Raw genomic sequence first — 57,671 nt, forward strand, 5'->3', positions numbered from 1 at the left:
ACCGCTGGCAACAAAGGATAAGGGTTGCGCTCGTTGCGGGACTTAACCCAACATTTCACAACACGAGCTGACGACAGCCATGCAGCACCTGTCTCACAGTTCCCGAAGGCACCAAGCCATCTCTGGCAAGTTCTGTGGATGTCAAGACCAGGTAAGGTTCTTCGCGTTGCATCGAATTAAACCACATGCTCCACCGCTTGTGCGGGCCCCCGTCAATTCATTTGAGTTTTAACCTTGCGGCCGTACTCCCCAGGCGGTCGATTTAACGCGTTAGCTCCGGAAGCCACGCCTCAAGGGCACAACCTCCAAATCGACATCGTTTACGGCGTGGACTACCAGGGTATCTAATCCTGTTTGCTCCCCACGCTTTCGCACCTGAGCGTCAGTCTTTGTCCAGGGGGCCGCCTTCGCCACCGGTATTCCTCCAGATCTCTACGCATTTCACCGCTACACCTGGAATTCTACCCCCCTCTACAAGACTCTAGCCTGCCAGTTTCGAATGCAGTTCCCAGGTTGAGCCCGGGGATTTCACATCCGACTTGACAGACCGCCTGCGTGCGCTTTACGCCCAGTAATTCCGATTAACGCTTGCACCCTCCGTATTACCGCGGCTGCTGGCACGGAGTTAGCCGGTGCTTCTTCTGCGGGTAACGTCAATCAACAAGGTTATTAACCTTATCGCCTTCCTCCCCGCTGAAAGTGCTTTACAACCCGAAGGCCTTCTTCACACACGCGGCATGGCTGCATCAGGCTTGCGCCCATTGTGCAATATTCCCCACTGCTGCCTCCCGTAGGAGTCTGGACCGTGTCTCAGTTCCAGTGTGGCTGGTCATCCTCTCAGACCAGCTAGGGATCGTCGCCTAGGTGAGCCATTACCCCACCTACTAGCTAATCCCATCTGGGCACATCTGATGGCATGAGGCCCGAAGGTCCCCCACTTTGGTCTTGCGACATTATGCGGTATTAGCTACCGTTTCCAGTAGTTATCCCCCTCCATCAGGCAGTTTCCCAGACATTACTCACCCGTCCGCCGCTCGTCACCCGAGAGCAAGCTCTCTGTGCTACCGCTCGACTTGCATGTGTTAGGCCTGCCGCCAGCGTTCAATCTGAGCCATGATCAAACTCTTCAATTTAAGTTTGATGCTCAAAGAATTAAACTTCGTAATGAATTACGTGTTCACTCTTGAGACTTGGTATTCATTTTTCGTCCGAGGACGTTAAGAATCCATGTCACTTTGAGTGCCCACACAGATTGTCTGATAAATTGTTAAAGAGCAGTGCCGCTTCGTTTTTCGCTGCGGCGCGGGGTGTGCATATTACGCTTTCCCGCTGCAGAGTCAAGCATTTATTTTCGCTTTTCTCTGCGAGGTTCTCACCGGAACCCCGCTGACCCGGCGGCTTGCTTGCCGTTGTTCCGTGTCAGTGGAGGCGCATTATAGGGAGTAATTCTGAGGTGACAAGGGGAAATGCAAAAAAACTTTTCAACCGTCTCTTTTTTCAACAATGCGGCGAGGAATGTCGCAAAAAACCGCCGTTTTGCTGTTTTAACCGACGAAACGGGGCGCCTGGTGGCATACTGTTAGTGTAGAGAAAAGAAAGGAACGGCATTTATGTCTTTAAGCGCACAGCAACTGGCGGCACAAAAGAACATCTCCTGGGTACTGGCCGAGAAGCTCGCCCAAAAGATACTGACTGGCGAATATCAGCCGGAAAGCATTCTTCCCGGCGAAATGGAGTTAGGGGAGCAGTTCGGCGTGAGTCGTACCGCCGTCCGCGAAGCGGTGAAGACGCTGACTGCAAAAGGCATGCTGCTGCCCCGCCCTCGCATTGGCACCCGGGTAATGCCGCGCAGCAGCTGGAACTTCCTGGATAAGGAACTGCTCTCCTGGTGGCTCACGGAAGATAACTTCGAAGAGGTGGTGAGCCACTTTCTCGTCATGCGCAGCAGCCTGGAGCCACAGGCCTGTTTCCTCGCCGCCGCCCACGGCACCGCAGAGCAGAAAGCGCAACTCAATACCCTAATGGAAGAGATGATTGCCCTGAAACGTCATTTTCAGCGCGATCGCTGGATAGACGTCGATATGGCCTGGCATGAACATATCTATGAAATGAGCGGCAATCCTTTCCTCAGCTCATTCGCTTCTTTATTTCATTCCGTCTACCACACCTACTTCACGTCGATTACGCAAAATGAAGTCGTGAAGCTCGATCTCCACCAGGCGATCGTCGATGCCATTCTCAATAGCGATGCGCCAGGTGCCTTGCTCGCCTGCCAGGCGCTGCTGAACGCCCCACACCACGTAAATCAATAACAAGGATTTGGCATGAGCGGAAAAAAAGGGCGCAGCATGGCAGGCCTGCCGTGGATCGCGGCGATGGCCTTCTTTATGCAGGCGCTGGATGCCACCATTCTTAACACCGCCCTCCCGGCTATCGCCCACAGTCTTAATCGTTCTCCCTTAGCGATGCAGTCGGCCATCATCAGCTATACGCTGACGGTGGCGATGTTGATCCCGGTCAGCGGCTGGCTGGCCGATCGCTTCGGCACGCGCCGGGTCTTTATCATCGCCGTTAGCCTGTTTACTCTCGGCTCCCTCGCCTGCGCGCTCTCGAGTTCATTAACGGAGCTGGTCATTTTTCGCGTTATTCAGGGGGTCGGCGGGGCGATGATGATGCCGGTGGCGAGGCTAGCCCTCCTGCGCGCCTATCCGCGCAGCGAACTGCTGCCGGTACTGAACTTTGTCACCATGCCGGGACTGGTAGGACCGATTCTGGGCCCGGTTCTCGGCGGGGTATTTGTGACCTGGGCCAGCTGGCATTGGATTTTCCTGATAAACATTCCCATCGGCGTGATCGGCATTCTGTATGCCCGTAAATATATGCCAAATTTCACAACGCCGCGCCGACGCTTCGATATAACCGGTTTTCTGTTATTTGGCTTAAGCCTGGTGTTATTTTCCAGCGGTATTGAACTGTTTGGCGAAAAAATCGTGGCGACATGGCTGGCGCTGGCGGTGATCGCCGTCAGTCTGATACTGCTCCTGGCCTATGTTCGTCACGCGCGCCGCCATCCTGCGCCGCTGATCTCGCTCTCTTTATTTAAAACCCATACGTTCTCGGTCGGCATTGCCGGCAACCTTGCCACGCGGTTGGGTACCGGCTGCGTACCTTTTCTGATGCCGCTCATGCTGCAGGTTGGCTTTGGCTATCCGGCCATTATCGCCGGCTGTATGATCGCCCCCACCGCTATCGGCTCGATTATTGCGAAATCTACCGTTACCCAGGTGCTGCGCTGGTTTGGCTATCGTAAGACCCTGGTGGGGATCACCGTGTTTATTGGCCTTATGATTGCCCAGTTCTCGCTGCAGTCGCCAGAAATGCCGCTGTGGATGCTGCTTCTGCCGCTGTTCGTGCTGGGGATGGCGATGTCCACGCAGTTTACCGCCATGAATACCATTACCCTGGCCGATCTGACGGATGACAATGCCAGCAGCGGCAATAGCCTGCTGGCAGTCACCCAGCAGCTTTCCATCAGTCTCGGAGTGGCCATCAGCGCTGCGGTGCTGCGCTTCTATGAAGGTTTTGACAGCGCCAGCACCGTAGAGCAGTTTCACTACACCTTTATTACCATGGGCGTGATAACCATCGTGTCGGCGCTGATGTTTATGCTGTTGAGAGCGAAGGATGGCCGCAACCTGATTAGCGAGCGGCACAAACGCTAAGCGGAGCCGCGGACCACCAGCTCCGGGGTTAACTGTACGCGCTGCTGTTTTTGCTGCGGGTCGGCCATGCGATGGATCAGCACGTCGATGGCCAGTTCCCCCAGCTCATCTTTCGGCTGGTGAATGGTGGTTAACGGCGGCGTCATATAGCGAGCCAGTTCAATATCATCGTAACCCACCAGCGCCATATCCTGCGGGATCTGCAATCCGGCCTGGTATAACGCCTGATAAGCGCCAACCGCCATGGCGTCGTTACCGACAAACACCGCCTGCGGCCGCTGCGGCAACGCCAGCAGCTGCTGCATCGCGCTAAATCCGCCGCCAAACTCAAAATCACTGGTCACCACGTATCCCTCGGCTACGGGCAGAGCGCAGCGCGCCATCGCGGCATGGTAACCTTCAAGGCGCAGACGCGCCGGGGTTTTATCCAGCGGGCCGGCAATGCAGGCTATGTGTGAATACCCTTGATCGATCAGGTACTGGGTCGCCATATCGCCACCGAGCAGCGAGTTATCCTGAATTAGATCGCTATCGCCATCAAACGGCGCCCAGTCCATCATGACCGTCGGAACCGACGGATAGCGCTGCATAATTTCCGGGGAGGGTTGGTGGGTCTCAGTGCACAGCAGCAGTAATCCATCGACGCGTTTTTGCATTAACGTCTCCAGATTACGATTCATTCGCTGCTCATCACCTTCCGTATTACAGAGTACGAGACTATAACCCCGCTCAAAGCAGCTGCGCTCCACGCCCCGCACCAGCTCGGAATAAAACGGATTGGTACTGGCGGTGATCAGCATGCCGATGGTGCGGGTTTGATTAAGCTTGAGGCTACGCGCCAGCGCCGAGGGGGCGTAGTTGAGGCTTTTGATCGCGGCGTCGACTTTGGCGGTAATCGCCTCGCTGACAAAGCGGTCCTTATTGATGACGTGTGACACCGTCGATGTGGAAACGCCCGCGACGCGGGCCACATCTTTCATCGTAGCCAAGCATTACCCCTGTTGCGCTAAAAATTCATCAATCTCTGTGCGCCACGGCACGGAAGGCTGCGCGCCTTTGCGAGTCACGGCAATCGCCGCCGCGGCATGCGCAAAGCGGATCGCCTCCGGCAGGGCGGTCCCTTCCAGCAGCGCGGTCACCAGCGCGCCGTTGAAAGTGTCGCCGGCCGCGATAGTATCAATAGCCTGCACGCGAAACCCTGGGATCCGGCGGCTTTCGCCTTCGGCACTGAGCCAGACGCCGCGACTGCCGAGGGTGATCATTACCGTACCAATGCCTTTGGCATGCAGCACGTCGGCGGCTTTTGCCGCATCCTCGTCACTCTCAACGCGAATCCCCGTCAGCTTTTCCGCTTCGGTTTCGTTGGGGGTAATGATATCCACCAGCGCCAGCAGTTCATCGGACAGTTCACGCGCTGGCGCGGGATTAAGCACCACGGTGGTCTGATGGTGATGGGCGATTTTCGCCGCCGCCAGCACGCTCTCCAGCGGTGATTCGAGCTGCATCAACAACGCCTGCGCGCTGGCGATCCGCTCTTTTTCCGCCTCTACCTGAGCGACGGATAAGGCCGCATTGGCGCCGGCATGAATACCGATGACATTCTCACCTTCGGCGTTAACGAAGATTAACGCCACGCCGGTTGCTTCCCCGGCGACCGCGCGCACAGGCGCCACATCGATTTTATCGCTCGCCAGCTGGCGACGGATGCGTTCACCGATGTCGTCATCGCCGGTGCAGGCGATAAACGCGATATCCGCCCCGCTGCGCCCGGCGGCCACCGCCTGGTTGGCCCCTTTACCACCGAACGCCAGCTGGTAGTGGTTGCCGGTGACGGTTTCACCCGGCGTCGGGAAAGCGTCAAGGTTGAGAATGTGATCGGCATTGATGCTGCCAAGGACGACAAGTTTGCCTGCAGTTTTCATCGTTTCTGTTCCCGGGAAAGCGCGCCACCGGGATCCGGTGGCGCATGCCCTGCTTTTCTTTTTTTATATTGTCCCTCGGACCGTTGCCAGTCCGAATCGCATATTACTGCTTAACGACCAGCTTCAGCTCAACCGGGTAGTTAGCTTCCACTTTTTCGCCCTTCAGTACCTTATCAGCAGTCTCAACGCCTTTCGCGCCGATCTGCTCCGGCAACTGTGCGACGGTCGCCGCCAGTTTGCCACTGTTTACTGCTTTTTCGCCATCCGGAGTGCCGTCAAATCCAACCACCATCACATCGGACTTGCCTGCGGTCTGCAGCGCGCGCAGAGCGCCGAGCGCCATTTCATCATTCTGCGCGAACACCGCCTGGACGTCAGGATGGGCGGTCAGCAGGTTCTGCATCACGTTCAGCCCTTTGGTACGGTCGAAATCGGCCGGCTGGCTGGCCAGAACGTTGAACTTGTGCGCCGCCACGGCCTGTTTGAAGCCTTCGCCGCGCTCACGCGCCGCGGAAGTCCCGGCAATGCCCTGCAGCTCAATGACTTTCGCACTTTCACCCAGCTTTTTCGCAATGTAATCGCCCGCCATTTTTCCGCCCTGCACGTTGTCAGAGGCGATGTGGCTCACGACATCGCCTTTTGTCGCCTGACGGTCGAGGGTGATGACCGGGATTTTCGCCTGGTTCGCCATCTTCACGGCATTGCCGACGGCATCAGAGTCGGTTGGGTTGATCAGCAACAGCTTCGCGCCGCGCACCGTTAAATCCTGAACGTTAGCCAGCTCTTTCGCCGGGTTGTTCTGGGAATCGAGCACCACCAGGTTGTAGCCCAGTTTGTCAGCTTCTTTTTGCGCGCCGTCTTTCAGCGACACGAAGAAGGGATTGTTGAGAGTAGAGATAACCAGAGCGATGGTGTCTTTGGCCATCGCGTTCGCGCTAACGGTCGCACTTAGCGCAACAGCAGAGACCAGGGTCGCCAGTTTTTTCATATTCATAGTTAAGATGTCCTGTAGAGTTCTCAGTTACTGCTTTTTGTTATCTACCAGTACCGCCAGCAAAATCACCACCGCTTTAACGATCATCTGGTAATAGGAAGAAACGCCTAAAAGGTTCAAACCATTATTCAGGAAGCCAAGGATCAGCGCGCCAATCAGCGTGCCGACAATGCGTCCTTTGCCGCCCGCCAGACTGGTGCCGCCGAGCACGACTGCCGCAATGGCGTCCAGCTCATAGCCTGTCCCGGCCGTCGGCTGCGCGGAGGAGAGGCGCGCCACTTCGATAATCCCGGCCAGCGACGCCAGCATCCCGCACAACGCGTAGACGATAATTTTGACTTTATTGACGCTAATCCCGGACAGGCGCGTCGCCGCCTCATTACCGCCAAGGGCGTAGATATAACGACCCAGGCGAGTATGGTGCAGCATGTACCAGGCCGCCAGGAAGACAATCGCCATGATCCATACCGGCGTCGGGATCCCCAGCGGACGCCCGATACCAAACCAGCCGAACAGATCGGCATTATCGCTAAAGCCGGTATTGATCGGGCTGCCGTTGGTGTACACCATGGTCACGCCGCGCAGCAGCAGCATCATCACCAGGGTGGCGATGAAAGCCTGCACGCGGCCTTTCGCCACAATCACCCCGGTGACTGCGCCGATCGCCGCACCTAATGCGAGGGCAGCAGCGACCGCCACCAACGCATTCACTTCAATGCCAACGATCGACGCCGCCACCGCGCCGGTGAGCGCCAACAGGGAACCGACGGACAGGTCGATCCCCGAGGTCAGTATGACCAGCGTCATCCCTACCGCCATAATGGCGTTAACGGAGGTCTGCTGCAGAATATTGAACAGGTTATTGACGGTAAAAAAGTTGGGGCTCATGGTCGATACCACCGCGATCAGCACCAGCAGGGCAATCAGCGATTTTTGCTCCATCAGCCACGCTTTCGTGAAATAACGGCGACCAGAAACAGCCTGGGTTGTCATCTTTCTTACTCCTGATTCACACGGTTAAGCTTGCCCACAGCGGCAGCCATCAATACTTCCTGGGTGGCCTGCTCGCGTGTGAATTCACCGCCGAGATGCCCTTCATGCATCACTATGATGCGATCGCTCATGCCCAACACTTCCGGCATCTCGGAGGAGACCAGAATGATGCTCAGGCCATCGGCTTTGAACTGATTGATAAGCTGGTAGATCTCTTTCTTCGCCCCAACGTCGACGCCACGGGTCGGCTCATCGAGGATCAGGACCTTCGGCCGGGTCATCAGCCCGCGGGCGATGGCGACCTTTTGCTGGTTGCCGCCGGAGAGCAGGCCGATCGCCTGCTCCATGGACGGCGTTTTCACGTTAAACAGCCGGATGAAATCACTGACCGCCTGCTGTTCATCTTTATGCTTGAGACTCCCCCCCGTCCGGCTGAAGTAGCGCAGGGCGGTCAGGGACATGTTTTCTTTTACCGACATCCCGAGCACTAAGCCGTCACGCTTACGGTCTTCGGAGATATAGACAATGCCGTTCGCCAGACCATCCTGCGGCGAACGGGTCACCACTTCGTGACCGTCGAGCGTCACGGAGCCGCTGCTGCGCGGCAGCGCGCCATACAACACTTTCATCAGCTCGGTCCGCCCGGCGCCCATCAGCCCGGCGACACCGAGGATTTCCCCCTGGCGTAGGGTAAAGGTCACGTTTTCCACGCCCGGGCCGCAGAGATTATCGACTTTCAGGCGCACCGCGCCCGGCGCCTTAGCCAGATGCGGATACTGATCTTCCAGCTTCCGGCCAACCATCATTTCAATCAGACGGTCTTCATCCAGCGAGGAGACCTCGCGTTCGGCAATAAACTGCCCGTCGCGGAACACGGTCACGTCGTCGCAAATCTCGAAGATCTCTTTCATGCGGTGGGAGATGTAGACGATGCCGCGCCCCTGCGATTTCAGTTCGCGGATCACACGGAACAGCGATTCGGTTTCGGTATCGGTCAGCGCGTCGGTCGGTTCATCCATAATGATGACCTTCGACTCGAAGCTCAGCACTTTGGCGATCTCCACCATTTGCTGATCGCCAATCGACAGATCGCCTACCAGCTTCTGGCTGGTAAAACGGAGATTCAGCTTCGCCAGCAGCTTATCGGCTTCGGCATACATCCGCTTCCAGTCGATTTTGCCAAAGCGGTTAACGAATTCGCGGCCGAGGAAGATGTTCTCGGCGATCGTCAACTGCGGGATCAGGTTCAGCTCCTGATGGATAATGCCGATCCCGGCTTCCTGGGAAGATTTTGGGCCGCTAAAGGTGGTCTCTTTGCCCAACCACAATAAAGCGCCAGCGTCACGGGTATAGATCCCGGTCAGCACTTTCATCATGGTGGATTTACCGGCGCCGTTCTCACCCACCAGCGCCATCACCCGGCCAGGGTAGACATTCAGCGAGGCGCCGGAGAGCGCCTTGACGCCAGGGAACGCTTTATCGATCCCTTTCAGTTGCAATAAGGCTTCCATGACGGCGATCTCAGAAGGTGACGCCGGCACAGAGAATGATATTCGCAAACGGGGAACACTCCCCGCTGCGAATTACCGCCTGACTGTCTGCGGTTTGTTTTTTGAACTGCTCATGACTGGTGTAACGAATTTCAATGGTGTTTCCCTGGTGCTGCTGCAGCTGCTCAAGATGGTTGAGCAACGTCGCGTGGAGCTGCGGATTATGCGTCTTAATTTCCTCCGCGATGACAGCCGCTTCAACCTGCATTTCCGTCGTCACCACTTCCAGAACCTGCATAAATGAAGGTACGCCCTGGGTCAACGCCATATCGATGCGCGCGCTGCTGCGGGGAACCGGTAATCCGGCATCGCAGACCACCAGCGTATCGGTGTGGCCCAGGCGGGAGATAACCGCGGAAATATCAGCGTTAAGTACGGTGCCTTTTTTCATTTTTTCTCTTTTGCTCCACTAGCGAAACGTTTCGCTAAAATAATTATTATCAATGCGTGAGCAGAAAACCATCACCAGAAGAGAGAAATGTGATCGCTATCGAAACGTTTCGCGAGACAGCGACAGGAGATAACAGCCGGAGTGAGAAACAAGAAGCCCTTCGCAACGGAAGGGCTTTTTTGACATCAGATTTCGACCTGAGTACCGAGCTCGATAACCCGGTTTGGCGGGATTTCAAACTGATCCGGCGCGCGCAGGGCGTTACGCTGCAGCAGCAGATAAAGCTTGCCGCGCAGGCGCAGATACCACGGTCGTTTGCCGATAATCAGCGACTCATGGGACATAAAGAACGAGGTCTCCATCATCCGGCAGCTGAGTCCTTCCAGGCCACAGCGATGGAACACCTCTTCGACATTTGGCGTTTCCCGCCAGCCGTAGCTGGCCACCACCCGCCAGAACGAGGGCGAAAGCTGCTCAATCTGCACCCGGCGAACGTTATGCACGTAAGGCGCGTCTTCGGTGCGCAAGGTCAGGAGGATCACTCGCTCATGCAGCACCTTGTTGTGCTTCAGGTTATGCAGCAGGGCAAACGGGATCACGTTCAGGGCGCGGGACATATACACCGCAGTACCCGGCACGCGCACCGGCGGCGATTTCTCCAGCGAAGAGATCATCGCCTCCAGCGAGTTGCCGTGCTCGTGCATTCGACGCAGCAGGCGGAAACGCTCGCTCTTCCAGGTGGTCATCACCGTAAACATCACCAGACCCAGCGACAACGGCAGCCAGCCGCCGGAGACAATCTTATCGAGGTTCGCCGAGAACAGCGGAACATCAATGCACAGGAAGGCCACCAGCATCAGCCCAACGAACAGTTTATTCCAGTGCCAGTTTTTGCGCGCCACCGTTGCCGACAGGATGGAGGTCAGCACCATGGTCCCCGTGACCGCGATACCGTACGCCGCCGCCAGGTTAGACGAATGTTCGAAGCTGACGATGACGATCACTACCGAGACATACAGCAGCCAGTTAATGAACGGGATATAGATCTGGCCGGACTCCATTTCCGAGGTGTGGATGATGCGCATCGGCGACAGATAGCCCAGACGCACCGCCTGACGGGTTAAGGAGAAGACCCCCGAGATCACCGCCTGCGAGGCGATAACCGTCGCCAGTGTGGCGATAATCAGCATCGGGATCAGCGCCCACTCCGGCGCCAGCAGGAAGAACGGGTTTTTAATCGCTTCCGGATGCTTAAGCAGCAATGCCCCCTGGCCAAAATAGTTCAGCACCAGCGAAGGCAGCACGACGGAGAACCAGGCGACACGGATCGGCAGTTTGCCGAAGTGCCCCATATCGGCGTACAGCGCTTCCACCCCGGTAATCGACAGCACCACCGCGCCAAGCGCAATAAAGGAAACCGTTTTGTACTGCAGGAAGAAGTGCACCGCCCAGTAGGGGTTTAGCGCCTGCAGAACTTCCGGGTTAGCGTAAATGCTTCGCGCGCCAAGCACCGCCAGCAGCAAGAACCAGATCAGCATAATCGGCGCAAACAGCTTGCCGACCATCCCGGTCCCGTGCTTCTGGATCATAAACAGCAGGGTAAGCACGATAATGGAGATCGGCACAATCCAGCTATCGAGCTGCGGAGCGATAATTTCTAACCCCTCTATCGCCGACATCACCGAAATCGCCGGGGTAATCACCACTTCGCCATAGAAGAAACTGCCGCCGATCAGGCCGAGGATCACCAGCACAGAGGTCATCCGCGCCGAGGTATTGCGTCCGGCCAGCGACATCAGCGTTAAGATCCCGCCTTCCCCGGCGTTATCCGCCCGCATCACGAAGGTGATGTATTTAATCGATACGGTAAAGATTAACAGCCAGAAAATCAGCGACAAAAAGCCAAAAACGGCATCGCGCTCAACGCCAAAGCCAAACTGACCTGACAGGCATTCACGCAGGGTATACAGTGGACTGGTACCGATATCACCGTACACCACGCCGATGGCCGCCAGCGTTAACGCCGGCAACGATTGTTTATTATCAGTGCTCATAGACTAGTCTTTTCGTTTATAAAACAAATGTGTGCCTAGTCCCTTGGCCCACAAAAAGCGCACAGTATGCACGATTATTTGTGAAATCGTACCCCTAACAGACACCATATTAACCTGGCTCAAAAAAAATAAATCGATTCTTCAGGCTATTACCGCCCCTGCTCTAACATCTATACTCGTCCCAATAACGATACATGACAAAGCACGCAACTCAATTATGGCTCAAACACATTTACTGGCTGAAAGAATTTCCCGACTCAGCGCGGCACTCGAAAAAGGACTCTTTGAACGCAGCCACGCGATACGCCTGTGCCTGCTGGCGGCGCTCAGCGGCGAGAGCGTATTTTTGCTCGGTCCGCCGGGGATCGCCAAAAGCCTGATTGCCCGCCGCCTCAAGTTCGCCTTCCAGCAGGCGCGCGCTTTTGAATACCTGATGACCCGCTTTTCCACCCCGGAAGAGGTTTTTGGCCCGCTGTCCATTCAGGCGCTGAAAGATGAAGGCCGCTACGAGCGTTTAACCGCCGGTTACCTGCCGGAAGCAGAAATCGTGTTCCTCGATGAAATATGGAAAGCGGGGCCGGCTATCCTCAACACCCTGCTGACGGCGATTAACGAACGTCACTTCCGCAACGGCGCTCACGAAGAGAAAATCCCGATGCGCCTGCTGGTGGCCGCCTCGAACGAACTGCCCGAAGCCGACAGCAGCCTGGAAGCGCTGTATGACCGAATGCTGATCCGTCTGTGGCTCGATAAAGTACAGGATAAAGGTAATTTCCGTTCGATGCTGGTCAGCCAGCAGGATGAAAACAGCAATCCGGTGCCCAGCGCGCTGCAGGTTAGCGATGAAGAGTTTACGCAATGGCAGCAGCAGATCGGCAATATCAAACTGCCGGACGCGGTGTTTGAGCTGATATTCCAGCTGCGCCAGCAGCTGGATGCCCTGCCAAACGCGCCATACGTTTCGGATCGCCGCTGGAAAAAGGCTATTCGCCTGCTGCAGGCCAGCGCCTTCTTCAGCGGCCGCGACAGCATCGCGCCGATAGATCTTATCCTGCTGAAAGATTGTCTGTGGCACAACGTCGAGAGCATGAACCTGATGTCGCAGCAGTTGGAAACGCTGATGACCTGCCACGCCTGGCAGCAGCAGGCGATGCTGACGCGGCTCGGGGCGATTGTGCAGCGACGCATTCAGATCCAACAGCAGCAAAGTGACAAAACGGCGCTAAAGGTCACCCGCCTTGGCGGCATGTTTAGCCGCAAGCCGCACTATGAGCTGCCGGCGGAGATCCAGGGGACCAGCCTGACCCTGCTGCTGCAGCAGCCGCTCAAACTCCACGATATGGAAGTGATCCACATTACTTTTGAGCGCGAGGCGTTAGCCAGTTGGCTGGAAAAGGGCGGCGAAATCCGCGGCAAGCTCAACGGGATCGGCTTTGCCCAACTGCTCAATATGGATGTCGATACCAGCCAGCATCTGGTTGTTCGCGACGTCAGCCTGCAGGGCTCACGCCTCTCGCTGCCCGGCAGCGCGTCGCAGGAAAACATGCCGGCGGAAATTCGCCAGCAGCTGGAGGCGCTGGACGATGAGTGGCACCAGCAACATAACCGCTTCAGCGAGCAGCAGAAGTGCCTGTTTATCCCGGTCGAGTGGCTGGGAAGAATCGAAGCCAGCCTGCAGGACGTCGGCGCGCAGATTAAACAGGCGAAGCAGCCATGACGCTCGATATGCTGAATGTCATGCTGGCAGTCAGCGAAGAGGGAATGATCGAGGAGATGCTGCTGGCGCTGCTGGCCTCTCCGCAGCTGGCGGTTTTCTTTGAGAAATTTCCCCGCCTGAAAAACATCATCGCGGCGGATATTCCGCGCTGGCGGGAAGCCGTTCGCGCCCGCTTAAAAGAGGTTAACGTCCCGCCGGATCTGGACGCCGAGGTGCAAACCTATCAGCAGGCTCAGCTGCTCTCTACCTCGCAGTTTATCGTCCAGCTGCCGCAGATCCTCGGCAAGCTACACCAGCTCCAGTCCCCTTTTGCCGCCCAGGCGCAGAAGCTGGTGGACGACAATGCGACCTTTACCCCGGCGCTGCATACGCTGTTTTTACAGCGCTGGCGCCTGAGCCTGGTGGTGCAAGCCACCAGCCTTAACCAGCAGCTGCTGGATGAGGAGCGCGATCAGTTGCTCAGCGAGGTCCAGGAACGAATGACGCTCAGCGGTCAGCTCGATCCGGTGCTGGCTGAGAATGACACCGCCGCCGGACGCCTGTGGGATATGAGCGCCGGCGAACTCAAACGTGGCGACTATCAGCTGATCGTGCGCTATGGCGATTTTCTTAACCAGCAGCCGGAGCTACTGCAGCTGGCGGAACAGCTGGGGCGCTCACGGGAAGCGAAATCCGTGCCGAAGAAAGACGCGCCGATGGAGACCTTCCGTAGCCTGGTGCGCGAGCCAGCGACGGTGCCGGAACAGGTCGACGGCCTCCAGCAGAGCGATGACATTCTGCGCCTGCTGCCGCCGGAGCTGGCGACGCTCGGCATCACGGAGCTGGAGTTTGAATTTTATCGCAAGCTGGTGGAGAAACAGCTCCTGACTTACCGGCTGCACGGCGACGCCTGGCGCGAAAAAATCACCGAACGCCCGGTGACGCGGCAGGATTTTGATGAACAGCCGCGCGGGCCCTTTATTGTCTGCGTCGATACGTCAGGATCGATGGGCGGTTTTAACGAGCAGTGCGCCAAAGCCTTTTGTCTGGCCCTGATGCGCGTCGCGCTAGCGGATAACCGCCGCTGCTTTATTATGCTGTTCTCCAGCGAAGTGGTGCACTACGAACTGACCTGCGAGGGCGGCCTGGAGCAGGCGATCCGCTTTCTGAGCCAGCGCTTTCGCGGCGGCACCGATCTGGCCAGCTGTTTTCGCGCCATTATTGAACGTCTGCAAAACCCGCAGTGGGTGGATGCGGATGCCGTGGTGATCTCCGACTTTATTGCCCAGCGGTTGCCGGATGAGGTGATTGCTCAGGTGGGGGAGTTACAGCGAAAGCATCAGCACCGTTTTCACGCGGTGGCGATGTCGGTACACGGCAAACCCGGCATCATGCGCATCTTCGATCATATCTGGCGCTTTGATACCGGGTTGCGTAGCCGCCTGCTGCGACGCTGGCGGCGCTAATCGTTACAGCAGCGCGGAAACGCTTTCGCGAACCTGTGCCGGCCATACGCCGCACTGCACCTGGCCGATATGGTCGAGCTGCAGCAACAGCATCGTCAGCCGAGACTGGCCAATGCCGCCGCCGATAGTCTGCGGCATCTCGCCGCGCAGCAGCGCCTGGTGCCACTCCAGTTTCAGGCGATCTTCATCGCCGGTCAGCGCCAGCTGGCGTTTCAGCGCCGCGGCGTCAACGCGGATCCCCATTGAGGAGATCTCGAACGCATCTTCCAGCACGGGGTTCCACACCAGGATATCGCCGTTCAGTCCGGCAAAGCCTTCAGAAACCTCAGTGCTCCAGTCATCATAGTCCGGCGCACGTACATCATGGCGCTTGCCATCAGAGAGTTTGCCGCCGATGCCGATTAAGAAGACGGCGCCCAGCTCTTTAGCAATCGCTCGCTCGCGGCCCTTGGCATCAAGATCCGGATAGCGACTCAGCAGCGCCTGGCTGTGAACAAAGTGGATCTGTTCCGGCAGGAACGGCGTCAGGCCAAATTCCTGGCTGACCGCCAGCTCGGTGGCTTTGATCCCGGCGTAAATCGCTTCGACGGTCGCCTTCAGCGTGCCGACGTGGCGCTCTTCATCCCCCATCACCCGCTCCCAGTCCCACTGGTCGACATAGACGGAATGGATCGGCGTCAGACGGTCTTCATCGGGGCGAAGGGCCTTCATGTGCGTGTACAGCCCTTCGCCCGCGCTGAAGTCGTGTTGTCCCAGGGTTTGACGCTTCCACTTCGCCAGCGAATGCACCACTTCGAACTGGGCGTCGGGCAGTGTTTTCACTTTCACCTGAACCGCTTTCTCACAGCCGGACAAGTTATCCTGCGTCCCATCGCCCACGCGGCTTAAGATTGGCGCCTGGACTTCAATCAGGCCAAGCTTCTCTTCCAGCTGACGGGAAAAGTGGGATTTAACGAAACTGATCTGGCGTTGTTTTGCGATATATGCGGTTTTCATTTTTATGACTCCTGCGTCCTGTTGCCATTGATTAAGCAACAAAAAAGGCCACCAATACAATAATCAATCAATAAAAAGGCTCATCAACTTTTAATTCATCAAAATATGGCGCTAAAATAGTAAGAACCCTCAAACTTCATAAGAAAAAGATATGGAAAATTATCAGATCGACAATCTGGACCGCGGCATTCTCGATGCGCTAATGGCCAACGCCCGTACCGCCTATGCCGAACTGGCCAAACAGTTCAGCGTCAGCCCCGGCACTATTCATGTACGCGTCGAAAAGATGAAACAGGCGGGCATCATTACCGGCGCGCGCATTGACGTCAGCCCCAAACAGCTGGGCTACGACGTCGGCTGCTTCATCGGCATTATTCTCAAGAGCGCCAAAGACTATCCCTCCGCCCTCGCCCGCCTGGAAAGCCTGGAGGAGGTCACCGAGGCTTACTACACCACCGGCCACTACAGCATCTTTATTAAGGTGATGTGTAAATCCATCGATGCCCTGCAGCAGGTACTTATCAACAAGATCCAAACAATTGATGAAATTCAGTCCACCGAGACCCTGATCGTGCTGCAGAACCCGATCATGCGCACCATTAAGCCCTGATCGTTTTTTTTAATCCCACATTTTTCCACAGGTAGATCCCAGCTCGCTCACAGCGTACAATACGCCACTCTGAACAGTTGAGCGGGCGATCGGCGATCTATGGCAGACATTACACTTATCAGCGGCAGCACCCTGGGCAGTGCGGAATACGTAGCGGAGCATCTGGCGGAAAAGCTGGAAGAAGCAGGCTACAGCACTGAAATCCAGCACGGCCCGCTGGTGGACGATCTGCAGGCGCAGGGGATCTGGTTAGTTATCTCTTCCACCCATGGCGCCGGCGACATTCCCGACAACCTGGTTCCCTTCTATGACGCGCTGCTGGCGCAGCAGGCCGATCTTTCCGCCGTGCGCTTTGGCGCCATCGGGATCGGCAGCCGCGAATACGACACTTTTTGCGGCGCGATCGATAAATTAGAAGCGGCGCTGAAGGCCTGCGGGGCAAAACAGATCGGCGAGACCCTGAAGATCAACGTGCTGGAACATGAAATTCCCGAGGATCCGGCGGAAATTTGGCTGGGATCCTGGAAAAATTTGCTCTGAGAATTGTAAAGATCGTCCGTTCTTCTGTGGATAACCATGCTTAAAAGCTTGGATCAACCGGTAGTTATCCAAAGAATAACCGCAGTACGGTTTTTGAGCTGTGCATAACCCTTCATTCTGATCCCAGCTTATACGGACCAGGATCACCGATCATTCACAGATAGTGATCCTTCTTAAGCTTTTGATCTTACTTCGCGGATCCGACTTATCCACAAAGAGAGTCGATCCTAATAAGAGATCACAATAGAACAGATCTCTATATAAAGATCTTCTTTTTAATACTCAGGATCCCGGAGTCTTTCTCAAAAGACCAAAGCCGAGTAGAATCCACGGCCCGGGCTTCAATCCATTTTCAAACCGCGTTATGCGAGGCAGACCACCATGTTTTATCAGGATCCTTTTGACGTCATTATCATTGGCGGGGGTCACGCAGGCACTGAGGCCGCAATGGCCGCAGCGCGTATGGGTCAACAGACCCTGCTTTTGACACACAATATCGACACGCTGGGGCAGATGAGCTGCAACCCGGCGATTGGCGGCATTGGGAAAGGACACCTGGTAAAAGAAGTGGACGCGCTCGGCGGCCTGATGGCCAAAGCGATCGATCAGGCAGGCATCCAGTTTAGGATACTAAACGCCAGCAAAGGCCCCGCGGTGCGCGCCACTCGCGCCCAGGCTGACCGCGTGCTGTACCGTCAGGCGGTACGCACTGCGCTGGAGAACCAGCCGAATTTGATGATCTTCCAGCAGGCAGTGGAAGATCTGATTGTCGAAAACGATCGCGTCGTAGGCGCAGTCACCCAGATGGGCCTCAAATTCCGTGCCAAAGCGGTGGTGCTGACCGTCGGAACCTTCCTTGACGGCAAAATCCATATTGGTCTGGATAACTACAGCGGCGGACGCGCCGGCGATCCGCCGTCGATCCCGCTGTCTCGTCGTCTGCGTGAACTGCCGCTGCGCGTAAGCCGACTGAAAACCGGGACCCCGCCGCGCATTGACGCGCGCACCATCGATTTCAGCGTGTTGGCTCAACAGCATGGCGATAACCCGATGCCGGTCTTCTCGTTTATGGGATCTGCCGATCAGCATCCGCGTCAGGTGCCGTGCTACATCACCCACACTAACGAGAAAACCCATGACGTGATCCGCAATAACCTCGATCGCAGCCCCATGTACGCTGGGGTGATCGAAGGGATCGGTCCACGCTACTGCCCGTCGATCGAAGACAAAGTCATGCGCTTTGCCGATCGCAACCAGCATCAGATCTTCCTCGAACCGGAAGGCCTGACCTCAAACGAAATTTATCCGAACGGCATCTCCACCAGCCTGCCGTTCGATGTGCAAATGCAAATCGTCCGCTCCATGCAGGGGATGGAAAATGCGCGGATCGTCCGTCCTGGCTACGCTATTGAGTACGACTTCTTCGACCCGCGCGATCTGAAACCGACGCTCGAGAGCAAATTCATTCAGGGTCTGTTCTTCGCCGGTCAGATCAACGGCACTACCGGTTATGAAGAAGCGGCGGCTCAGGGTCTGCTGGCCGGTCTTAACGCTGCTCGCTTCTCGGCGGAAAAAGAGGGCTGGGCGCCGCGTCGCGATCAGGCGTACCTCGGCGTGCTGGTGGATGACCTGTGTACTCTGGGTACCAAAGAACCGTACCGCATGTTTACCTCTCGTGCTGAATATCGTCTGATGCTGCGCGAAGACAACGCCGACCTGCGTCTGACTGAGCAGGGGCGTGAGCTGGGTCTGGTGGATGATGAACGCTGGGCGCGTTACAACGAGAAGCTGGAAAGCATTGAGCGCGAACGCCAGCGCCTGAAATCGACCTGGGTGAACCCGCAGGCTGAGAGCGCTACCGAAGTGAACGCTCACCTGACCGCGCCGCTGTCGCGCGAAGCCAGCGGTGAAGATCTGCTGCGTCGCCCGGAAATGACCTACGAGCAGCTGGTTCAGCTCTCGCCGTTCGCGCCGGGGCTGGAAGATCGGCAGGCGGCTGAGCAGGTTGAGATCCAGGTGAAGTATGAAGGCTATATCGCGCGCCAGCAGGATGAGATCGAGAAACAGCAGCGCAACGAGAATACCTTGTTACCGGCGACACTCGACTACCGTCAGGTCACCGGACTGTCTAATGAAGTGATCGCTAAACTAAACGACCATAAACCGTCGTCGATAGGGCAGGCGTCACGTATTTCCGGGATCACCCCGGCGGCGATCTCTATTTTGCTGGTTTGGTTGAAAAAGCAGGGGATGCTGCGTCGCAGCGCCTGATTGCGGCAGCCTGCCGCGCTGATTTCCCACTTGCATAATCAGCTTTCGCCTTTATTATTCCTGGCCCGGTAAGCGTTAGCGCCTCCGGGCTCATTATTTTTTGAAGGTACTTACCGTGCTCAACAAACTTTCTCGTCTGCTGGATGAAGCGGGTATTTCGCTCACCGATCACCAGAAAAATCAGCTGGTGGCTTACGTCGGGCTGCTCGATAAGTGGAACAAAGCCTATAACCTGACCTCCGTTCGCGATCCAAATGAGATGCTGGTGCGTCATATCCTCGACAGCATCATCGTCGCGCCTTATCTGCAGGGCTCGCGCTTTATCGATGTCGGTACGGGACCGGGGCTGCCGGGGATCCCGTTGGCTATCGTGCGCCCGGAGTCGCATTTCACCCTGCTGGACAGCCTTGGCAAACGCGTGCGCTTCCTGCGTCAGGTGCAGCATGAACTGAAGCTGGATAACGTCACGCCGGTGCAGAGCCGCGTGGAAGCTTTCCCGGCCGAGCCGCCGTTTGATGGCGTGATAAGCCGCGCCTTCGCGTCGCTTAATGATATGGTGAGCTGGTGCCATCATTTGCCGGCCGCGAACGGTCACTTCTATGCGCTCAAAGGGTTAGCGCAAAAAGACGAAATGGAAAACCTGCCGGAAGGGTATGCCATAGCCGAGGTCATTGAGCTGCATGTTCCTCAGCTGGAAGGGGAGCGGCACCTGGTGGTGATTACGCCAAAAGCGAGTTAATTTTTATCAAAAAATGTGGAAAAAATGTGGCCCATGAATGTTACAAAAATAAAGGTCACCTCCTGATATTATCGGGCTGCATTTAACCATGTTTTTACTATGGTTTTTCTTGCGGTTAACTTAGCGTAAGTGATTCACTGACAAAATAGTCAACTTTGAAAATATCAGGGTGCTAAAAATCGACAATGATGATCAGCATCGTGATGTTAAATTTTTATTATAAATGTCAATAAAAGGTTTTTATTGTATGTGGGGTTGTTTTAGATAATGTCCTCACTTTTTATCTTGAATATCAAAAACATGAAAAATAGTGTTTTATGTCCTTGATTCATTAAAGGGCGCTCGAAATGTTTATTATGTGATCTAATGCACGCTTTAATTGCCGTGTTTCCACGTTATTTGCAGTTTTGTATGACCGCTCACAGAACGCTGAAATGCACGGAAAGTTGTCCGTTGGAAAATAATTAAACATTTATTCACTATTTTGCTACTTATTGTTTGAAATCACGGGGCGTCACCGTATAATTTGTCCGCTTTTTGATGCTTGACTCTTCGTCTTAAAGGACGTTTTATACGACACGCGACATACCTCAAAGGGAGCAGGAGTAAAAACGTGATGTCAGTGTCGCTCTTGAGTCGAAACGTTGCTCGTAAGCTTCTGTTTATTCAGTTACTGGCAGTAATGGCAAGTGGACTGCTGTTTAGCCTCAAAGACCCCTTCTGGGGCATTTCCGCGGTATGCGGCGGTTTGGCAGTGGTTTTGCCAAACCTGATGTTTATGATTTTTGCCTGGCGTCATCAGGCGCATACACCAGCAAAAGGCCGTGTGGCCTGGACCTTCGCCTTCGGTGAAGCCTTCAAGGTGTTGCTGACCTTCGCCCTCCTGGCGGTGGCGCTGGCCGTTTTAAAAGTGGTATTTTTGCCACTGATCGTGACGTGGGTTTTGGTGCTGGTGGTACAAGTTCTGGCGCCAGCTGTAATCAACAACAAAGGGTAAAAGGCATCATGGCTTCAGAAAATATGACGCCGCAGGAATACATAGGTCACCATCTGAACAACCTTCAGATTGATCTGCGTACTTTCTCGCTGGTGGATCCGCACAACCCCCCGGCCACCTTCTGGACGCTCAACATTGACTCCATGTTCTTCTCGGTGGTTCTCGGTCTGCTGTTCCTGGCCATGTTCCGTAGCGTTGCTAAGAAAGCGACCAGCGGCGTACCAGGGAAATTCCAGACCTTCATCGAAATGATCATCGGCTTCGTCCATGGCAGCGTCAAAGACATGTACCATGGCAAGAGCAAGGTTATCGCGCCGCTGGCGCTGACCGTGTTCGTCTGGGTCTTCCTGATGAACCTGATGGACCTGCTGCCAATCGACCTGCTTCCTTATATCGGCGAACACATTTTCGGCCTGCCTGCACTGCGCGTGGTTCCGTCTGCTGACGTGAACATCACCCTGTCGATGGCGCTTGGCGTGTTCATCCTGATTATTTTCTACAGCATCAAAATGAAAGGCGTAGGTGGGTTCGTTAAAGAACTGACCATGCAGCCGTTCAATCACTGGGCGTTCATTCCTGTCAACTTAATCCTTGAAGGGGTAAGCCTGCTGTCCAAACCGGTCTCTCTCGGTCTGCGACTGTTCGGCAACATGTATGCCGGTGAGCTGATTTTCATTCTGATTGCTGGTCTGCTGCCGTGGTGGTCACAGTGGGTTCTGAATGTGCCTTGGGCCATTTTCCACATCCTGATTATTACGCTGCAAGCCTTCATCTTCATGGTTCTGACGATTGTCTATCTGTCGATGGCGTCTGAAGAGCATTGATTTTTACCAACACTACTACGTTTTAACTGAAACAAACTGGAGACTGTCATGGAAAACCTGAATATGGATCTGCTGTACATGGCTGCCGCTGTGATGATGGGTCTGGCGGCAATCGGTGCTGCGATCGGTATCGGCATCCTCGGAGGTAAATTCCTGGAAGGCGCAGCGCGTCAGCCGGATCTGATCCCTCTGCTGCGTACTCAGTTCTTTATCGTTATGGGTCTGGTGGATGCTATCCCGATGATCGCTGTAGGTCTGGGTCTGTACGTGATGTTCGCCGTCGCGTAGTAAGTTGTTAGAAACCTAAGCCACAGAGTTAATTAAAGAGGTATTGTGCTGTGAACATGAACGCAACAATCCTCGGCCAGGCCATCGCGTTTGTTATCTTCGTATGGTTCTGCATGAAGTACGTATGGCCGCCTTTAATGGCTGCCATCGAAAAACGCCAGAAAGAGATTTCTGACGGTTTAGCTTCTGCAGAACGCGCTAAGAAAGATTTGGACCTTGCACAGGCCAACGCGACCGACCAGCTGAAAAAAGCGAAAGCGGAAGCCCAGGTAATCATTGAGCAGGCGAACAAGCGCCGCTCTCAGATTCTGGACGAAGCTAAAGCTGAAGCAGAACAGGAACGCACCAAAATCGTTGCACAAGCGCAGGCTGAAATTGATGCTGAGCGTAAACGTGCACGCGAGGAGCTGCGTAAGCAGGTCGCTATCCTGGCTGTTGCTGGCGCCGAGAAGATCATCGAACGTTCCGTGGATGAAGCTGCTAACAGCGACATCGTGGATAAACTTGTCGCTGAACTGTAAGGAGGGAGGGGCTGATGTCTGAATTTGTAACGGTAGCTCGCCCCTACGCCAAAGCAGCTTTTGACTTTGCCGTCGAACACAACAGTGTTGAACGCTGGCAGGATATGCTGGCGTTTGCCGCCGAAGTGACCAAAAACGACCAAATGGCAGAGCTTCTCTCCGGTGCTTTGGCGCCGGAAACGCTCTCAGAAGCGTTTATCGCTATCTGCGGCGAGCAACTTGACGAAAACGGCCAGAACCTGATTAAGGTGATGGCGGAAAATAATCGTCTGAAGGTGCTCCCGGACGTTCTTGAGCAATTCATTCACCTGCGCGCGGCCAGTGAGGCCATCGCAGAGGTAGAAGTCATATCTGCCAACCAACTGAGTGATGAACAGCTTGCCAGGATCGTCAGCGCGATGGAAAAACGTCTGTCACGCAAAGTTAAGCTGAATTGCAAAATCGATAAGTCTGTTATGGCAGGTATTATCATCCGTGCGGGTGATATGGTCATTGATGGCAGCGTACGCGGCCGTCTTGATCGCCTTGCAGACGTCTTGCAGTCTTAAGGGGACTGGAGCATGCAACTGAATTCCACCGAAATCAGCGAACTGATCAAGCAGCGCATTGCTCAGTTCAATGTTGTGAGCGAAGCTCATAACGAAGGTACTATTGTTTCTGTAAGTGACGGTGTTATCCGCATCCACGGCCTTGCCGAATGTATGCAGGGTGAGATGATCTCCCTGCCGGGTAACCGTTACGCTATCGCACTGAACCTGGAGCGCGACTCCGTTGGTGCGGTGGTGATGGGTCCGTACGCTGACCTCGCCGAAGGCATGAAGGTGAAATGTACTGGCCGTATCCTGGAAGTTCCGGTTGGCCGTGGCCTGCTGGGCCGCGTGGTTAACACCCTGGGCGCGCCAATTGATGGTAAAGGTCCGCTGGAAAACGACGGTTTCTCCGCCGTTGAAGCGATCGCGCCGGGCGTAATCGAACGTCAGTCCGTCGATCAGCCGGTACAGACCGGTTATAAATCCGTTGACGCCATGATCCCAATCGGTCGTGGTCAGCGTGAACTGATCATCGGCGACCGTCAGACCGGTAAAACTGCGCTGGCTATCGATGCCATCATCAACCAGCGTGATTCCGGCATCAAGTGCGTCTATGTTGCTATCGGCCAGAAAGCGTCCACCATCTCTAACGTGGTGCGTAAACTGGAAGAGCACGGCGCGCTGGCTAACACCATCGTGGTGGTAGCGACTGCATCCGAATCTGCTGCACTGCAATACCTGGCGCCATACGCGGGTTGCGCAATGGGCGAATACTTCCGCGACCGCGGTGAAGATGCGCTGATCGTTTACGATGACCTGTCTAAACAGGCTGTTGCTTATCGTCAGATCTCCCTGCTGCTCCGTCGTCCGCCAGGACGTGAAGCGTTCCCGGGCGACGTATTCTATCTCCACTCTCGTCTGCTGGAGCGTGCTGCGCGTGTTAACGCCGAATACGTTGAAGCCTTCACCAAAGGTGAAGTGAAAGGGAAAACCGGTTCTCTGACCGCGCTGCCGATTATCGAAACCCAGGCGGGTGACGTTTCCGCATTCGTTCCGACCAACGTAATCTCCATTACCGATGGTCAGATCTTCCTGGAAACCAACCTGTTCAACGCCGGTATTCGTCCTGCGGTTAACCCGGGTATCTCGGTATCCCGTGTGGGTGGTGCAGCGCAGACCAAGATCATGAAGAAACTGTCCGGTGGTATCCGTACCGCGCTGGCGCAGTATCGTGAACTGGCGGCGTTCTCCCAGTTTGCATCCGACCTTGACGATGCAACCCGCAAACAGCTGGACCACGGTCAGAAAGTGACCGAACTGCTGAAACAGAAACAGTATGCGCCGATGTCCGTCGCGCAGCAGTCTCTGGTTCTGTTCGCAGCAGAACGTGGTTATCTGGCTGATGTAGAACTGGCGAAAATCGGTAGCTTCGAAGCCGCTCTGCTGGCTTACGTCGACCGTGATCACGCTCCGCTGATGCAAGAGATTAACCAGTCCGGTGGCTATAACGACGAAATCGAAGGCAAGCTGAAAGGCATCCTCGATTCCTTCAAAGCAACCCAGTCCTGGTAACGTCTGGCGGTCTGTCTTAGGGCAGGCCGCAAGGCATTGAGGAGAAGCTCATGGCCGGCGCAAAAGAGATACGTAGTAAGATCGCAAGCGTCCAGAACACGCAAAAGATCACTAAAGCGATGGAGATGGTCGCCGCTTCCAAAATGCGTAAATCGCAGGAGCGCATGGCGGCCAGCCGTCCTTACGCAGATACTATGCGCAAAGTGATTGGTCACCTTGCGAACGGTAATCTGGAATATAAGCACCCTTACCTGGAAGAACGCGACGTTAAGCGCGTGGGCTACCTGGTGGTGTCGACCGACCGTGGTTTGTGCGGCGGCTTGAACATTAACCTGTTCAAGAAACTGCTGGCGGAAATGAAAGCATGGTCCGATAAAGGCGTTCAGTGCGACCTCGCAATGATCGGCTCTAAGGGCGTCTCTTTCTTTAACTCCGTTGGCGGCAACGTCGTTGCACAGGTGACCGGTATGGGGGATAACCCATCCCTGTCCGAACTGATCGGCCCGGTAAAAGTGATGTTGCAGGCCTATGATGAAGGCCGTCTGGACAAGCTGTACGTTGTCAGCAACAAATTTATTAACACCATGTCTCAGGTTCCGACGATCACTCAGCTGCTGCCGTTACCGGCATCAGAAGACGCTGATCTGAAACGTAAATCCTGGGATTACCTGTATGAGCCCGATCCGAAAGCGCTGCTGGATACCCTCCTGCGCCGCTACGTCGAGTCTCAGGTTTATCAGGGCGTGGTTGAAAACCTGGCCAGCGAGCAGGCCGCCCGTATGGTGGCGATGAAAGCCGCGACCGATAATGGCGGCAGCCTGATTAAAGAGCTGCAGTTGGTATACAACAAAGCTCGTCAGGCCAGCATTACTCAGGAACTCACCGAGATCGTCTCGGGGGCCGCCGCGGTTTAACCAGGTTATTTCGTAGAGGATTTAAGATGGCTACTGGAAAGATTGTCCAGGTAATCGGCGCCGTGGTCGACGTCGAGTTCCCTCAGGATGCCGTACCACGCGTGTACGAAGCCCTTGAGGTACAGAATGGTAATGAAGTTCTGGTGCTGGAAGTTCAGCAGCAGCTGGGCGGCGGTATCGTGCGTACCATCGCCATGGGTTCTTCCGATGGTCTGCGCCGCGGTCTGGATGTAAAAGACCTCGAGCACCCGATCGAAGTCCCGGTTGGTAAAGCTACGCTGGGTCGTATCATGAACGTACTGGGTCAACCGGTCGACATGAAAGGCGACATCGGCGAAGAAGAGCGTTGGGCTATCCACCGCGCAGCACCGTCTTATGAAGAGCTGTCCAGCTCTCAGGAACTGCTGGAAACCGGCATCAAAGTTATCGACCTGATGTGTCCGTTCGCGAAGGGCGGTAAAGTCGGTCTGTTCGGTGGCGCGGGTGTAGGTAAAACCGTAAACATGATGGAGCTGATCCGTAACATCGCGATCGAGCACTCCGGTTACTCCGTGTTTGCGGGCGTAGGTGAACGTACTCGTGAGGGTAACGACTTCTACCACGAAATGACCGACTCCAACGTTATCGACAAAGTATCCCTGGTGTATGGCCAGATGAACGAGCCGCCGGGAAACCGTCTGCGCGTTGCGCTGACCGGCCTGACCATGGCTGAGAAGTTCCGTGACGAAGGTCGTGACGTTCTGCTGTTCGTCGATAACATCTATCGTTACACCCTGGCCGGTACTGAAGTATCCGCACTGCTGGGTCGTATGCCTTCAGCGGTAGGTTACCAGCCGACTCTGGCGGAAGAGATGGGCGTTCTGCAGGAACGTATCACCTCCACCAAAACCGGCTCTATCACTTCCGTACAGGCGGTATACGTACCGGCGGATGACTTAACTGACCCATCCCCAGCCACTACCTTTGCTCACTTAGATGCAACCGTAGTACTGAGCCGTCAGATCGCATCCCTGGGTATCTACCCGGCCGTTGACCCGCTGGACTCCACCAGCCGTCAGCTGGATCCGCTGGTTGTTGGTCAGGAGCACTACGACACCGCTCGTGGCGTTCAGTCCATTCTGCAGCGTTATCAGGAACTGAAAGACATTATCGCCATCCTGGGTATGGATGAACTGTCTGAAGAAGATAAACTGGTGGTAGCTCGCGCACGTAAGATCCAGCGCTTCCTGTCCCAGCCGTTCTTCGTGGCAGAAGTATTTACCGGTTCTCCGGGCAAATACGTCTCCCTGAAAGACACCATCCGTGGCTTTAAAGGCATCATGGAAGGCGAATACGATCACCTGCCAGAGCAGGCGTTCTACATGGTCGGTTCTATCGACGAAGCCGTGGAAAAAGCCAAAAAACTTTAACGCCTTAATCGGAGGGTGATATGGCAATGACTTACCACCTGGACGTCGTCAGCGCAGAGAAACAAATGTTCTCTGGTCTGGTCGAGAAAATCCAGGTAACGGGTAGCGAAGGTGAACTGGGTATTTACCCGGGGCACGCGCCGCTGCTCACCGCCATTAAGCCTGGTATGATTCGCATCGTTAAGCAGCACGGTCACGAAGAATTTATCTACCTGTCAGGCGGCATTCTTGAAGTGCAGCCGGGTAGCACGACCGTCCTGGCGGATACCGCAATTCGTGGCCAGGATCTCGACGAAGCGCGAGCCCTGGAAGCGAAACGTAAGGCTGAAGAGCACATTAAGAGCTCTCATGGTGACGTGGATTACGCTCAGGCGTCCGCGGAACTGGCCAAAGCGATCGCTAAACTGCGCGTTATCGAGTTGACCAAAAAAGCGATGTAACACCGGCTTGAACGTAAAAAGCCAGTCTGGTTTCCAGGCTGGCTTTTTTTATGGCCAGCTGCTGACGAGCGGATGAAGTGAAAACAGAGTTCACCCTTAATTGTTATTGATTAGTTAAATGATGAAGCGTAGACTCTATTTTATGTGATGTATGTCACATAAAAGAGCGTTATCAAATTGCACCTGCGTCAGGAATTCATCATGAAACTGTTCCATAAAATCATCGCTAAATTTAGCGTCCTGAGCTTCTAAGCTCCGCGCTATCTCCCCCGCTGACACGACGTATCGCCCATCAAAACGACAACACTGGCGATGTGAAACCGGGCAAAGAAGGTCACCTGACGGTGGCCTTTCGTTTTTAATCACTACATCAATCACTTTGCCGCCCTCCCCCCGCCAGCGACTGGCGACGATTATCCTGGTTCTTCCCGCTATGGGTGCTGAAAACCGCTTTCCGCAGCGGCTTTATTCAGGTGACGAAAAAACAGCAAAAGCAGTGAGATAGTCAATGATTATCCTCCCTACCCTCCTTTTTCAGCGTTAAACTGATTTGCAGTGGTTAAAAATAGCGTCATAAAATGGTGTATAGCGGTGAGCCTGGACGTTTTCTCCACGTCTCGTTTTATGATGAAAAATATGTAGAAATTTCAACGTGAAAGGCTTTTACTTTTCGTTCTAACTACCGTCAGGATGAGTATGTCAAATAGTGCGATGAGCGTGGTTATCCTTGCCGCAGGCAAAGGGACCCGCATGTATTCCGATCTTCCTAAGGTGCTGCATACCCTGGCCGGGAAGCCAATGGTGCAGCATGTCATTGATGCCGCTAACGATTTAGGCGCATGTGCGGTACACCTGGTGTACGGCCACGGCGGCGATCTGCTGCGTCAGACGCTGCATGAAGACAACCTGAACTGGGTGCTGCAGGCCGAGCAGCTAGGAACCGGGCACGCCATGCAGCAGGCGGCGCCGTTCTTCAATGATGATGAAGACATCCTGATGCTCTACGGCGACGTGCCGCTGATCTCCGTCGAGACGCTACAGCGCCTGCGCGCCGCGAAACCGCAGGGCGGGATTGGTCTGCTGACGGTGAAGCTGGATGATCCAACCGGCTATGGCCGCATTACCCGTGAGAATGGCCAGGTGACAGGCATCGTTGAGCACAAAGATGCCAGCGAGGCGCAGCGCCAGATTCAGGAAATTAACACCGGGATCCTGATCGCCGGCGGAGCAGATCTCAAGCGCTGGCTGGCGAAGCTCACCAATAACAACGCCCAGGGCGAATACTACATCACCGATATCATCGCCATGGCGCATCAGGAAGGTCACGAGATCGTTGCCGTGCATCCCCAGCGCCTGAGCGAAGTCGAAGGCGTCAACAATCGCCTGCAGCTTGCGCGCCTGGAGCGCGTCTACCAGGCTGAGCAAGCGGAAAAGCTGCTGCTGGCGGGGGTGATGTTGCGCGATCCGGCGCGTTTCGATCTGCGCGGTACGCTGCAGCACGGGCGCGATGTGGAGATCGATACTAACGTTATTCTGCAAGGCCGCGTCGTGCTGGGCGATCGCGTGAAAATCGGCGCCGGCTGTGTGATTAAAAACAGCACTATCGGCGATGATTGCGAAATCAGCCCCTACAGCGTGGTGGAAGATGCCCAGCTGCAGGCGGCCTGCACCATCGGCCCATTTGCCCGTCTGCGCCCGGGCGCCGAACTGCTGGAAGGCGCCCACGTTGGCAACTTCGTGGAAATGAAAAAGGCGCGTCTTGGCAAAGGCTCCAAGGCGGGTCATCTGACCTATCTGGGCGATGCGGAGATCGGTGATAACGTCAATATCGGCGCGGGCACCATCACCTGCAACTATGATGGCGCGAATAAACATAAAACGATTATTGGCGATGATGTTTTTGTTGGCTCGGATACCCAGCTGGTGGCCCCGGTCACGGTTGGCAACGGCGTCACGATCGCCGCCGGCACCACCGTCACACGCAATATCGCCGATAACGAACTGGTGTTGAGCCGCGTACCGCAGGTCCACAAACAGGGCTGGCAGCGTCCGGTGAAGAAAAAATAAACAGGATTGTCGCCGGGGGTGAAAAACGCCCGGCGAACCAGGATGAGAGGGTCAATATAGATCCCCGTCCGCAGGCAGTACCATAACAATAACCCCACTCTCTACAAGGCTCGGGGCGCCCGGAAAACGGGCAAATACAGGTCAGCGACAACGCATGGCATATCGCCATTATCAGGAAATTTAACTATGTGTGGAATTGTTGGCGCAGTCGCGCAGCGTGATATTGCTGAAATCCTTCTCGAAGGTTTACGTCGTCTGGAATACCGTGGCTATGACTCTGCCGGTCTGGCGGTAGTCGACAGCGAAGGTCATATGACCCGCGTGCGTCGCCTGGGTAAGGTACAGATGCTGGCTCAGGCGGTCGAAGAGCAACCGTTACACGGTGGTACCGGGATCGCCCATACTCGTTGGGCGACGCACGGCGAACCGTCTGAGAGCAATGCGCATCCGCATGTTTCTGAACACATTGTGGTGGTCCATAACGGGATCATTGAAAACCACGAGCCGCTGCGCGCACTGCTGCAGTCTCGCGGCTATGTCTTCGTCACTGAGACCGATACCGAAGTTATCGCCCATCTGGTGCACTGGGAGCTGGAACAAGGTGGTACCTTGCGTGAAGCCGTGCTGCGCGCCATCCCGCAGCTGCGCGGCGCCTACGGCACCGTCATCATGGATACCCGCGACCCGGGAACTCTGCTGGCGGCCCGCTCCGGTAGCCCACTGGTTATCGGTCTGGGCATGGGTGAAAACTTTATCGCCTCCGACCAGCTGGCGCTGCTGCCGGTTACCCGCCGCTTCATCTTCCTCGAAGAGGGCGATATTGCGGAAGTGACTCGTCGCTCGGTAGTGATTTTCGATAAATCCGCTGCGCAAGTGAAGCGCCAGGAGATCGAATCCAATCTGCAGTATGACGCCGGCGATAAAGGTATCTATCGCCACTATATGCAGAAAGAGATTTTCGAACAGCCGAACGCGATTAAGAACACCCTGACCGGGCGTATCAGCCACGGCGAAGTCGATCTCAGCGAGCTGGGGCCGAACGCCAATGAAATGCTGGCTCAGGTCGAACATATTCAGATTGTTGCCTGCGGGACCTCCTATAACTCCGGGATGGTCTCCCGCTACTGGTTTGAAGCGTTAGCCGGCGTGCCGTGCGATGTGGAAATCGCCTCCGAATTCCGCTATCGCAAGTCCGCGGTGCGTCGTAACAGCCTGATGATCACCCTTTCCCAGTCCGGTGAAACTGCCGATACGCTGGCGGCGCTGCGATTGTCGAAAGAGCTGGGCTATCTCGGCTCGCTGGCTATCTGCAACGTGCCGGGCTCGTCGCTGGTGCGCGAATCCGATCTGGCGCTGATGACCAAAGCCGGAACGGAAATTGGCGTGGCCTCGACCAAGGCCTTTACCACTCAGCTGACGGTGCTGCTGATGCTGGTGGCGAAACTGGCGCGATTGAAAGGTCAGGATGCGTCCATTGAGCATGATATCGTCCACGGCCTGCAGGCGCTGCCGAGTCGTATCGAGCAGATGCTCTCTCAGGACAAGCGTATTGAGCAGCTGGCAGAGCGTTTCTCTGATAAGCACCATGCGCTGTTCCTCGGCCGCGGCGATCAGTATCCGATCGCCATGGAAGGGGCGCTGAAGCTGAAAGAGATCTCCTACATTCACGCGGAAGCCTACGCGGCGGGCGAGCTGAAGCACGGCCCGCTGGCGCTGATTGATGCGGAAATGCCGGTGATCGTGGTGGCGCCGAACAACGAGCTGCTGGAAAAACTGAAATCCAACATCGAAGAAGTTCGCGCCCGCGGCGGTGAGCTGTACGTCTTCGCCGACGGTGACGCCGGCTTCAACGGCAGCGACAACATGCACATCATTGAGATGCCGCATGTCGAAGAGACCATCGCCCCCATCTTCTACACCGTGCCGCTGCAGCTGCTGGCTTATCACGTTGCGCTGATCAAAGGCACAGACGTTGATCAGCCGCGTAACCTGGCGAAATCGGTCACGGTTGAGTAACGTATTACCTCTTTTGCAAAGGGCTGCCGGCGGTGGCCCTTTTTTATTTTCACCTGCTGTTTTTCGCCGATCTTGTGCGCAATATGTGGGATGGCGATAGACGACAAACGATCGTTTTGCACTGCGATTTGGCTGTCATAAAAAGAAAATTATTCCGTCATTGTATGGTCATGCTTGCAGGTAACCATTTGAGTTATAAGCGTATTATTTGAGGCAAAATCCCGTCTCCCGGCCTGTCATAAAACTGTCATAATTCGTACATTTTACTGTCACCTCTTTGACCTATTTTGCTCACCATAGCCTCGAAACAATGATTTACGAATCCCAGCAGGAGACATTATGAACGTTATGCGTACCACCGTCGCAACAGTTGTCGCCGCGACCTTATCGATGAGCGCTTTCTCTGCTTTCGCAGCAGCAAGCCTGACTGGCGCAGGTGCAACTTTTCCTGCGCCGGTGTATGCCAAATGGGCTGACACCTATCAGAAAGAAACCGGCAATAAAGTGAACTACCAGGGTATTGGTTCCTCTGGTGGCGTTAAGCAGATTATTGCCAACACCGTTGATTTCGGTGCTTCTGATGCTCCGCTGGCTGATGACAAACTGACCCAGGAAGGTCTGTTCCAGTTCCCGACCGTGATTGGCGGCGTGGTGCTGGCGGTTAACCTGCCTGGCGTGAAATCCGGCGAGCTGGTGCTGGATGGCAAAACCCTCGGCGATATCTATCTGGGTAAAATTAAAAAATGGGATGACGAAGCGATCGCTAAACTCAACCCGGGTCTGAAGCTGCCGTCGCAGAATATCGCCGTGGTTCGCCGCGCCGATGGTTCCGGTACCTCCTTCGTCTTCACCAGCTACCTGTCCAAAGTGAATGAAGAGTGGAAATCGAAAATCGGCGCAGGCTCTACCGTTAACTGGCCAACCGGTCTTGGCGGTAAAGGCAACGACGGTATCGCCGCCTTTGTTCAGCGTCTGCCGGGCTCGATTGGTTACGTCGAATACGCTTACGCCAAACAAAACAATCTGGCGTACACCAAACTGGTCTCTGCCGATGGCAAACCGGTTAGCCCGACTGAAGACAACTTCGCTAACGCCGCAAAAGGCGTTGACTGGAGCAAGTCTTTCGCTCAGGACCTGACTAACCAGAAGGGTGAAAATGCATGGCCGATCACCTCAACCACCTTCATTCTGGTGCATAAGGCGACTAACAAGCCTGAGCAGACCGCTGAAGTGCTGAAGTTCTTCGACTGGGCGTATAAAAACGGCGGGAAAGAAGCGAATGCGCTGGATTACGCATCGCTGCCGGAAAGCGTGGTTGAGCAGGTTCGTGCGGCATGGAAAACCAACGTCAAAGACAGCAGCGGTAAAGCGCTGTACTAACAGTAGATTTTTGACGAAGATGGCGGGGGCGTTCAGCGCTGCCCGCCCTACGGTTCAGACTGTAGGCCCGGAAGCGAACGCCACCGGGCATTTATTCGAACAAGCTTTAATACGTAAAGAGTAATCTATGGCTGCAACCAAGCCTGCATTTACCCCTCCGGGGAAAAAGGGTGACATGATTTTCAGTGCGCTGGTAAAACTGGCTGCGCTGATTGTGCTATTGATGCTGGGCGGCATCATCGTTTCCCTGATCATCTCTTCCTGGCCGAGCATTCAAAAGTTTGGCTTTGCCTTTTTGTGGACCAAAGAGTGGGATGCGCCCAACGAAATCTTCGGCGCGCTGGTGCCGATTTACGGGACCCTGGTGACCTCTTTTATCGCGCTGCTGATCGCCGTACCGGTGAGCTTCGGCATCGCGCTGTTTCTGACGGAACTGTCCCCCGCCTGGCTCAAGCGTCCGCTGGGTATTGCGATTGAGCTGCTGGCCGCGATCCCGAGTATCGTGTACGGCATGTGGGGCCTGTTTATTTTCGCCCCGCTGTTTGCGACTTACTTCCAGGAGCCTGTCGGTAACGTCCTGTCGACTATTCCGTTCGTCGGCGCGCTGTTTGCTGGCCCGGCGTTTGGTATCGGTATTCTCGCCGCTGGCGTTATTCTGGCCATCATGATCATCCCTTATATCGCCGCGGTAATGCGTGATGTTTTCGAACAGACGCCGGTGATGATGAAAGAGTCGGCCTATGGCATCGGCTGCACCACCTGGGAAGTGATCTGGCGCATCGTATTACCGTTCACCAAGAACGGGGTGATCGGCGGCGTGATGCTCGGTCTGGGCCGCGCGCTGGGTGAAACCATGGCGGTCACCTTTATCATCGGCAATACCTACCAGCTCGACAGCATATCGCTGTATATGCCGGGGAACAGCATTACCTCCGCGCTGGCCAACGAATTCGCCGAAGCCGAAACCGGTCTGCACGTGGCGGCGCTGATGGAACTGGGTCTGATCCTGTTCGTTATCACCTTTATCGTTCTGGCGGCGTCGAAGTTCATGATTATGCGCCTCGCGAAGAATGAGGGGGCACGCTAATGGCGACCATTGAAATGCAAAGCACCGCCGAGCTGGCGGAGTCTCGCCGCAAGATGCAGGCTAAACGCCGCATGAAGAACCGTATCGCCCTGGCGCTGTCGATGGCCACCATGGCGTTTGGTTTGTTCTGGCTTATCTGGATCCTGATGGCGACGATAACCCGCGGCTTCGACGGCATGAGCCTGGCGCTGTTTACCGAAATGACGCCGCCGCCGAATACCGCGGGCGGCGGTCTGGCCAACGCCCTCGCCGGCAGCGGCCTGCTGATCCTGTGGGCAACTATCTTTGGTACGCCGCTGGGTATCCTCGCTGGAATTTATCTGGCGGAGTATGGCCGCAAGTCGGTGCTGGCGGAAATTATCCGTTTTATTAACGATATTCTGCTTTCCGCGCCGTCTATCGTGGTTGGTCTGTTCGTCTACACCATCGTGGTGGCGCAGATGCAGCACTTCTCCGGCTGGGCGGGGGTGATCGCCCTGGCGCTGCTGCAGGTGCCTATCGTTATTCGTACCACCGAAAACATGCTGAAACTGGTGCCGGATAGCCTGCGTGAAGCGGCCTATGCGCTGGGTACGCCGAAGTGGAAGATGATCTCGGCGATCACCCTGAAAGCGTCCGTCTCGGGGATTATGACCGGGATCCTGCTGGCTATCGCCCGTATCGCCGGGGAAACGGCGCCCCTGCTGTTTACCGCGCTGTCCAACCAGTTCTGGAGCACCGACATGATGCAGCCGATTGCCAACCTGCCGGTGACCATTTTCAAATTTGCCATGAGTCCGTTTGCGGAGTGGCAGCAACTGGCATGGGCCGGGGTATTGATTATCACCCTGTGCGTCTTGCTGCTGAACATCCTGGCGCGCGTTATCTTCGCCAAGAAGAAACACGGTTAATTTTGCGGCGCAGCGACAGCTGCGCTGAATGAGGAAGAGATTGAGATGAGTATGGTGAATACAGCCCCGGGTAAGATTTCAGTTCGCAACCTGAACTTCTACTACGGTAAATTCCATGCCCTGAAGAACATCAACCTGGATATCACCAAAAACCAGGTGACGGCGTTTATCGGTCCGTCAGGCTGTGGTAAATCCACCCTGCTGCGTACGTTCAACAAAATGTTTGAACTGTATCCGGAGCAGCGCGCGGAAGGCGAGATCCTGCTGGATGGCGACAACATTCTGACCAACACCCAGGATATCGCCCTGCTGCGTGCCAAGGTTGGCATGGTATTCCAGAAGCCAACGCCGTTTCCGATGTCCATTTACGACAACATCGCTTTCGGCGTGCGCCTGTTTGAAAAGCTGTCCCGTGCCGATATGGATGAGCGCGTGCAGTGGGCGTTGACCAAAGCCGCATTATGGAATGAAACCAAAGATAAACTGCACCAGAGCGGGTATTCTCTCTCCGGCGGTCAGCAGCAGCGCCTGTGCATCGCCCGCGGTATCGCGATCCGCCCGGAAGTCCTGCTGCTTGATGAACCTTGCTCAGCGCTGGACCCGATCTCTACCGGGCGTATCGAGGAGCTGATCACCGAGCTGAAGCAGGATTACACCGTCGTTATCGTGACTCACAACATGCAGCAGGCTGCGCGTTGCTCCGACCATACGGCATTTATGTATCTTGGCGAGCTGATTGAGTTCAGCAACACGGATGACCTGTTCACCAAGCCCGCGAAGAAACAAACTGAAGATTATATTACTGGCCGCTACGGTTGATTTGCCCTTGTGCTTTCAGGCTCTCACCAGTTGGGCAATCAGGAGACACCATGGACAACCTAAATCTTAACAAACATATTTCCGGCCAGTTCAACGCTGAACTGGAGTATATCCGCACCCAGGTGATGACCATGGGTGGGCTGGTGGAGCAACAGCTTTCTGATGCGATCACCGCCATGCATAACCAGGACAGCGATCTGGCGAAACGCGTGATTGACGGCGACAAGCAGGTCAACATGATGGAAGTGGCGATCGATGAAGCCTGCGTGCGCATCATCGCCAAGCGCCAGCCGACCGCCAGCGACCTGCGCCTGGTGATGGCGATCATCAAGACCATCGCTGAGCTGGAACGCATTGGCGACGTGGCGGATAAAATCTGCCGTACCGCGCTGGAGAAGTTTTCCCAGCAGCACCAGCCGCTGCTGGTGAGCCTCGAATCGCTGGGCCGCCATACGGTGCAGATGCTGCATGACGTGCTGGATGCCTTCGCGCGTATGGATCTCGACGAGGCGGTACGTATCTATCGCGAAGACAAGAAAGTCGACCAGGAGTATGAAGGCATCGTGCGTCAGCTGATGACCTACATGATGGAAGACTCGCGCACTATCCCCAGCGTTCTGACGGCGCTGTTCTGCGCGCGCTCCATCGAACGTATCGGCGACCGCTGCCAGAATATTTGCGAATATATTTTCTACTTCGTCAAAGGCCAGGATTTCCGTCATGTGGGCGGCGATGAACTGGATAAACTGCTCGCCGGGAAAGATCCGAAAGAGTAATAATCATTTTGTCTAATTCTGATAAATGGATTTATCAGAATTAGATATGATTCCTCCAGCGGCAGCGATATTGCTGCGATTATCGTCACAATTAACAGGCTGCCCGTTTGAGTTCTTCATTTTATCGCGTAACAATCAGTATCCACTGACTGAGCACGCAAGCTCAGAATGTTTTAAACGGATTGTTACTGCGACAGCAGGCAAAACCTGATATTGCCCCCCCACGGCGGCGATATCAGGTTTTTTTATGCGCGCTAAGAATGACTTAATAAGGGTTGCTACCGCGATGCGCGGGCAAAACCTGAAGAGGATTATCTGTTTAGGCAGATCGTCTTCTTCGGGTTTTTTTGTTTTTTTCTCACCGCAAAAATAACAGCCCTCGCGCCCTTAAGCGGTATGGATACAGCTATTAGAACCCGCGCGATGCTTGTCGCTGTCGTATTTATTTATGCCAACACTTATATAAGGGAATATTATGTTTAGAAAAACCAGGATCGCTTCGGCGATGGTATTGCTGGCGCCGCTTTGTTATTCAACCACGCTGTTCGCGAGCCAGTTGACGGTAGAGCAACGGCTTGAGTTGCTGGAAAAAGCGCTTAGCGATACGCAAAAAGAGCTCAAAAAATATCAGGACCAGGAGAGAAAAAGAGACCAGATTTGGGCCACATGGTCTTCGCCTGCAGAGAGCCAGAAGCGCACCGTCGCGGCGGCGGCAGGACCGAAAGCAGCAGTGAAACCGGATGCGGTACTGGTCAAAAATCAACAACCTGCCACAGACGGCGCGCCAGCCTACAGCGCGATGACGCTGAAAGACTTTAGCAAGTTCGTCAAAGATGAAATTGGCTTTAGCTATAACGGCTACTTCCGCTCGGGCTGGGGAACCGCCTCGCATGGCTCGCCAAAGTCGTGGGCCATTGGCTCGCTTGGCCGTCTGGGCAATGAATATTCCGGCTGGTTCGATCTGCAGCTGAAGCAGCGGGTGTTTCAGGAAGGCGATAAACGCGTCGACGCCATCGTGATGCTCGATGGGAACGTTGGCCAGCAGTATTCCACTGGCTGGTTTGGTGACAATGCCGGCGGCGAAAACTACATCCAGTTCTCGGATATGTACGTTAACACCAAAGGATTCCTGCCGTTTGCCCCGGAAGCCGATTTCTGGGTCGGCAAACACGGTGCGCCAAAAATCGAGATCCAGATGCTGGACTGGAAAACGCAGAGAACCGATGCGGCGGCTGGCGTGGGGCTGGAAAACTGGCAGGTAGGCGCCGGGAAATTCGATATCGCGCTGGTCCGGGAGGATGTTGATGACTACGATCGTTCTTTAAGCAATAAGCAGCAAATTAACACCAATACCCTCGATATCCGTTACAAAGAGATCCCGTTGTGGGATAAAGCCAGTCTGATGGTCAGCGGACGCTATGTCGCCGCCAACCAAAGTTCTTCTGAGAAATATAAAGAGGGCAATGAAGGCTATTATCCATGGAAAGATACCTGGATGGCCGGCACTTCGTTAACGCAAAAATTTGCTCACGGCGGCTTTAACGAATTTTCTTTGTTGCTGGCGAATAACTCCATTGCCAGCAGCTTCTCGCGCTATGCCGGATCCAGCCCCTATACCACCTTTAACGGCCGCTATTATGGCGACCATACCAATGGCACCGCCGTGCGCTTAACCTCGCAAGGGGAAACCTATTTACGCGATGACATTATTATGGCGAATGCCATCGTTTACTCCTTTGGCAACGACGTTTACAGCTACGAGACCGGGGCCCACTCCGATTTTGAATCCATCCGTACGGTCCTGCGGCCGGCTTATATCTGGAATAAATATAACCAGACCGGCGTCGAACTGGGGTACTTCAGGCAGCAAAACAAAGATGTGACCGGCAAGAAATATAACGAGTCCGGCTATAAGACCACGCTGTTCCATACCTTCAAAGTTAATACCAGTATGCTGACCTCGCGCCCGGAAATTCGCTTCTATGCCACCTATATTAAAGCGAAGGATATCGACCTGGATAAGGCCGCGAATAACACCACCCGCATTTTTGAAGACGGTAAAAACGATCAGTTTGCCGTAGGGGCGCAGGCGGAAATCTGGTGGTGAGACGATAACAGAACGGACACAACGTAAGAGGAATAACGATGAAACGACATGCCATTTATTTCGCCCTCGCGCTGGCGGGCGCGGCGTTCACCATTCAGGCGGCACCGTTGCCAGCGGTGCCCGAGCCCTCCCTGCCGGTGAGCCACTTTATCACTCAGGTTAACGCGGATAAGAGTATCACTTACCGCCTGTTTGCCCGTGATGCCCGGCGGGTTTCGGTAGTGACAGGCGCCACGCCGGACACCTTTGTCTCGCACGACATGACCAAAGCGGACCACGGGGTCTGGACATGGAAAAGCGAGCCAATGAAACCCAATCTCTATGAATACTATTTTGATGTGGACGGCTTCCGCTCGGTGGATACCGGCAGCCGCTATCAGAAGCCGCAGCGTCAGGTGAACACCAGCCTGATTCTGGTTCCCGGCAGTATTCTGGACGATCGCCCGGTCGCGCACGGCGATCTGCGCACCCTTACCTATCACTCGAAGGCGCTGAATGCGGAACGGCGGCTCTATGTCTGGACGCCGCCGAACTATAGCGGCAGCGGCGAGCCGCTGCCGGTGCTCTATTTCTATCATGGCTTTGGCGACAGCGGGCTGTCGGCCATCGATCAGGGGCGTATTCCGCAAATCATGGATAACCTGCTGGCGGAGGGCAAGATCAAGTCTATGCTGGTGGTGGTCCCGGATACCGAAACCGACACCCCGGAAGCCATCGCGGAAAACTTCCCGCCGCAGGAGCGACGCAAAACCTTCTATCCGCTGAATGCGCAGGCGGCGGATAAGGAGCTGATGCAGGACATTATTCCGCTGATCGATGCCCGGTTTAACGTGCGTAAAGATGCCGACGGTCGGGCGCTGGCTGGCCTCTCTCAGGGCGGGTATCAGGCGCTGGTTTCCGGGATGAATCATCTGGAGAGCTTTGGCTGGCTCGCCACGTTTAGCGGCGTCACGACTACCACGGTGCCGAATGCCGGTGTGGAAGCGCAACTGAAACATCCTGAGGCGATCAATAAACAGCTGCGTAACTTTACCGTGGTCGTCGGGGAAAAAGATTCCGTAACCGGCAAAGACATCGCGGGTCTGAAAAGCGAGCTGGAAAAACAGAAGATCAACTTTGACTATCACGCCTATCCCGGCCTGAACCATGAAATGGACGTCTGGCGCCCGGCCTACGCGGAGTTTGTGCAAAAACTGTTTAAATAGCCGGTGGGGGCGTTTAGCCCCCGCTTTCCGCGAGTGAAGAAAGACAAGATGAAAGTGATTGCGTCCCAAGATGATGGAGAGATAAGCCGGTCGCCAGCCGTCCTGTTCTGGGCTAGATCATAGCGCTACCTGCCAACCGTCGCCCGGCTGGGCGACGCCGGGGGCTAGCGAGTGATATCCCAACCGCGCGCTTTCCACAATGCCGGCAGCGCAGCCAGATCGGTAAAGGTCGTCACGTTGGGATGATCGATGGGCGGGTTGTGCGGATCGGCGCAGAAGTAGAACACCTCCATGCCGGCGGCTATTCCCGATTGTGCACCTGCCCTGGAATCATCAACCAGAATACAGTTCTCGACGTTAACGTTCATCGCCTTTGCGGCATGGAACATCAGCGCCGGATCGGGTTTCCAGCGCTGAATATCGTAGCCGCTGTACAACCGGTCAGCGAAATGGCGCAGCAGGCCGGTGCGGCCGAGAGAGTGTTGCATCTTACTGACCGGGCCATTGGAAACCACGCACATCGGGACGCTTACCGCATCCAGCAGCGCCTGGGCTCCGGCAATCACCTCCAGTTCGCTATCAAACAGGCGGGCGACTTCCGCACGGTAAATCGGCTCCAGAGTGACCTTTTGCAGGTTAACGCCATGCTCGGCGTTGATGGTGTCGATTATTTCGTACAGCTTTACGCCTTTGAAGCGCTTAAAAATTTCTGCCAGCTCCAGCGTAATGCCAAATTCCTGGAACATGTGCACGTAGGCGCGGGAGCAAATCACCTCGCTGTCGACCAGCGTGCCGTCACAGTCAAAAAATACTGCTTCTGGTTGAGTCATAGCCATTCCATATTAACAAGTTTAACGTTTTCGTCATGTCCAATACCGCGACGCAATCGTTGCCGTATAAGCAAAATAAATGAAAAAAATTACCATACAACCGCGCCTGGTGCTGTAATTTGGTATAGGATAGCGTCGAATTTTCCCTCCTTACGTTCGGAAACCGATAATGAGTCAACAACAAACCAGCCAGTCTTCTGGCCAGGGTCTGCTGGAGCGCGTATTTAAACTGCGCGAGCACCGCACCACGGTGCGCACGGAAGCCATCGCCGGTTTCACCACGTTCCTGACGATGGTGTATATCGTTTTTGTTAACCCACAAATTCTTGGCGTAGCGGGCATGGATACCAGCGCCGTGTTTGTGACCACCTGTCTGATTGCCGCTTTCGGCAGTATCCTGATGGGGCTGTTCGCGAACCTGCCGGTCGCCCTGGCGCCGGCGATGGGCCTGAACGCCTTTTTCGCCTTTGTAGTGGTGCAGGCGATGGGCCTGCCGTGGCAGGTCGGGATGGGCGCGATTTTCTGGGGCGCCGTCGGCCTGCTGCTGCTGACGATCTTCCGCGTACGCTACTGGATGATCGCCAATATTCCGCTGAGCCTGCGCGTGGGCATCACCAGCGGTATCGGTCTGTTTATCGGTATGATGGGCCTGAAGAACGCCGGGGTTATCGTCGCAAACCCGGAAACGCTGGTCAGCATTGGTCATCTGACCTCCCACAGCGTGCTGCTGGGCGTGCTGGGCTTCTTTATCATCGCGATTCTGGCGTCGCGCAACATTCATGCCGCGGTTCTGGTCTCTATCGTGGTGACCACCCTGCTGGGCTGGATGCTGGGTGATGTACACTACACCGGTATCGTCTCGGCGCCGCCGAGCGTGACTTCGGTGATCGGTCATGTCGATCTGGCGGGCTCCCTGAATCTGGGCCTGGCTGGGGTGATCTTCTCCTTTATGCTGGTCAACCTGTTTGACTCCTCCGGGACGCTGATCGGCGTGACGGATAAAGCGGGTCTGGCGGACGCCAACGGTAAATTCCCGCGCATGAAGCAGGCGCTGTTTGTCGATAGCGTCTCGTCGGTGGCAGGCTCCTTCATCGGCACCTCGTCGGTAACAGCGTATATCGAATCCTCCTCCGGCGTTTCCGTGGGCGGGCGCACCGGCCTGACCGCCGTGGTCGTCGGTATCCTGTTCCTGCTGGTTATCTTCCTCTCTCCGCTGGCGGGGATGGTTCCGGCCTATGCGGCAGCCGGCGCGCTGATTTACGTCGGTGTGCTGATGACCTCAAGCCTGGCGCGCGTGAAGTGGGATGACCTGACGGAAGCGGTACCGGCGTTTATCACCGCGGTGATGATGCCGTTTAGCTTCTCGATCACCGAAGGCATTGCCCTGGGCTTTATCTCCTACTGCGTGATGAAAATTGGCACCGGCCGTCTGCGCGACCTCAGCCCTTGCGTCATTATCGTCTCGCTGCTGTTTGTGCTGAAGATTGTCTTTATCGATGCACATTAATCCGCACGTATGATGAAAAAGCCCGGCATCGCTGCCGGGCTTTTTTTATGCTTTAACCCGCTGAATATAGTCGCCAAAGGCAGTCAGCTGGCCGCGCAGATGGTCGAGGGTGCTCTGATCGACCACTTCACCCGACTGCGGATCCACTTTGTTCTGGATCACGCCGCCCATAAATTCCGGTTTATTCATCACCATCGCATCGAGAAACACCAGAATCTGCCGCAGATGATACTGGCAGCGCGCGCCGCCGATGGCGCCCATAGAGCTGGTTTGAATCAGCACCGGCTTGCCGGACAGCGGCTGCTCGGGCAGGCGTGAAAGCCAGTCGATGGCGTTTTTCAGGCCGCCAGGCACGGAATAGTTATACTCGGGGGTGACAATCACCACGCCATCCGCCTCGCGGATCTGCTGCGCAATCTCCTGCACGCTCTGCGGGAATCCCTCTTCCTCCTGAATATCAGCATCGTACAGCGGAATATCGCCGATCGACGGCAGCGCGGAGATGTGCATACCCGCCGGCGCGATGCCGGGCAGGGTACGCGCGACCATTCCATTAAACGACCCTTTACGCAGGCTGCCGAGTAACGTAACCACTTTCAAGGTATCTGACATGATTGCTCCTTTGGATCATGATGCCGGCAAGACCGGTCAATTGAGGGATAAGGTTTTTTCCGTGGGCAGACTGGTAAAGCGCATCAGGCGGGCTGAGGGTTCGCGTGCGCGGCGCTGAGCGTCCGCCAGGCTGTGCCAGTCGCCTCCCTTAGCATCATACTCCCAGACCTTCAGCGGGCCGATATTCGGGGTAGCGGCAATCGACCACACCAGCAGCGATTCGGCGTCACAGACGGCTTCGATCGGCAGGCTGCCGGCGGTACGCAGGCGGCCGGAGCCAGGCAGCAGCTGCAGCTGCGTTGATGTCTCACCGGTCAGTTTCAGCACGCTGCGCCGCAGCGCCACCAGCTGGCTGCGCGCTTCGTCCGGGTCATGCTGAATGTTAATCCACAGATTCTCATTGTTACTGAAATTTTGCCGGTCGGCGTCGTGGCTGCGAACGGCGCGCTGCAGCTCCATGTCGAGGCCGCAATCCCCCTCGGTGGTCAGCGCCACGCCAACGATATTGCCAGTATAAGAAATAGAGAAGCGGGGAAGGTGACGATCGCTAAAAACCGGTCTGCCATTGGCTTCGTTAACGATTTCAGGCAGCTCGCTGATGCCGTAAAGCATAAACAGCAGTTCGGCGAGCAGCGACCGCGAAGCGCGAAAGCGGGCTTGCCGGTATTCAGGGAGCCGACGTGCGGATTGATGACAGGCCGCTGACAAACGTGTCGATAGCGGCTCCCCGGTACTGAGTATCCCTCGTGCAAAATGCGTTGCCATACGTCGCTCCGTGAGTAATGGTCTGAATAAAACGGCGGGCGCTATTATCGCCTGGTATTAACAGGTTTTAATGCCGAAATCCCCCCTTGAAAAGGGAATTTGTTTGAATTTTACAAATTCTTGCGCAAATAAGGTGCTATGGGCACGAAACAAGGCTTACAGCGTACCGGAATAGAGCGCTTTCAGCGTATCTCTAAGCCAGACAAGCTTCGGGTTGTAGCTGTTGCGTTTATGCCATAGCAAGGTGAAGGGGACGCGAAGCTTTTCCAGATGCTGCGGCTCCAGCGGCAGCGGTCGGGAGACCAGCGGTAGCTGGTGCTGCTGATTATAGTGCTGGCAGTAGCGCGGCGCGGTGGCCAGCATGGTGTGCTGCGGCTGGGCCGCCATAAAGAGGGATTGCTCAAACCCCGGCACGGTCAGCGCCACGTTACGTTTATGCCCCAGCTCCTGCAGCACGTCGTCCAGCGCCCAGGTATCGCGTTGTTCCCAGCAGATGGTGATATGCGGATAGCGTAAGAATGCCGCCAGATCCCACTCCTACCTGAGTGCCGGATGGTCGGCGCGCAGCCAGACCTGCGGCAGGTCGGTGAACAGCACATCAAAATCGATATACCACGGCAGCAGGCTTAGCAGCTCTCGCGACTGCGGATGGCTTTCGCGCCCGCAGAAGCCGATATCCACCTCGCCGCGAATGATGGCGTCCAGGGAGTCGTAGTCCCAGTTGCGCAAACGAATCAATGCCTGCGGATAGCGCTGATAGATGCGCTGGGAGAGGGTGTTAAACAGGATCATCAGCAGCGGCGTTTCCGCCGCCAGCTCGAACTTGAGGCCGCTCGGCATGGTGTGGTGCGGTTTATCGAGGATCTGGTTGCCCATCTGCATCCAGTCCGCCAGATCCTGCTCCATGCTGCTGACCAGCGGCGTGGGCGCCAGGCCCAACGGCGTTTTGACAAACAGCGGATCGTCAAACCAGGCGCGCAGTTTGGCCAGCGATTTGCTCACCGCCGAGGGCGAAACGTTCATCCGCTTCGCCGTACGGGTAACGCTGAGCTCCTGGGTCAGGAGCTGCAGGCAGAGGAGTAAATTAAGATCGAGACTCGAAAGCGGCTTCTTCATCGTGTTGCGCAACCCGCGGCGGGGTAGCGACCAGTAGCAGAACAAGACTCACTATGCTACAGGCAATGAGTATCCCGATCAGCATATTCATTGCGCTGAGTCCGATGATAGCGGCGAGCCATATCCACAGCGACGAACCGCACACCTGCGCGATGCCGAGGACCGAGCTGGCGACACCGGCGCGCAGCGTGAATGGCCCCAGGGCCTGGCTCATCGCGACGCCGAAGCCGACGGAGAAGCCGGCGCAAATCATGCCCAGCCCGACCAGGGTGACGGCCTGGTGGGTGGCGATGCTCAGCGCCACGCCAGCCGCCAGAAACAGCAGCTGCGAGGTTATCATCAGGGTGCGCGGTTTAAACAGCGACAGGGCGAACGGCGTCGAGAAGGAGACCGCCATGCTGACCATCGCCATCAGCGCCATCGTCATGGAATAGGTGCCGCGATCGAACCCCATTTCCTCCATCATCAGTACCGGCGAGACGTTCACGTAGGTGAGGATCGCCGTTACGCTGAGGGTGGTGATGAGAATGCGGCTGAGGAAAAAGCGATTCAACAGCGATTCGTCCGCGCCATGCTGCGGCATAGCCGTCTGCGGAGGCGCCGTCGGACGCGTCTCGCGCAGGATAAATACCGCCAGTAAACCCACCGTTACCCCCATGCCGATCATGGTGTAGAACAGACTCTGCCACGGGAATTTCAGCATGATCAGGTGGCCGAGCACCGGCGCCAGAACGGGAATGATGCAGGTAATGCCGTTGAGCAACGACAGCACTTTGGCCCGCCGACGGTCGTCCAGCGTATCGCGCAGAATAGCGAAAGCCACCACGTAGCAGCAGCCGGCGCCGATCCCCTGGATAAAGCGTCCGGTAAGGAAGTGGCTGCTGGTGTGCGCCTGCGCGCAGAGCAGGGAGGCGATAACAAAGATCGCCGCGCCCACAATGGCGACAGGCTTGCGCCCCGAGCGGTCGGCGATACGGCCAGCAAACAGCATCGCGGAGGCCATTCCGGCCAGATAGACCGAGAAGGCGATATGTAATTGCGCCTCGCTGGCTCCCAGATCCTGAGCAATACGCGGCAGGCCGACGAGATACATATCGATGCCGGAGGGATAGAGCAGAACCAGGGCAAAGCTGCAGAGAAGAAAGCGTGTCATGAGATCCTCGCGATGTGAATGGCGTTCAGCATAGTGAGATACGCTCCGCAAGACGAGTTGCCATTTGGACAACGCTATTTTCCTGGCAGGAAACGCGAACTAGCGGCCCCGGCGTCGCCAGACGCGGGCCATCCCTTCGCTTTCCGGCCGAACGCTTTCGAAGCCAAACTTCGCGTACAGCTCCGGAACATCCGCCACCAGCGTAACGTAGGCGCCGTCAAAGGCGTTCGCATCCAGCCAGGCGACCAGTTTCTCCATCACCAGCCGGCCAAGGCCCTTCCCCTGGTGAGCCGGATCGACGGCGACGTCGACAATGTCGAAATTAATCGCGCCGTCGCCGACGATGCGCCCCATGGCGATCGGCGTCTCCTGCCAGAGGATATGTACGCCATAACAGCTTTGCGGCAGCCCGGCTCTGGCGCCTTCTACGGGGCGCGGCGACATGCCCGCTACCACCCGCAGGTGGCAAAACGCTTCGGCGGAGGGCACCTTCTCGATCACGGTATATTCAACGGTCATGCTTTAGTCTCGTGGTTAGGGGGAGATAAAAGTAGAGAACGTTGCGCCGCAAAGGGCAAGAAAAAAACCGCATTAACGCGGCGCTAATGCGGGTGAGTGAACGTTTACGGACTAAACGTTATTTGCCGATACAGAAGCTGGAGAAGATGCGGCCCAGCAGGTCGTCGGAGGTGAACTCCCCGGTGATCTCGCTCAGCGCCTGCTGCGCGAGACGCAGCTCTTCCGCCAGCAGCTCGCCGGCCCAGGCGCCCAGCAGCTGGGCTTTGCCCTGCTGCAGATGGTTCGCCGCCTCTTCCAGCGCCTGCAGATGGCGACGGCGGGCGAGGAAGCCGCCTTCCATATTGGTATCGAAGCCCATGCTCTGCTTGAGGTGATTACGCAGCACCTCGACGCCTTCGCCGGTGCGTGCCGACAGGCGGATCAGTGAGTGGCCATTTACTTCGCTGATACCCAGCGCTTCGCCGGTAACATCGGCTTTATTGCGCACCACGGTAATCGGCAGTTTAGCGGGCAGGCGCTCGATAAAATCTGGCCAGATCTCCGCCGGGTCAACGGCGCTGGTGGTGGTGCCATCGACCATAAACAGCACCCGGTCAGCCTGCGCAATCTCCTGCCAGGCGCGCTCGATGCCGATACGCTCCACTTCGTCATTGGCGTCGCGCAGGCCCGCGGTATCAATGATATGCAGCGGCATGCCGTCGATATGGATATGCTCGCGCAGCACATCGCGGGTGGTGCCCGCAATGTCGGTGACGATCGCCGCTTCGCGGCCCGCCAGGGCGTTCAGCAGGCTTGATTTACCGGCATTTGGCCGCCCGGCGATCACCACTTTCATCCCTTCGCGCAGCAGACTGCCCTGACGGGCTTCGGCGCGGACGGCGTCGAGGTCGACCATCACCTCGTTCAGTTGGGCTTCAATTTTGCCGTCGGAGAGGAAATCAATTTCTTCATCCGGAAAATCAATCGCCGCTTCCACGTAGATGCGCAGGTGAGTGAGCGCTTCCACAAGGTGGTTCACCCGCGCGGAGAACGCCCCCTGCAGCGAGTTCAGCGCCGAGCGCGCCGCCTGTTCTGAGCTGGCGTCGATAAGATCGGCGATGGCCTCTGCCTGCGCCAGGTCGAGCTTGTCGTTAAGGAACGCGCGCTCGGAGAATTCGCCCGGTCTGGCGATGCGCAGGCCCGGCAGGGTCAGAATACGTTTGAGCAGCAGGTCGAGAATGACCGGGCCGCCGTGGCCCTGCAGCTCAAGCACATCTTCCCCGGTAAAGGAGTTCGGCCCGGGGAACCACAGCGCAATCCCCTGATCCAGCGGCGTACCGTCAACGTCGTTGAACGGCAGGTAGTCGGCATAGCGCGGCTTCGGCAGCTTGCCGAGTACCGCCTGCGCGACGTCGCGCGCTTTGAGGCCGGAGATACGCAGGATGCCCACACCCCCGCGTCCCGGTGGGGTTGCCTGGGCGACGATAGTGTCGTTATGGCTCATGGTGACTCTCTATGTAGATGTAAAAAAGGCGGTCCATTGACCGCCTTCTCTGGCATTAACGTTACCGTAACTACTCTAAATTATCCAGGTCGCAGATGCGTTGGCTTGAAGAATGAAGAGTATCAGGATTTCTTCTTCTCGCGGCTATGCAGGCCACGCTTCTCCAGACCACGGTAAATCAGCTGCTGCTGGATAATGGTCACCAGGTTGCTGACGATGTAGTACACCACCAGGCCAGACGGGAACCACAGGAAGAACACCGTGAAGATGACCGGCATAAAGGTCATGATCTTCTGCTGCATCGGGTCGGTCACGGTGGTCGGCGACATCTTCTGGATGAAGAACATCGTCGCGCCCATGATGATCGGCAGGATGTAGTACGGGTCTTGCGCAGACAGATCGTGGATCCACAGGATAAACGGCGCATGACGCAGTTCTACCGAGGCGCTCAGCATGTAGTACAGCGCAAGGAAGATCGGCATCTGGATAATCAGCGGGAAGCAGCCGCCCAGCGGGTTCACTTTTTCCGCTTTATACAGCGCCATCATCTCCTGGCTTTGACGTTGTTTATCGTCGCCCAGACGCTCGCGCATGGCCTGAATTTTCGGCTGCAGCATACGCATCTTCGCCATGGAGGTGTACTGCGCTTTGGTCAGCGGGTACATGATGCCACGAACGATAAAGGTGATGACGATAATCGAGAAGCCCCAGTTGCCGAGGAAGCCGTGGATGAATTTCAGCAGCTTGAACAGCGGTTGGGAGATGAACCACAGCCAGCCGTAGTCGACGGTCAGATCCAGGTGCGGCGCGACGGCAGCCATTTTGTCCTGAATCGCCGGGCCGACCCACAGCGTGCTCTGCAGTTTGTCGGTTTGACCAGGCTGCACCAGTACCGGCTGAGATTTATAGCCGATAGCGACAATGCCGTTGCCGAGGTTGGCGGTGTAGAAGTTATTCGTCCCGTTATTCTGCGGCACCCACGCGGTGGTGAAGTACTGCTGCAGCATGGCAACCCAACCGTTTTTGGTGCTGACGTTCAGGTTTTCATTGTCCAGGATGGTATCGAATTTGTATTTTTCGTATTTCGAATCCGCGGTGGAGAACGCCGCGCCACGGAAAGTATGCATCGTGGACAGGCCGCCGGTCTGCGTATCGCGACTGGACGGCAGCGCGGCGGTCTGCTTCAGCTGACCGAATGTCGAGACTTCCAGCGGTTTCTCGCTGGCGTTCTGCACGCTATAACCCACGTTCACCGCATAATCACCGCGTTTCAGGGTGAAGGTCTTGGTGAAGACGTTGCCGGCTTTGTCGGTATAGATCAGCGGAATAACGATTTCGTTCTGGCCATCAGCCAGTACATACGCATCTTTATCAGCGTTATACAGCGGACGCGGGCCGTTAGCCGGGTTATCCGGGCCGTCACGACCGGTTAAGCCGCTCTGCGCCTGGTAGATAAACTGTGGCGTAGTTTCCAGTAACTGGAACGGTTCAGTCGATTTCAGCGCTTTCGGGTAAGCCGGAAGCAGCGCTTGCTCAACATCACCACCGCGGGTGTTGATGGTCAGATCAAGCACATCAGTTTTAACCGTAATCAGTTTCCCCTGGCCACTGGCCGGTACGCCCTGGTCGGCGGCGCTACCCGCTGCTGTGGTCGTAGTCTGCGTGGTCTGCTGCTGGGGTTGCGGATTTTTGTCCTGCTCCCAGGCTTGCCAGATCATGAAAGACACGAACAACAAAGCGATGATAAGAAGATTGCGTTGCGAATCCATCGTTAGTGTTCTCTGGTATCAAATGGTCCAGGCGGGACGGGATCGTCACCACCAGGGTGTAAAGGGTGGCATTTTAATACGCGTTTCATCGTCAACCAACTGCCTTTTATCACTCCAAACCTGCGTAAGGCCTCAATTCCGTATTGAGAACAGGTTGGGGTGAAACGGCAATGCGGCCCGAGTAGCGGACTAATCAGGCGCTGATAAACTCGAATCAGGCCGATCAGGACCCGCGAGCCAGGCGACAATGGCGGCGCCATAATTTTTCCAACGCTTCCGAGAGAGCACGGTTATCGAGGTCGGCAACCCCTCTTTTCGCCACCACCACGAAATCCATTGGCGGGAGTTCATGTTGACGCAAACGAAAACTTTCACGCGTCAGACGTTTAATCCGATTGCGTTCATGTGCGCGTTTCACGTTTTTCTTGGCGACGGTGAGACCGATGCGGGGATGCCCCAGCGAATTCAGGCGGCCGAGGATGGTGATTTGCGGCGTGCCAGCCCGTTGTGGCTGCTGGAAGACGAAAGTGAAATGACTGGGAGTTAACAAGCGTAACTCCCTGGGAAATGCGAGCTTAACCACGCAGGGTTAGCTTTATTACTTGGAAACGGTCAGACGAGCGCGGCCTTTAGCACGACGACGTGCCAGAACCTGACGACCATTTTTAGTAGCCATACGAGCACGGAAGCCGTGAGAACGGTTGCGCTTCAGTACAGACGGTTGAAAAGTGCGTTTCATGGCGATTTCTACCTAAACTTGAATAAATTCACTGACTTTTGCGTAGACCCGAACGAACTTCGAACGACTTACGCCTCAGCGTGGGTGATTAAAGAGGCCGGATTGTAATAATTGTACACTCCGGAGTCAATTCTCTTTCCTTATTTCTCGCACCTCGTCGCACAAAAAATAAGCTGAGACGCGTGACGAAAACGGGCATTACGCGCCGGGTGGGGGATTATACGGCCTGGCCAGTAAAGCGCAAGGATCCTGAAGGATCTTTGTTAGATCGTTTCCGCCCAAAAGCGGCATAGCTCATTAATTTTTCCAATATGCGGCGGAAATCGTGCTTCACTCTTCCCAGGATCGATTACACTTACCCGGTTTCGATCCTTCCTGTGGATAAATCGGGAAGAATCTGTTGAGAAACACAAGATCTCTTTCTCAGTTTAGGCTATGATCCCCGGTCCCGATCGCGATCCCCGGATCCGCAGCGGGAAATAACCGCAGATAGCGGTTCGCACGTCACCCCTTTTGTGCAGGGGCTTTTCGGCTAATGCAGGGTCTTGTCGACGTGTGCCAACAATCACGATTGTTTCAGTTTTTCTTTGATATCGATTTTATGTTCGAGTGGAGTCCGCCGTGTCACTTTCGCTTTGGCAGCAGTGTCTTGCCCGATTGCAGGATGAGTTACCAGCCACAGAATTCAGCATGTGGATCCGCCCATTGCAGGCGGAACTGAGCGATAACACGCTGGCACTGTATGCGCCAAACCGTTTTGTGCTCGACTGGGTAAGGGACAAATACCTCAATAATATCAATGGACTCCTCAATGATTTTTGCGGTGCGGACGCCCCGCAGCTGCGTTTTGAGGTGGGAGCTAAGCCCGCCAGCTCGCTGCAGAAAGGGGCGGTAAGCCCGGCCGCAGCGACTATCCCGGCGGCGCAGGTGCAGACCGCGCGCGTGGCGCCGACGATCGTGCGCCCTGGCTGGGATAATGTCCCGGCGCCGGCGGAGCCGACCTACCGTTCTAACGTTAACGTGAAACACACGTTTGATAACTTCGTCGAAGGTAAATCTAACCAGCTGGCCCGCGCGGCGGCGCGTCAGGTGGCGGATAACCCGGGCGGCGCCTATAACCCCCTGTTCCTCTACGGCGGAACGGGTCTGGGTAAAACCCACCTGCTGCACGCGGTGGGGAACGGTATCGTGGCGCGTAAACCGAACGCCAAAGTGGTCTATATGCACTCGGAGCGTTTCGTTCAGGACATGGTTAAAGCGCTGCAGAACAACGCCATCGAAGAGTTTAAGCGCTACTACCGATCCGTTGACGCCCTGCTGATCGATGACATTCAGTTCTTCGCTAATAAAGAGCGATCCCAGGAAGAGTTTTTCCACACCTTCAACGCCTTGCTGGAAGGTAATCAGCAGATCATTTTGACTTCGGATCGTTATCCCAAAGAGATCAACGGCGTTGAAGATCGTCTGAAATCCCGCTTCGGCTGGGGGCTGACGGTGGCGATCGAGCCGCCGGAGCTGGAAACCCGCGTCGCGATCCTGATGAAAAAAGCCGATGAGAACGACATCCGCCTGCCGGGCGAAGTGGCGTTCTTTATTGCCAAGCGCCTGCGCTCAAACGTGCGTGAACTGGAGGGGGCGCTGAACCGCGTTATCGCCAACGCCAATTTCACCGGCCGGGCGATCACTATCGATTTCGTGCGCGAAGCGCTGCGCGATCTGCTGGCGCTGCAGGAAAAACTGGTCACCATCGACAATATTCAAAAGACGGTGGCGGAGTACTACAAGATTAAGGTAGCGGACCTGCTGTCCAAACGCCGCTCCCGTTCGGTGGCGCGTCCTCGCCAGATGGCGATGGCGCTGGCCAAAGAGCTGACCAACCACAGCCTGCCGGAAATCGGCGATGCGTTTGGCGGCCGCGACCATACCACCGTGCTGCACGCCTGCCGCAAGATTGAGCAGCTGCGTGAAGAAAGCCACGACATTAAAGAAGATTTTTCCAATTTAATCAGAACATTATCCTCGTGACGCTATGAAATTTACCGTAGAACGTGAACATTTATTAAAACCGCTGCAACAGGTGAGCGGTCCGTTAGGTGGTCGTCCGACGCTGCCCATTCTCGGTAACCTGCTGCTTCAGGTCGCGGACGGCGCGCTGTCGCTGACCGGTACCGATCTTGAAATGGAGATGGTGGCGCGCGTGGCGCTGGTTCAGCCGCACGAAGCGGGCGCCACCACCGTTCCGGCGCGTAAATTCTTTGATATCTGCCGCGGCCTGCCGGAAGGCGCGGAGATCGCGGTGCAGCTGGAAGGCGATCGCATGTTGGTGCGTTCCGGCCGCAGCCGCTTCTCGCTGTCGACCCTGCCCGCTGCCGACTTCCCGAATCTTGACGACTGGCAGAGCGAGGTGGAATTTACCCTGCCGCAGGCGACCATGAAGCGTCTGATCGAAGCGACCCAGTTCTCGATGGCGCACCAGGATGTTCGTTACTACTTAAACGGTATGCTGTTCGAAACCGAAGGCAGCGAACTGCGCACCGTCGCAACCGACGGCCACCGTCTGGCGGTCTGTTCGATGCCGCTGGAAGCGTCGCTGCCGAACCATTCGGTGATCGTGCCGCGTAAAGGGGTGATTGAGCTGATGCGGATGCTCGACGGCGGTGATACGCCGCTGCGCGTGCAGATCGGCAGCAATAATATCCGCGCCCATGTCGGCGATTTTATCTTCACTTCGAAGCTGGTTGATGGCCGTTTCCCGGATTATCGCCGCGTACTGCCGAAAAATCCGGATAAACACCTCGAAGCGGGCTGCGATATTCTGAAGCAGGCTTTTGCCCGCGCGGCGATTCTCTCCAATGAGAAATTCCGCGGCGTGCGGCTGTACGTTAGCGAAAATCAGCTGAAAATCACCGCCAATAACCCGGAGCAGGAAGAAGCGGAAGAGATTCTGGACGTGACCTACGCCGGCACGGAGATGGAGATTGGCTTCAACGTTAGCTACGTGCTGGATGTGCTGAACGCGCTGAAGTGCGAGAATGTGCGCATTCTGCTGACGGATTCGGTGTCGAGCGTGCAGATTGAGGATGCGGCTTCTCAATCCGCAGCCTACGTTGTTATGCCAATGCGGCTGTAGAATCGTAAAGGGGCTGGTTTACTTGCCATTTCGTCTTCCGGCAGTGCTCGAAATGCTCACGTACTTCGTGTACGCTCCGCTTTCTGCGCGCTGGCGGTAGACGAACTGGCTGCGACACCCACGCCCCTTGAATGATGATGAGCTGATATGTCGCTATCCCGACTGCTAATCAAAGACTTCCGCAATATTGAACATGCGGATCTCGCTTTATCTCCCGGCTTTAACTTCCTGGTTGGCGCGAACGGCAGCGGCAAAACCAGCGTGCTGGAAGCCATCTACACGCTCGGCCACGGCCGGGCGTTTCGCAGTTTGCAAATTGGCCGGGTGATCCGCCACGAGCAGGAGGCCTTTGTTCTGCATGGCCGTCTGCAGGGCGAAGAGCGGGAAACCGCCATCGGCCTGACCAAAGACAAACAGGGCGACAGCAAGGTGCGTATCGACGGCACCGACGGCCACAAAGTGGCGGAGCTGGCGCACCTGATGCCGATGCAGCTGATTACGCCGGAGGGGTTTACTTTACTCAACGGCGGCCCCAAATACAGAAGAGCATTCCTTGACTGGGGATGCTTTCATAACGAAGCCGGATTCTTCACCGCCTGGAGCAACCTGAAGCGCCTGGTCAAGCAGCGCAACGCCGCGCTGCGTCAGGTCAGCCGTTATGCCCAGCTGCGGCCATGGGATCTGGAATTAATCCCGCTGGCGGAGCAGATCAGCCGCTGGCGTGCCGAATACAGCGCCGCTATCGTCGAAGACATGGCGGATACCTGTCAGCAATTTTTACCGGAATTCTCGCTCTCTTTCTCCTTCCAGCGCGGCTGGGAAAAAGAGACCGACTACGCTGAAGTGCTGGAGCGGAATTTCGAGCGTGACAGAATGTTAACCTATACCGCCCACGGCCCGCATAAAGCGGATTTCCGTATTCGCGCCGACGGGGCGCCGGTGGAAGATACCTTATCGCGCGGGCAGCTTAAGCTGCTGATGTGCGCCCTGCGTCTGGCGCAGGGCGAGTTCCTCACCCGCGTCAGCGGGCGGCGCTGCCTGTACCTGATAGATGATTTTGCCTCGGAACTCGATGACGCCCGCCGCGGTCTGTTATCCAGTCGCCTGAAAGCGACGCAGTCGCAGGTTTTCGTCAGCGCCATCAGCGCTGAGCACGTTATGGACATGTCGGACAAAAATTCGAAGATGTTCCGCGTGGAAAAAGGTAAAATAACGGATTAACCCAAGATTAAATGAGCGAGAAACGTTGATGTCGAATTCTTATGACTCCTCCAGTATCAAAGTCCTGAAAGGGCTGGATGCGGTGCGTAAGCGCCCGGGTATGTATATCGGCGACACGGATGACGGCACCGGTCTGCACCACATGGTATTCGAGGTTGTGGATAACGCTATCGACGAAGCGCTCGCGGGTTACTGCAAAGATATCGTGGTGACCATCCACAGCGATAACTCCGTCTCCGTCCAGGATGACGGCCGCGGCATCCCGACCGGCATTCACCCGGAAGAGGGCGTCTCCGCAGCGGAAGTTATCATGACCGTCCTGCACGCTGGCGGTAAATTCGATGATAACTCCTATAAAGTCTCCGGCGGTCTGCACGGCGTAGGCGTCTCGGTGGTTAACGCCCTGTCGCAGAAGCTGGAGCTGGTTATCCAGCGCGATAACAAAGTGCACAAGCAGATGTATGAGCACGGTGTGCCGCAGGCGCCGCTGGCCGTGACCGGCGAGACCGACAAAACCGGCACCATGGTGCGTTTCTGGCCGAGCCTGGAAACCTTCACCAACGTCACCGAGTTTGAATACGATATCCTGGCGAAACGCCTGCGCGAACTGTCGTTCCTGAACTCCGGAGTCTCTATCCGCCTGCGCGATAAGCGCGACGGCAAAGAAGATCATTTCCACTACGAAGGCGGCATCAAGGCGTTCGTTGAGTATCTCAACAAGAACAAAACGCCGATCCACCCGAATATCTTCTATTTCTCTACTGAAAAAGACGGTATCGGCGTGGAAGTGGCCCTGCAGTGGAACGACGGCTTCCAGGAAAACATTTACTGCTTTACCAACAACATTCCGCAGCGTGACGGGGGGACTCACCTTGCCGGCTTCCGCGCGGCGATGACCCGTACCCTCAACGCCTACATGGACAAAGAGGGCTACAGCAAAAAAGCGAAAGTCAGCGCCACCGGCGACGACGCCCGTGAAGGCCTGATTGCCGTGGTATCGGTGAAAGTGCCGGATCCGAAATTCTCCTCGCAGACCAAAGACAAGCTGGTCTCCTCCGAGGTGAAATCGGCGGTTGAGCAGCAGATGAACGAACTGCTGAGCGAATACCTGCTGGAAAATCCGTCCGATGCGAAAATCGTGGTCGGCAAAATTATTGACGCCGCGCGCGCGCGCGAAGCCGCGCGTCGTGCCCGTGAGATGACCCGCCGTAAAGGCGCGCTGGATCTGGCTGGCCTGCCGGGCAAACTGGCGGACTGCCAGGAACGCGACCCGGCGCTCTCCGAACTGTACCTGGTGGAAGGGGACTCCGCGGGCGGCTCTGCGAAGCAGGGGCGTAACCGCAAGAATCAGGCGATCCTACCGCTGAAGGGCAAAATTCTCAACGTTGAGAAAGCCCGCTTCGACAAGATGCTCTCTTCCCAGGAAGTGGCCACGCTGATCACCGCTCTGGGCTGCGGCATCGGTCGCGATGAGTACAACCCGGACAAACTGCGCTATCACAGCATCATCATCATGACCGATGCGGACGTCGACGGCTCGCACATTCGTACCCTGCTGTTGACCTTCTTCTATCGTCAGATGCCGGAGATCGTCGAGCGCGGCCATGTCTATATTGCTCAGCCGCCGCTGTACAAAGTGAAGAAAGGCAAGCAGGAACAGTATATTAAAGACGACGAAGCGATGGATCAGTATCAGATTGCCATCGCCCTCGACGGCGCCACCCTGCATACCAACGCCAATGCGCCAGCGCTGGCGGGCGAACCGCTGGAAAAACTGGTTGCTGAGTTTAACGCCACTCAGAAAATGATTGGCCGCATGGAGCGCCGCTTCCCGAAAGCGCTGCTGAAAGAGCTTATCTATCAGCCGACCCTGACCGAGGCCGATCTGGCGGACGAACAGAAGGTGACCCGCTGGGTGAACACTCTGGTCTCCGAGCTGAATGAGAAAGAGCAGCACGGCAGCCAGTGGAAATTTGATCTCCATGAGAACAAAGAGCTGCAGCATTTTGAACCGGTTATTCGCGTTCGTACCCACGGCGTGGATACCGACTATCCGCTGGATAATGAGTTCATTATGGGGCCGGAATATCGCCGTATCTGTACCCTGGGCGAGAAACTGCGCGGCCTGATGGAAGAAGATGCTTACATCGAGCGCGGCGAACGCCGTCAGCCGGTAGCCAGCTTTGAGCAGGCTCTGGACTGGCTGGTGAAAGAGTCCCGTCGCGGCCTCTCTATCCAGCGCTATAAAGGTCTGGGCGAGATGAACCCGGATCAGCTGTGGGAGACCACCATGGATCCGGACAGCCGCCGTATGCTGCGCGTGACCGTCAAGGACGCGATTGCCGCCGACCAGCTGTTCACTACCCTGATGGGTGATGCCGTTGAACCGCGTCGCGCGTTTATCGAAGAGAACGCCCTGAAAGCGGCGAATATCGATATCTAAGCCGTGTGTTCCCCCGGCGCGAGTTTGACCGGGGTAACGGAATGTCTGAGCCCGGTCGCATAGCGCGACCGGGCTTTTCTTTGCCAGTAAAAGGGGAATCCTCTGCTGCGGTTCCATCCCCCTTTCTGGCCGACACTTTTACTGTTTTTTGAGCGGAATCGCGTTAGCATGAGGGAAGACTCATCTTACCCGGGGATCCTATGGCTATTAAACTGATTGCAATTGATATGGATGGCACGCTGCTGCTGCCCGATCACACTATCTCTCCCGCCGTTAAAAACGCCATTGCCGCCGCCCGTGAAAAAGGGGTGAACGTGGTGCTGACCACCGGCCGCCCTTACGCGGGTGTCCACAGCTATCTGAAAGAGCTGCATATGGAGCAGCCGGGTGATTACTGCATCACCTACAATGGCGCGCTGGTGCAGAAAGCCGGGGACGGCAGCACCGTCGCACAAACCGCGCTGAGCTATGACGACTATCGCTTCCTCGAACAGCTCTCCCGCGAAGTCGGCTCCCACTTCCACGCGCTCGATCGCAATACGCTGTATACCGCGAATCGCGATATCAGCTACTACACCGTGCATGAATCCTATGTGGC

The 57,671-nt window shown here is 56.0% G+C and carries 50 protein-coding genes, 1 rRNA gene and 1 pseudogene (1 of these 52 running past the window's edge); 32 read left to right on the forward strand and 20 right to left on the reverse strand.

The features are described 5' to 3' along the window. Positions 1-1,133: ribosomal RNA gene (locus ABLV54_RS14615) — 16S ribosomal RNA — on the reverse strand; the annotation flags it as partial. A 477-nt stretch (positions 1,134-1,610) separates the two neighbouring features. Between ABLV54_RS14615 and ABLV54_RS14620 the strand changes: the two genes are divergently transcribed. Together ABLV54_RS14620 and mdtD are read left to right on the forward strand one after the other, a co-directional pair. Continuing rightward, a complete protein-coding gene (locus tag ABLV54_RS14620) occupies positions 1,611-2,312 on the forward strand; it encodes a FadR/GntR family transcriptional regulator (protein WP_023291487.1) in 702 nt (233 codons plus the stop codon). A gap of 12 nt (positions 2,313-2,324) precedes the next feature. Next, entirely contained in the window at positions 2,325-3,722 is a 1,398-nt protein-coding gene (gene mdtD, locus ABLV54_RS14625; protein ID WP_023291486.1) for a multidrug transporter subunit MdtD, read from the forward strand. Here the strand turns inward: mdtD and rbsR are convergent. The 7 genes from rbsR to kup form a co-directional block, all read right to left on the reverse strand. Then, positions 3,719-4,711 carry a ribose operon transcriptional repressor RbsR gene (gene rbsR, locus ABLV54_RS14630; RefSeq protein WP_087672188.1) on the reverse strand — a complete coding sequence of 331 codons (993 nt, stop codon included), beginning with the start codon at positions 4,709-4,711 and terminating at the stop codon, positions 3,719-3,721. The two genes, mdtD and rbsR, sit on opposite strands and share 4 nt — an antisense overlap. A 3-nt stretch (positions 4,712-4,714) precedes the next feature. Then, positions 4,715-5,644 (reverse strand): ribokinase, encoded by a 930-nt coding sequence (gene rbsK / locus ABLV54_RS14635; RefSeq protein WP_023291484.1) that lies wholly within the window; start codon positions 5,642-5,644, stop codon positions 4,715-4,717. Positions 5,645-5,747: 103 nt separating this feature from the next. Continuing rightward, positions 5,748-6,638 (reverse strand): ribose ABC transporter substrate-binding protein RbsB, encoded by an 891-nt coding sequence (rbsB, locus tag ABLV54_RS14640; RefSeq protein ID WP_004202323.1) that lies wholly within the window; start codon positions 6,636-6,638, stop codon positions 5,748-5,750. Positions 6,639-6,665: 27 nt separating this feature from the next. Beyond that, positions 6,666-7,631 carry a ribose ABC transporter permease gene (rbsC, locus tag ABLV54_RS14645; protein WP_004202322.1) on the reverse strand — a complete coding sequence of 322 codons (966 nt, stop codon included), beginning with the start codon at positions 7,629-7,631 and terminating at the stop codon, positions 6,666-6,668. Positions 7,632-7,636: 5 nt separating this feature from the next. Further along, a complete protein-coding gene (gene rbsA, locus ABLV54_RS14650) occupies positions 7,637-9,142 on the reverse strand; it encodes a ribose ABC transporter ATP-binding protein RbsA (RefSeq protein WP_023291483.1) in 1,506 nt (501 codons plus the stop codon). Between the two features lie 10 nt (positions 9,143-9,152). Then, positions 9,153-9,572 carry a D-ribose pyranase gene (rbsD, locus tag ABLV54_RS14655; protein WP_004202320.1) on the reverse strand — a complete coding sequence of 140 codons (420 nt, stop codon included), beginning with the start codon at positions 9,570-9,572 and terminating at the stop codon, positions 9,153-9,155. 185 nt (positions 9,573-9,757) lie between these two features. Continuing rightward, on the reverse strand, positions 9,758-11,626 hold the full coding sequence (gene kup, locus ABLV54_RS14660; protein ID WP_004202319.1) for a low affinity potassium transporter Kup: 1,869 nt from the start codon (positions 11,624-11,626) through the stop codon (positions 9,758-9,760). Between the two features lie 217 nt (positions 11,627-11,843). Between kup and ravA the strand changes: the two genes are divergently transcribed. After that, complete coding sequence (gene ravA, locus ABLV54_RS14665) at positions 11,844-13,343, forward strand: ATPase RavA (protein WP_050534295.1); 1,500 nt, start codon at positions 11,844-11,846, stop codon at positions 13,341-13,343. Next, on the forward strand, positions 13,340-14,788 hold the full coding sequence (gene viaA, locus ABLV54_RS14670) for an ATPase RavA stimulator ViaA (RefSeq protein ID WP_032454444.1): 1,449 nt from the start codon (positions 13,340-13,342) through the stop codon (positions 14,786-14,788). Before ravA ends, viaA begins: the two co-directional genes overlap by 4 nt. A gap of 3 nt (positions 14,789-14,791) precedes the next feature. Here the strand turns inward: viaA and asnA are convergent, their stop codons facing one another. Continuing rightward, positions 14,792-15,784 carry an aspartate--ammonia ligase gene (gene asnA / locus ABLV54_RS14675; RefSeq protein WP_023291478.1) on the reverse strand — a complete coding sequence of 331 codons (993 nt, stop codon included), beginning with the start codon at positions 15,782-15,784 and terminating at the stop codon, positions 14,792-14,794. Positions 15,785-15,935: 151 nt separating this feature from the next. Here asnA and asnC point away from each other — a divergent pair, with 151 nt between their 5' ends. From asnC to ABLV54_RS14785, 22 genes are all read left to right on the forward strand, one after another. Next, on the forward strand, positions 15,936-16,394 hold the full coding sequence (asnC, locus tag ABLV54_RS14680) for a transcriptional regulator AsnC (protein ID WP_002882510.1): 459 nt from the start codon (positions 15,936-15,938) through the stop codon (positions 16,392-16,394). Between the two features lie 99 nt (positions 16,395-16,493). Further along, positions 16,494-16,934 carry an FMN-binding protein MioC gene (mioC, locus tag ABLV54_RS14685; protein WP_017899651.1) on the forward strand — a complete coding sequence of 147 codons (441 nt, stop codon included), beginning with the start codon at positions 16,494-16,496 and terminating at the stop codon, positions 16,932-16,934. Between the two features lie 381 nt (positions 16,935-17,315). Further along, positions 17,316-19,205 carry a tRNA uridine-5-carboxymethylaminomethyl(34) synthesis enzyme MnmG gene (gene mnmG / locus ABLV54_RS14690; protein WP_023291477.1) on the forward strand — a complete coding sequence of 630 codons (1,890 nt, stop codon included), beginning with the start codon at positions 17,316-17,318 and terminating at the stop codon, positions 19,203-19,205. Positions 19,206-19,320: 115 nt separating this feature from the next. Further along, a complete protein-coding gene (gene rsmG / locus ABLV54_RS14695; RefSeq protein WP_050534293.1) occupies positions 19,321-19,944 on the forward strand; it encodes a 16S rRNA (guanine(527)-N(7))-methyltransferase RsmG in 624 nt (207 codons plus the stop codon). Between the two features lie 616 nt (positions 19,945-20,560). Beyond that, positions 20,561-20,941, forward strand: coding sequence for a F0F1 ATP synthase subunit I (gene atpI / locus ABLV54_RS14700; protein WP_004202310.1), 381 nt, complete (start codon positions 20,561-20,563; stop codon positions 20,939-20,941). An 8-nt stretch (positions 20,942-20,949) separates the two neighbouring features. After that, positions 20,950-21,765: a F0F1 ATP synthase subunit A gene (gene atpB / locus ABLV54_RS14705; protein ID WP_023291475.1), complete on the forward strand. Its 816-nt coding sequence runs from the start codon at positions 20,950-20,952 to the stop codon at positions 21,763-21,765. 48 nt (positions 21,766-21,813) lie between these two features. Continuing rightward, entirely contained in the window at positions 21,814-22,053 is a 240-nt protein-coding gene (atpE, locus tag ABLV54_RS14710) for a F0F1 ATP synthase subunit C (RefSeq protein ID WP_000429386.1), read from the forward strand. A 50-nt stretch (positions 22,054-22,103) separates the two neighbouring features. Beyond that, positions 22,104-22,574 carry a F0F1 ATP synthase subunit B gene (atpF, locus tag ABLV54_RS14715; protein WP_004107293.1) on the forward strand — a complete coding sequence of 157 codons (471 nt, stop codon included), beginning with the start codon at positions 22,104-22,106 and terminating at the stop codon, positions 22,572-22,574. A 14-nt stretch (positions 22,575-22,588) separates the two neighbouring features. Continuing rightward, positions 22,589-23,122: a F0F1 ATP synthase subunit delta gene (gene atpH / locus ABLV54_RS14720; protein WP_004202307.1), complete on the forward strand. Its 534-nt coding sequence runs from the start codon at positions 22,589-22,591 to the stop codon at positions 23,120-23,122. Between the two features lie 12 nt (positions 23,123-23,134). Next, positions 23,135-24,676 carry a F0F1 ATP synthase subunit alpha gene (gene atpA / locus ABLV54_RS14725; protein WP_004144995.1) on the forward strand — a complete coding sequence of 514 codons (1,542 nt, stop codon included), beginning with the start codon at positions 23,135-23,137 and terminating at the stop codon, positions 24,674-24,676. A 50-nt stretch (positions 24,677-24,726) separates the two neighbouring features. Then, entirely contained in the window at positions 24,727-25,590 is an 864-nt protein-coding gene (gene atpG / locus ABLV54_RS14730) for a F0F1 ATP synthase subunit gamma (protein WP_004144996.1), read from the forward strand. Between the two features lie 26 nt (positions 25,591-25,616). After that, complete coding sequence (gene atpD / locus ABLV54_RS14735) at positions 25,617-26,999, forward strand: F0F1 ATP synthase subunit beta (RefSeq protein ID WP_023291474.1); 1,383 nt, start codon at positions 25,617-25,619, stop codon at positions 26,997-26,999. Positions 27,000-27,019: 20 nt separating this feature from the next. Further along, positions 27,020-27,439, forward strand: a complete 420-nt coding sequence (locus tag ABLV54_RS14740) for a F0F1 ATP synthase subunit epsilon (RefSeq protein WP_004107274.1) — start codon at positions 27,020-27,022, stop codon at positions 27,437-27,439. Positions 27,440-28,135: 696 nt separating this feature from the next. Further along, the gene (gene glmU / locus ABLV54_RS14745; protein WP_032454443.1) at positions 28,136-29,506 is read left to right on the forward strand and encodes a bifunctional UDP-N-acetylglucosamine diphosphorylase/glucosamine-1-phosphate N-acetyltransferase GlmU; all 1,371 of its coding nucleotides are present in this window, start codon (positions 28,136-28,138) and stop codon (positions 29,504-29,506) included. 186 nt (positions 29,507-29,692) lie between these two features. Beyond that, on the forward strand, positions 29,693-31,522 hold the full coding sequence (glmS, locus tag ABLV54_RS14750) for a glutamine--fructose-6-phosphate transaminase (isomerizing) (RefSeq protein ID WP_023291472.1): 1,830 nt from the start codon (positions 29,693-29,695) through the stop codon (positions 31,520-31,522). 339 nt (positions 31,523-31,861) lie between these two features. Continuing rightward, on the forward strand, positions 31,862-32,902 hold the full coding sequence (gene pstS / locus ABLV54_RS14755; RefSeq protein ID WP_023291471.1) for a phosphate ABC transporter substrate-binding protein PstS: 1,041 nt from the start codon (positions 31,862-31,864) through the stop codon (positions 32,900-32,902). A 127-nt stretch (positions 32,903-33,029) separates the two neighbouring features. Next, positions 33,030-33,989, forward strand: a complete 960-nt coding sequence (gene pstC / locus ABLV54_RS14760; protein WP_004145004.1) for a phosphate ABC transporter permease PstC — start codon at positions 33,030-33,032, stop codon at positions 33,987-33,989. Next, positions 33,989-34,879 (forward strand): phosphate ABC transporter permease PstA, encoded by an 891-nt coding sequence (gene pstA / locus ABLV54_RS14765; RefSeq protein WP_023291470.1) that lies wholly within the window; start codon positions 33,989-33,991, stop codon positions 34,877-34,879. Before pstC ends, pstA begins: the two co-directional genes overlap by 1 nt. Positions 34,880-34,924: 45 nt before the next feature. After that, positions 34,925-35,698: a phosphate ABC transporter ATP-binding protein PstB gene (gene pstB, locus ABLV54_RS14770; protein WP_004145006.1), complete on the forward strand. Its 774-nt coding sequence runs from the start codon at positions 34,925-34,927 to the stop codon at positions 35,696-35,698. 50 nt (positions 35,699-35,748) lie between these two features. Next, positions 35,749-36,474 (forward strand): phosphate signaling complex protein PhoU, encoded by a 726-nt coding sequence (gene phoU, locus ABLV54_RS14775; RefSeq protein WP_004145007.1) that lies wholly within the window; start codon positions 35,749-35,751, stop codon positions 36,472-36,474. A gap of 475 nt (positions 36,475-36,949) precedes the next feature. After that, positions 36,950-38,581 (forward strand): carbohydrate porin, encoded by a 1,632-nt coding sequence (locus tag ABLV54_RS14780; protein WP_032429026.1) that lies wholly within the window; start codon positions 36,950-36,952, stop codon positions 38,579-38,581. 38 nt (positions 38,582-38,619) lie between these two features. Continuing rightward, positions 38,620-39,786, forward strand: coding sequence for an alpha/beta hydrolase-fold protein (locus tag ABLV54_RS14785; RefSeq protein WP_348814188.1), 1,167 nt, complete (start codon positions 38,620-38,622; stop codon positions 39,784-39,786). Between the two features lie 164 nt (positions 39,787-39,950). Here the strand turns inward: ABLV54_RS14785 and yieH are convergent, their stop codons facing one another. Then, positions 39,951-40,616, reverse strand: coding sequence for a 6-phosphogluconate phosphatase (gene yieH, locus ABLV54_RS14790; protein ID WP_348814189.1), 666 nt, complete (start codon positions 40,614-40,616; stop codon positions 39,951-39,953). A gap of 169 nt (positions 40,617-40,785) precedes the next feature. Between yieH and ABLV54_RS14795 the strand changes: the two genes are divergently transcribed. After that, a complete protein-coding gene (locus tag ABLV54_RS14795) occupies positions 40,786-42,123 on the forward strand; it encodes an NCS2 family permease (RefSeq protein ID WP_072096714.1) in 1,338 nt (445 codons plus the stop codon). A gap of 45 nt (positions 42,124-42,168) precedes the next feature. Here the strand turns inward: ABLV54_RS14795 and ABLV54_RS14800 are convergent, their stop codons facing one another. The 10 genes and pseudogenes from ABLV54_RS14800 to rpmH all read right to left on the reverse strand — a co-directional run bounded on the left by ABLV54_RS14800 (position 42,169) and on the right by rpmH (position 50,279). After that, complete coding sequence (locus ABLV54_RS14800) at positions 42,169-42,735, reverse strand: NADPH-dependent FMN reductase (RefSeq protein ID WP_023291465.1); 567 nt, start codon at positions 42,733-42,735, stop codon at positions 42,169-42,171. Positions 42,736-42,771: 36 nt separating this feature from the next. Next, on the reverse strand, positions 42,772-43,347 hold the full coding sequence (locus ABLV54_RS14805) for a phosphopantetheinyl transferase (RefSeq protein WP_072096716.1): 576 nt from the start codon (positions 43,345-43,347) through the stop codon (positions 42,772-42,774). Positions 43,348-43,656: 309 nt separating this feature from the next. Next, a pseudogene (gene yidZ, locus ABLV54_RS14810) lies at positions 43,657-44,616 on the reverse strand (HTH-type transcriptional regulator YidZ). After that, positions 44,585-45,769: an MFS transporter gene (locus ABLV54_RS14815; protein WP_050534289.1), complete on the reverse strand. Its 1,185-nt coding sequence runs from the start codon at positions 45,767-45,769 to the stop codon at positions 44,585-44,587. Before ABLV54_RS14815 ends, yidZ begins: the two are co-directional and overlap by 32 nt. Positions 45,770-45,868: 99 nt before the next feature. Next, positions 45,869-46,288 carry a GNAT family N-acetyltransferase gene (locus ABLV54_RS14820; RefSeq protein ID WP_023291462.1) on the reverse strand — a complete coding sequence of 140 codons (420 nt, stop codon included), beginning with the start codon at positions 46,286-46,288 and terminating at the stop codon, positions 45,869-45,871. Between the two features lie 118 nt (positions 46,289-46,406). After that, on the reverse strand, positions 46,407-47,771 hold the full coding sequence (mnmE, locus tag ABLV54_RS14825; RefSeq protein ID WP_023291461.1) for a tRNA uridine-5-carboxymethylaminomethyl(34) synthesis GTPase MnmE: 1,365 nt from the start codon (positions 47,769-47,771) through the stop codon (positions 46,407-46,409). Positions 47,772-47,893: 122 nt separating this feature from the next. After that, the gene (gene yidC, locus ABLV54_RS14830) at positions 47,894-49,540 is read right to left on the reverse strand and encodes a membrane protein insertase YidC (RefSeq protein ID WP_050534288.1); all 1,647 of its coding nucleotides are present in this window, start codon (positions 49,538-49,540) and stop codon (positions 47,894-47,896) included. A gap of 2 nt (positions 49,541-49,542) precedes the next feature. Beyond that, positions 49,543-49,800 carry a membrane protein insertion efficiency factor YidD gene (gene yidD / locus ABLV54_RS14835; protein ID WP_004151536.1) on the reverse strand — a complete coding sequence of 86 codons (258 nt, stop codon included), beginning with the start codon at positions 49,798-49,800 and terminating at the stop codon, positions 49,543-49,545. After that, positions 49,764-50,123, reverse strand: coding sequence for a ribonuclease P protein component (gene rnpA, locus ABLV54_RS14840; protein WP_004151535.1), 360 nt, complete (start codon positions 50,121-50,123; stop codon positions 49,764-49,766). Before rnpA ends, yidD begins: the two co-directional genes overlap by 37 nt. A 15-nt stretch (positions 50,124-50,138) precedes the next feature. Next, a complete protein-coding gene (rpmH, locus tag ABLV54_RS14845) occupies positions 50,139-50,279 on the reverse strand; it encodes a 50S ribosomal protein L34 (RefSeq protein WP_000831330.1) in 141 nt (46 codons plus the stop codon). Between the two features lie 621 nt (positions 50,280-50,900). Here rpmH and dnaA point away from each other — a divergent pair. The 5 genes from dnaA to yidA form a co-directional block, all read left to right on the forward strand. Then, positions 50,901-52,304, forward strand: coding sequence for a chromosomal replication initiator protein DnaA (gene dnaA / locus ABLV54_RS14850; RefSeq protein WP_017899658.1), 1,404 nt, complete (start codon positions 50,901-50,903; stop codon positions 52,302-52,304). A gap of 4 nt (positions 52,305-52,308) precedes the next feature. After that, positions 52,309-53,409, forward strand: a complete 1,101-nt coding sequence (gene dnaN, locus ABLV54_RS14855) for a DNA polymerase III subunit beta (RefSeq protein WP_004145090.1) — start codon at positions 52,309-52,311, stop codon at positions 53,407-53,409. 147 nt (positions 53,410-53,556) lie between these two features. Next, positions 53,557-54,630 carry a DNA replication/repair protein RecF gene (gene recF, locus ABLV54_RS14860; RefSeq protein ID WP_032454434.1) on the forward strand — a complete coding sequence of 358 codons (1,074 nt, stop codon included), beginning with the start codon at positions 53,557-53,559 and terminating at the stop codon, positions 54,628-54,630. Positions 54,631-54,658: 28 nt separating this feature from the next. Continuing rightward, positions 54,659-57,073, forward strand: coding sequence for a DNA topoisomerase (ATP-hydrolyzing) subunit B (gyrB, locus tag ABLV54_RS14865; protein WP_004202281.1), 2,415 nt, complete (start codon positions 54,659-54,661; stop codon positions 57,071-57,073). Between the two features lie 200 nt (positions 57,074-57,273). Beyond that, a protein-coding gene (gene yidA, locus ABLV54_RS14870; protein WP_023291455.1) for a sugar-phosphatase crosses the window boundary here: on the forward strand, positions 57,274-57,671 show its beginning. The gene runs 415 nt beyond the window's last position; only the first 398 of its 813 coding nucleotides appear in the window; its start codon is at positions 57,274-57,276; its stop codon lies off the right edge, out of view.

This window comes from Klebsiella sp. JB_Kp042, from assembly GCF_040065275.1.
GTDB classification, from domain to species: Bacteria; Pseudomonadota; Gammaproteobacteria; order Enterobacterales; family Enterobacteriaceae; genus Klebsiella; species Klebsiella quasipneumoniae.

Coding starts and splice junctions, on each gene's coding strand:
- ABLV54_RS14620 (WP_023291487.1), top strand. CDS start 1,611: ATGTCTTTAAGCGCACAGCAACTGGCGGCACAAAAGAACATCTCCTGG.
- mdtD (WP_023291486.1), top strand. CDS start 2,325: ATGAGCGGAAAAAAAGGGCGCAGCATGGCAGGCCTGCCGTGGATCGCG.
- rbsK (WP_023291484.1), bottom strand. CDS start 5,644: ATGAAAACTGCAGGCAAACTTGTCGTCCTTGGCAGCATCAATGCCGAT.
- rbsB (WP_004202323.1), bottom strand. CDS start 6,638: ATGAATATGAAAAAACTGGCGACCCTGGTCTCTGCTGTTGCGCTAAGT.
- rbsC (WP_004202322.1), bottom strand. CDS start 7,631: ATGACAACCCAGGCTGTTTCTGGTCGCCGTTATTTCACGAAAGCGTGG.
- rbsA (WP_023291483.1), bottom strand. CDS start 9,142: ATGGAAGCCTTATTGCAACTGAAAGGGATCGATAAAGCGTTCCCTGGC.
- rbsD (WP_004202320.1), bottom strand. CDS start 9,572: ATGAAAAAAGGCACCGTACTTAACGCTGATATTTCCGCGGTTATCTCC.
- kup (WP_004202319.1), bottom strand. CDS start 11,626: ATGAGCACTGATAATAAACAATCGTTGCCGGCGTTAACGCTGGCGGCC.
- ravA (WP_050534295.1), top strand. CDS start 11,844: ATGGCTCAAACACATTTACTGGCTGAAAGAATTTCCCGACTCAGCGCG.
- viaA (WP_032454444.1), top strand. CDS start 13,340: ATGACGCTCGATATGCTGAATGTCATGCTGGCAGTCAGCGAAGAGGGA.
- asnA (WP_023291478.1), bottom strand. CDS start 15,784: ATGAAAACCGCATATATCGCAAAACAACGCCAGATCAGTTTCGTTAAA.
- asnC (WP_002882510.1), top strand. CDS start 15,936: ATGGAAAATTATCAGATCGACAATCTGGACCGCGGCATTCTCGATGCG.
- mioC (WP_017899651.1), top strand. CDS start 16,494: ATGGCAGACATTACACTTATCAGCGGCAGCACCCTGGGCAGTGCGGAA.
- mnmG (WP_023291477.1), top strand. CDS start 17,316: ATGTTTTATCAGGATCCTTTTGACGTCATTATCATTGGCGGGGGTCAC.
- atpI (WP_004202310.1), top strand. CDS start 20,561: ATGTCAGTGTCGCTCTTGAGTCGAAACGTTGCTCGTAAGCTTCTGTTT.
- atpB (WP_023291475.1), top strand. CDS start 20,950: ATGGCTTCAGAAAATATGACGCCGCAGGAATACATAGGTCACCATCTG.
- atpE (WP_000429386.1), top strand. CDS start 21,814: ATGGAAAACCTGAATATGGATCTGCTGTACATGGCTGCCGCTGTGATG.
- atpH (WP_004202307.1), top strand. CDS start 22,589: ATGTCTGAATTTGTAACGGTAGCTCGCCCCTACGCCAAAGCAGCTTTT.
- atpA (WP_004144995.1), top strand. CDS start 23,135: ATGCAACTGAATTCCACCGAAATCAGCGAACTGATCAAGCAGCGCATT.
- atpG (WP_004144996.1), top strand. CDS start 24,727: ATGGCCGGCGCAAAAGAGATACGTAGTAAGATCGCAAGCGTCCAGAAC.
- atpD (WP_023291474.1), top strand. CDS start 25,617: ATGGCTACTGGAAAGATTGTCCAGGTAATCGGCGCCGTGGTCGACGTC.
- ABLV54_RS14740 (WP_004107274.1), top strand. CDS start 27,020: ATGGCAATGACTTACCACCTGGACGTCGTCAGCGCAGAGAAACAAATG.
- glmU (WP_032454443.1), top strand. CDS start 28,136: ATGTCAAATAGTGCGATGAGCGTGGTTATCCTTGCCGCAGGCAAAGGG.
- glmS (WP_023291472.1), top strand. CDS start 29,693: ATGTGTGGAATTGTTGGCGCAGTCGCGCAGCGTGATATTGCTGAAATC.
- pstS (WP_023291471.1), top strand. CDS start 31,862: ATGAACGTTATGCGTACCACCGTCGCAACAGTTGTCGCCGCGACCTTA.
- pstC (WP_004145004.1), top strand. CDS start 33,030: ATGGCTGCAACCAAGCCTGCATTTACCCCTCCGGGGAAAAAGGGTGAC.
- pstA (WP_023291470.1), top strand. CDS start 33,989: ATGGCGACCATTGAAATGCAAAGCACCGCCGAGCTGGCGGAGTCTCGC.
- pstB (WP_004145006.1), top strand. CDS start 34,925: ATGAGTATGGTGAATACAGCCCCGGGTAAGATTTCAGTTCGCAACCTG.
- phoU (WP_004145007.1), top strand. CDS start 35,749: ATGGACAACCTAAATCTTAACAAACATATTTCCGGCCAGTTCAACGCT.
- ABLV54_RS14780 (WP_032429026.1), top strand. CDS start 36,950: ATGTTTAGAAAAACCAGGATCGCTTCGGCGATGGTATTGCTGGCGCCG.
- ABLV54_RS14785 (WP_348814188.1), top strand. CDS start 38,620: ATGAAACGACATGCCATTTATTTCGCCCTCGCGCTGGCGGGCGCGGCG.
- yieH (WP_348814189.1), bottom strand. CDS start 40,616: ATGACTCAACCAGAAGCAGTATTTTTTGACTGTGACGGCACGCTGGTC.
- ABLV54_RS14795 (WP_072096714.1), top strand. CDS start 40,786: ATGAGTCAACAACAAACCAGCCAGTCTTCTGGCCAGGGTCTGCTGGAG.
- ABLV54_RS14800 (WP_023291465.1), bottom strand. CDS start 42,735: ATGTCAGATACCTTGAAAGTGGTTACGTTACTCGGCAGCCTGCGTAAA.
- ABLV54_RS14805 (WP_072096716.1), bottom strand. CDS start 43,347: ATGCTTTACGGCATCAGCGAGCTGCCTGAAATCGTTAACGAAGCCAAT.
- ABLV54_RS14815 (WP_050534289.1), bottom strand. CDS start 45,769: ATGACACGCTTTCTTCTCTGCAGCTTTGCCCTGGTTCTGCTCTATCCC.
- ABLV54_RS14820 (WP_023291462.1), bottom strand. CDS start 46,288: ATGACCGTTGAATATACCGTGATCGAGAAGGTGCCCTCCGCCGAAGCG.
- mnmE (WP_023291461.1), bottom strand. CDS start 47,771: ATGAGCCATAACGACACTATCGTCGCCCAGGCAACCCCACCGGGACGC.
- yidC (WP_050534288.1), bottom strand. CDS start 49,540: ATGGATTCGCAACGCAATCTTCTTATCATCGCTTTGTTGTTCGTGTCT.
- yidD (WP_004151536.1), bottom strand. CDS start 49,800: ATGGCGCCGCCATTGTCGCCTGGCTCGCGGGTCCTGATCGGCCTGATT.
- rpmH (WP_000831330.1), bottom strand. CDS start 50,279: ATGAAACGCACTTTTCAACCGTCTGTACTGAAGCGCAACCGTTCTCAC.
- dnaN (WP_004145090.1), top strand. CDS start 52,309: ATGAAATTTACCGTAGAACGTGAACATTTATTAAAACCGCTGCAACAG.
- recF (WP_032454434.1), top strand. CDS start 53,557: ATGTCGCTATCCCGACTGCTAATCAAAGACTTCCGCAATATTGAACAT.
- gyrB (WP_004202281.1), top strand. CDS start 54,659: ATGTCGAATTCTTATGACTCCTCCAGTATCAAAGTCCTGAAAGGGCTG.